General features: G+C 66.2%; 53 protein-coding genes and 1 tRNA gene (2 of these 54 cut by a window edge). 25 read left to right on the plus strand and 29 right to left on the minus strand.

All coding sequences use genetic code 11. The features are described 5' to 3' along the window. A protein-coding gene (locus BST42_RS21840; RefSeq protein ID WP_083121407.1) for a carboxymuconolactone decarboxylase family protein crosses the window boundary here: on the plus strand, positions 1-78 show its end. It extends 765 nt beyond the left edge of the window; the window shows 78 of its 843 coding nt (coding positions 766-843); its start codon lies beyond the left edge, outside the window; it ends in the stop codon at positions 76-78. Here BST42_RS21840 and BST42_RS21845 read toward each other — a convergent pair. After that, complete coding sequence (locus BST42_RS21845) at positions 60-1100, minus strand: threonine aldolase family protein (protein ID WP_110918713.1); 1041 nt, start codon at positions 1098-1100, stop codon at positions 60-62. The two genes, BST42_RS21840 and BST42_RS21845, sit on opposite strands and share 19 nt — an antisense overlap. A 61-nt stretch (positions 1101-1161) precedes the next feature. On the opposite strand from BST42_RS21845, the gene BST42_RS21850 reads away from it, so the two are divergent. From BST42_RS21850 to BST42_RS21865, 4 genes are all read left to right on the plus strand, one after another. Further along, complete coding sequence (locus tag BST42_RS21850) at positions 1162-1659, plus strand: GAF domain-containing protein (RefSeq protein WP_083121408.1); 498 nt, start codon at positions 1162-1164, stop codon at positions 1657-1659. Positions 1660-1714: 55 nt separating this feature from the next. Then, positions 1715-1788 (plus strand) — tRNA-Ile (locus BST42_RS21855). Positions 1789-2084: 296 nt separating this feature from the next. Next, positions 2085-3605, plus strand: a complete 1521-nt coding sequence (locus BST42_RS21860) for a SulP family inorganic anion transporter (protein ID WP_207569553.1) — start codon at positions 2085-2087, stop codon at positions 3603-3605. A gap of 153 nt (positions 3606-3758) precedes the next feature. Further along, complete coding sequence (locus BST42_RS21865) at positions 3759-4148, plus strand: MerR family transcriptional regulator (protein ID WP_083121471.1); 390 nt, start codon at positions 3759-3761, stop codon at positions 4146-4148. Positions 4149-4369: 221 nt separating this feature from the next. Here BST42_RS21865 and BST42_RS29160 read toward each other — a convergent pair whose 3' ends face one another. Beyond that, on the minus strand, positions 4370-4525 hold the full coding sequence (locus BST42_RS29160; protein WP_110802276.1) for a hypothetical protein: 156 nt from the start codon (positions 4523-4525) through the stop codon (positions 4370-4372). A gap of 154 nt (positions 4526-4679) precedes the next feature. Further along, positions 4680-4910: a microaggregate-binding protein 1 gene (gene mbp1, locus BST42_RS21870; protein ID WP_083121410.1), complete on the minus strand. Its 231-nt coding sequence runs from the start codon at positions 4908-4910 to the stop codon at positions 4680-4682. Positions 4911-5089: 179 nt separating this feature from the next. On the opposite strand from mbp1, the gene BST42_RS21875 reads away from it, so the two are divergent. The 3 genes from BST42_RS21875 (at position 5090) to BST42_RS21885 (ending at position 8565) form a co-directional block, all read left to right on the plus strand. Then, a complete protein-coding gene (locus BST42_RS21875) occupies positions 5090-6232 on the plus strand; it encodes a zinc-binding dehydrogenase (RefSeq protein ID WP_083121411.1) in 1143 nt (380 codons plus the stop codon). Positions 6233-6333: 101 nt separating this feature from the next. After that, entirely contained in the window at positions 6334-6993 is a 660-nt protein-coding gene (locus BST42_RS21880; RefSeq protein ID WP_165760896.1) for a cupin domain-containing protein, read from the plus strand. A gap of 171 nt (positions 6994-7164) precedes the next feature. Then, complete coding sequence (locus tag BST42_RS21885) at positions 7165-8565, plus strand: PE-PPE domain-containing protein (RefSeq protein ID WP_083121413.1); 1401 nt, start codon at positions 7165-7167, stop codon at positions 8563-8565. 13 nt (positions 8566-8578) lie between these two features. Here the strand turns inward: BST42_RS21885 and BST42_RS21890 are convergent, their stop codons facing one another. From BST42_RS21890 to BST42_RS21920, 7 genes are all read right to left on the minus strand, one after another. After that, positions 8579-8854 (minus strand): hypothetical protein, encoded by a 276-nt coding sequence (locus BST42_RS21890; RefSeq protein WP_207569554.1) that lies wholly within the window; start codon positions 8852-8854, stop codon positions 8579-8581. Positions 8855-9061: 207 nt separating this feature from the next. Beyond that, on the minus strand, positions 9062-12433 hold the full coding sequence (locus BST42_RS21895) for an ATP-binding protein (RefSeq protein WP_083121414.1): 3372 nt from the start codon (positions 12431-12433) through the stop codon (positions 9062-9064). Then, positions 12426-13124, minus strand: coding sequence for a DUF4194 domain-containing protein (locus BST42_RS21900; RefSeq protein ID WP_083121415.1), 699 nt, complete (start codon positions 13122-13124; stop codon positions 12426-12428). The genes BST42_RS21895 and BST42_RS21900 overlap by 8 nt, the downstream gene beginning before the upstream one ends. Beyond that, positions 13121-14593, minus strand: coding sequence for a DUF3375 domain-containing protein (locus BST42_RS21905; protein WP_083121416.1), 1473 nt, complete (start codon positions 14591-14593; stop codon positions 13121-13123). Before BST42_RS21905 ends, BST42_RS21900 begins: the two co-directional genes overlap by 4 nt. Before the next feature lie 142 nt (positions 14594-14735). Continuing rightward, on the minus strand, positions 14736-17603 hold the full coding sequence (locus BST42_RS21910; RefSeq protein WP_083121417.1) for an MMPL/RND family transporter: 2868 nt from the start codon (positions 17601-17603) through the stop codon (positions 14736-14738). A 30-nt stretch (positions 17604-17633) separates the two neighbouring features. Then, positions 17634-20495, minus strand: a complete 2862-nt coding sequence (locus BST42_RS21915) for an MMPL/RND family transporter (RefSeq protein ID WP_083121418.1) — start codon at positions 20493-20495, stop codon at positions 17634-17636. 165 nt (positions 20496-20660) lie between these two features. Beyond that, entirely contained in the window at positions 20661-21047 is a 387-nt protein-coding gene (locus BST42_RS21920) for a DUF2237 family protein (protein ID WP_083121419.1), read from the minus strand. A gap of 88 nt (positions 21048-21135) precedes the next feature. On the opposite strand from BST42_RS21920, the gene BST42_RS21925 reads away from it, so the two are divergent. Together BST42_RS21925 and BST42_RS21930 are read left to right on the plus strand one after the other, a co-directional pair. Beyond that, on the plus strand, positions 21136-23871 hold the full coding sequence (locus tag BST42_RS21925) for an AAA family ATPase (protein WP_165760897.1): 2736 nt from the start codon (positions 21136-21138) through the stop codon (positions 23869-23871). A 90-nt stretch (positions 23872-23961) separates the two neighbouring features. After that, positions 23962-25113: a hypothetical protein gene (locus tag BST42_RS21930; protein WP_133057498.1), complete on the plus strand. Its 1152-nt coding sequence runs from the start codon at positions 23962-23964 to the stop codon at positions 25111-25113. Here the strand turns inward: BST42_RS21930 and BST42_RS21935 are convergent. The 4 genes from BST42_RS21935 to BST42_RS21950 form a co-directional block, all read right to left on the minus strand. Next, positions 25110-25838 (minus strand): TVP38/TMEM64 family protein, encoded by a 729-nt coding sequence (locus tag BST42_RS21935; RefSeq protein ID WP_083121422.1) that lies wholly within the window; start codon positions 25836-25838, stop codon positions 25110-25112. The two genes, BST42_RS21930 and BST42_RS21935, sit on opposite strands and share 4 nt — an antisense overlap. Next, positions 25839-26645 carry an acyl-CoA thioesterase gene (locus tag BST42_RS21940; RefSeq protein ID WP_207569555.1) on the minus strand — a complete coding sequence of 269 codons (807 nt, stop codon included), beginning with the start codon at positions 26643-26645 and terminating at the stop codon, positions 25839-25841. A gap of 2 nt (positions 26646-26647) precedes the next feature. Then, positions 26648-27139 carry a winged helix-turn-helix transcriptional regulator gene (locus tag BST42_RS21945; RefSeq protein WP_083121424.1) on the minus strand — a complete coding sequence of 164 codons (492 nt, stop codon included), beginning with the start codon at positions 27137-27139 and terminating at the stop codon, positions 26648-26650. 74 nt (positions 27140-27213) lie between these two features. Next, positions 27214-28845: a glycoside hydrolase family 183 protein gene (locus tag BST42_RS21950; protein ID WP_083121425.1), complete on the minus strand. Its 1632-nt coding sequence runs from the start codon at positions 28843-28845 to the stop codon at positions 27214-27216. A 321-nt stretch (positions 28846-29166) separates the two neighbouring features. Between BST42_RS21950 and BST42_RS21955 the strand changes: the two genes are divergently transcribed. Then, entirely contained in the window at positions 29167-29442 is a 276-nt protein-coding gene (locus BST42_RS21955) for a hypothetical protein (protein ID WP_083121426.1), read from the plus strand. On the opposite strand, the gene BST42_RS21960 is transcribed toward BST42_RS21955, so the two are convergent. Further along, positions 29426-29899 (minus strand): SRPBCC family protein, encoded by a 474-nt coding sequence (locus BST42_RS21960; RefSeq protein ID WP_083121427.1) that lies wholly within the window; start codon positions 29897-29899, stop codon positions 29426-29428. The genes BST42_RS21955 and BST42_RS21960 overlap by 17 nt on opposite strands. A gap of 91 nt (positions 29900-29990) precedes the next feature. Here BST42_RS21960 and BST42_RS21965 point away from each other — a divergent pair, with 91 nt between their 5' ends. Then, positions 29991-31115, plus strand: coding sequence for a phosphotransferase family protein (locus tag BST42_RS21965; protein ID WP_083121428.1), 1125 nt, complete (start codon positions 29991-29993; stop codon positions 31113-31115). 2 nt (positions 31116-31117) lie between these two features. Here the strand turns inward: BST42_RS21965 and BST42_RS21970 are convergent, their stop codons facing one another. The 3 genes from BST42_RS21970 to BST42_RS21980 all read right to left on the minus strand — a co-directional run bounded on the left by BST42_RS21970 (position 31118) and on the right by BST42_RS21980 (position 34866). Then, complete coding sequence (locus BST42_RS21970; RefSeq protein ID WP_083121429.1) at positions 31118-31405, minus strand: hypothetical protein; 288 nt, start codon at positions 31403-31405, stop codon at positions 31118-31120. A gap of 144 nt (positions 31406-31549) precedes the next feature. Further along, on the minus strand, positions 31550-34438 hold the full coding sequence (locus tag BST42_RS21975; protein ID WP_083121430.1) for an MMPL/RND family transporter: 2889 nt from the start codon (positions 34436-34438) through the stop codon (positions 31550-31552). Next, a complete protein-coding gene (locus BST42_RS21980; protein ID WP_083121431.1) occupies positions 34435-34866 on the minus strand; it encodes an MmpS family transport accessory protein in 432 nt (143 codons plus the stop codon). Before BST42_RS21980 ends, BST42_RS21975 begins: the two co-directional genes overlap by 4 nt. A 336-nt stretch (positions 34867-35202) precedes the next feature. Here BST42_RS21980 and BST42_RS21985 point away from each other — a divergent pair, with 336 nt between their 5' ends. Both BST42_RS21985 and BST42_RS21990 read left to right on the plus strand, forming a co-directional pair. After that, the gene (locus BST42_RS21985; protein ID WP_083121432.1) at positions 35203-35541 is read left to right on the plus strand and encodes a DUF732 domain-containing protein; all 339 of its coding nucleotides are present in this window, start codon (positions 35203-35205) and stop codon (positions 35539-35541) included. 5 nt (positions 35542-35546) lie between these two features. Continuing rightward, positions 35547-35999, plus strand: a complete 453-nt coding sequence (locus tag BST42_RS21990) for an SRPBCC family protein (RefSeq protein WP_083121433.1) — start codon at positions 35547-35549, stop codon at positions 35997-35999. On the opposite strand, the gene BST42_RS21995 is transcribed toward BST42_RS21990, so the two are convergent. From BST42_RS21995 to BST42_RS22020, 6 genes are read right to left on the minus strand one after another with little or no spacing between them, the layout of a single operon-like run. After that, positions 35996-36736 (minus strand): SDR family NAD(P)-dependent oxidoreductase, encoded by a 741-nt coding sequence (locus BST42_RS21995; RefSeq protein ID WP_083121434.1) that lies wholly within the window; start codon positions 36734-36736, stop codon positions 35996-35998. The two genes, BST42_RS21990 and BST42_RS21995, sit on opposite strands and share 4 nt — an antisense overlap. A 15-nt stretch (positions 36737-36751) precedes the next feature. After that, positions 36752-37201: a RodZ family helix-turn-helix domain-containing protein gene (locus BST42_RS22000; RefSeq protein WP_083121435.1), complete on the minus strand. Its 450-nt coding sequence runs from the start codon at positions 37199-37201 to the stop codon at positions 36752-36754. Positions 37202-37213: 12 nt separating this feature from the next. Further along, positions 37214-38800 (minus strand): dipeptide ABC transporter ATP-binding protein, encoded by a 1587-nt coding sequence (locus BST42_RS22005; protein ID WP_083121436.1) that lies wholly within the window; start codon positions 38798-38800, stop codon positions 37214-37216. Beyond that, positions 38797-39654 (minus strand): ABC transporter permease, encoded by an 858-nt coding sequence (locus BST42_RS22010; RefSeq protein ID WP_083121437.1) that lies wholly within the window; start codon positions 39652-39654, stop codon positions 38797-38799. The genes BST42_RS22005 and BST42_RS22010 overlap by 4 nt, the downstream gene beginning before the upstream one ends. After that, entirely contained in the window at positions 39651-40592 is a 942-nt protein-coding gene (locus BST42_RS22015; protein WP_435406057.1) for an ABC transporter permease, read from the minus strand. The genes BST42_RS22010 and BST42_RS22015 overlap by 4 nt, the downstream gene beginning before the upstream one ends. Continuing rightward, positions 40592-42118, minus strand: coding sequence for an ABC transporter substrate-binding protein (locus tag BST42_RS22020; protein WP_083121438.1), 1527 nt, complete (start codon positions 42116-42118; stop codon positions 40592-40594). Before BST42_RS22020 ends, BST42_RS22015 begins: the two co-directional genes overlap by 1 nt. A 253-nt stretch (positions 42119-42371) precedes the next feature. Between BST42_RS22020 and crtI the strand changes: the two genes are divergently transcribed. The 5 genes from crtI (at position 42372) to BST42_RS22045 (ending at position 48131) form a co-directional block, all read left to right on the plus strand. Further along, on the plus strand, positions 42372-43895 hold the full coding sequence (crtI, locus tag BST42_RS22025) for a phytoene desaturase family protein (protein ID WP_083121439.1): 1524 nt from the start codon (positions 42372-42374) through the stop codon (positions 43893-43895). Positions 43896-43897: 2 nt separating this feature from the next. Then, entirely contained in the window at positions 43898-44818 is a 921-nt protein-coding gene (locus BST42_RS22030) for a phytoene/squalene synthase family protein (RefSeq protein ID WP_083121440.1), read from the plus strand. Positions 44819-44881: 63 nt separating this feature from the next. After that, entirely contained in the window at positions 44882-45607 is a 726-nt protein-coding gene (locus BST42_RS22035) for a class I SAM-dependent methyltransferase (protein ID WP_083121441.1), read from the plus strand. After that, positions 45604-47139 carry an FAD-dependent oxidoreductase gene (locus tag BST42_RS22040; protein ID WP_083121442.1) on the plus strand — a complete coding sequence of 512 codons (1536 nt, stop codon included), beginning with the start codon at positions 45604-45606 and terminating at the stop codon, positions 47137-47139. The genes BST42_RS22035 and BST42_RS22040 overlap by 4 nt, the downstream gene beginning before the upstream one ends. Then, positions 47136-48131 (plus strand): Rieske (2Fe-2S) protein, encoded by a 996-nt coding sequence (locus BST42_RS22045; protein WP_083121443.1) that lies wholly within the window; start codon positions 47136-47138, stop codon positions 48129-48131. The genes BST42_RS22040 and BST42_RS22045 overlap by 4 nt, the downstream gene beginning before the upstream one ends. Here the strand turns inward: BST42_RS22045 and BST42_RS22050 are convergent. Continuing rightward, on the minus strand, positions 48128-49039 hold the full coding sequence (locus BST42_RS22050; protein WP_083121444.1) for an NADP-dependent oxidoreductase: 912 nt from the start codon (positions 49037-49039) through the stop codon (positions 48128-48130). The two genes, BST42_RS22045 and BST42_RS22050, sit on opposite strands and share 4 nt — an antisense overlap. 92 nt (positions 49040-49131) lie before the next feature. Between BST42_RS22050 and BST42_RS22055 the strand changes: the two genes are divergently transcribed. From BST42_RS22055 to BST42_RS22065, 3 genes are all read left to right on the plus strand, one after another. Next, on the plus strand, positions 49132-49626 hold the full coding sequence (locus tag BST42_RS22055; RefSeq protein WP_083121445.1) for a MarR family winged helix-turn-helix transcriptional regulator: 495 nt from the start codon (positions 49132-49134) through the stop codon (positions 49624-49626). 45 nt (positions 49627-49671) lie between these two features. Then, on the plus strand, positions 49672-50742 hold the full coding sequence (locus BST42_RS22060; RefSeq protein WP_083121446.1) for an NAD(P)H-dependent amine dehydrogenase family protein: 1071 nt from the start codon (positions 49672-49674) through the stop codon (positions 50740-50742). Positions 50743-50827: 85 nt separating this feature from the next. Then, a complete protein-coding gene (locus BST42_RS22065) occupies positions 50828-52543 on the plus strand; it encodes an Hsp70 family protein (protein ID WP_083121474.1) in 1716 nt (571 codons plus the stop codon). On the opposite strand, the gene BST42_RS22070 is transcribed toward BST42_RS22065, so the two are convergent. Both BST42_RS22070 and BST42_RS22075 read right to left on the minus strand, forming a co-directional pair. Further along, positions 52535-53641, minus strand: coding sequence for a class I SAM-dependent methyltransferase (locus tag BST42_RS22070; protein ID WP_083121447.1), 1107 nt, complete (start codon positions 53639-53641; stop codon positions 52535-52537). The two genes, BST42_RS22065 and BST42_RS22070, sit on opposite strands and share 9 nt — an antisense overlap. 1 nt (position 53642) lies before the next feature. Then, entirely contained in the window at positions 53643-53882 is a 240-nt protein-coding gene (locus BST42_RS22075; RefSeq protein WP_083121448.1) for a DUF1049 domain-containing protein, read from the minus strand. 100 nt (positions 53883-53982) lie between these two features. On the opposite strand from BST42_RS22075, the gene BST42_RS22080 reads away from it, so the two are divergent. Continuing rightward, on the plus strand, positions 53983-54681 hold the full coding sequence (locus BST42_RS22080; RefSeq protein ID WP_083121449.1) for an SHOCT domain-containing protein: 699 nt from the start codon (positions 53983-53985) through the stop codon (positions 54679-54681). Positions 54682-54692: 11 nt separating this feature from the next. Continuing rightward, positions 54693-55847 carry a zinc-binding dehydrogenase gene (locus BST42_RS22085; protein ID WP_083121450.1) on the plus strand — a complete coding sequence of 385 codons (1155 nt, stop codon included), beginning with the start codon at positions 54693-54695 and terminating at the stop codon, positions 55845-55847. Here the strand turns inward: BST42_RS22085 and BST42_RS22090 are convergent. Beyond that, positions 55844-56467 carry an MBL fold metallo-hydrolase gene (locus BST42_RS22090; RefSeq protein WP_083121451.1) on the minus strand — a complete coding sequence of 208 codons (624 nt, stop codon included), beginning with the start codon at positions 56465-56467 and terminating at the stop codon, positions 55844-55846. The genes BST42_RS22085 and BST42_RS22090 overlap by 4 nt on opposite strands. Then, a complete protein-coding gene (locus tag BST42_RS22095; protein WP_083121452.1) occupies positions 56464-57549 on the minus strand; it encodes an S-(hydroxymethyl)mycothiol dehydrogenase in 1086 nt (361 codons plus the stop codon). The genes BST42_RS22090 and BST42_RS22095 overlap by 4 nt, the downstream gene beginning before the upstream one ends. 69 nt (positions 57550-57618) lie before the next feature. On the opposite strand from BST42_RS22095, the gene BST42_RS22100 reads away from it, so the two are divergent. Then, positions 57619-57671: the 5' portion of a tetratricopeptide repeat protein gene (locus BST42_RS22100; RefSeq protein WP_133057499.1), read on the plus strand. Its footprint extends 901 nt past the window's final position; 53 of the gene's 954 nt are visible here — the first part of the coding sequence; the start codon lies at positions 57619-57621; the stop codon falls past the right edge of the window.

Consider the following 57671-nt stretch of genomic DNA (forward strand, 5'->3'; position numbering starts at 1 on the left):
AAGGCCGATCAGGCCCGCGTCGAAGAGGGCACCGAGCGCTACCTCATCGACGAGGACGGTCAGACCGTCTTCGCCTGAGCGAGTGCAGCCAGGGCGGCATCGACGTCGGCGTCGGTGGTCGCCCACGAACAGACGAACCGGGCGGCGGGCTTGTGGGGGTCGGGGACATGTACGGCGAAGTGTTGTCGCACTGCGGCCAGCGCGTCGGCGGGCAGGTCGACGAACACTTCGTTGGCGTCGGTGGCCGATGCCAGGTGCAGGCCCAGTGCGGTCAAGCCTGAGCTGAGCTTTTGTGCCATGGCGTTCGCGTGTGCGGCCGTCTCGAGCCAGACGCCGTCGGTGAGCATGGCGTCGAATTGTGCTGCGACATAACGGTGTTTGCTGGCCAGGTGGCCGATCTGCTTCTGGACGAACTCGATACCGGTGAAGTGTTCGGGGCGGCGCACCAGGATCGCGTCACCGAACAGCATGCCGTTCTTGGTGCCGCCCACCGTGACGATGTCGGCGTCGCCGACAGCAGCGAGGGGAGAGACCTCAAGGGCCGCAATCGCGTTGGCGACTCGGGAACCGTCGACGTGGACCAACAGGTCGAGCTTGTGGGCGTGGTTGACGAACGCGGTGATGGCCTCGGGCTGCCAGACGCGGCCGTTCTCGGTGGATTGGGTGATGGTGACGATGCGCGGTTGGGAGTGGTGCACCTCGCCGCGGCGGGTGATGCGGCGGTCCAGCAGAGCCGGGTCGATCAGGCCGTCATCGCTGGGCAGGGCGACGAGGCTGGCGCCGGAAACCCGGACAGGACCGCCGGCTTCGTCGAGCAGGCTGTGGGCGACGTCGCTGCAGAGGATTTCGTGCCAGGGCCGCACGGCGGCACTGAGAGCGATGATGTTCGCACCGGTTCCGGTGAAGGCGAACAGGACATCGGCGCCGGGGGAGTCGAAGGTGCTGCGGACGCGCTCGGCCGCGCGTTGAGTGATGAGGTCAGCGCCGTAGGACATGACAGCGCCGTCATTGGCGGCGTGGAGCGCCTCGAGAGCGCGGGGGTGTGCGGGAGCGGCGTTGTCGGAGGCGAAAGCGCTGGAGGGGATCGGCACGGTAACCATCGTGCACCGCGCGGTGAGCGAAAGTGTTGCCGCCTGCTTCGGGCGCCGGGAGACTGGAGCGATGTCTGAAGCCGAACCCCACAAGACGGACACCACCGCGGGCCTCAAACCGCTGGCCGGCCAGCTCGAGAAGATCGCCGAGCTCCTCGGGGTGAAGTCGGTTTTGGTGATGCGCTCCGACGCCGATTCGATGGTGGTCGCGGCGACTGCCGGTGAGGCCACCAAGCACTACGCGGTGGGGGCGGCCGGCAAGAAAGCCCTCGGCGACGGGTCCCGGGTGCCGCTGTACTGCGAGAAGGTGGTCGACGCCGACAGCCCGCTGTTCGTGCGGGATTCACGCGCGGATGCGACGTTCGCCGGCAACGAGGACGAGACGGAGTTCGGCCTGCACAACTATCTGGGCCTGCCGGTGCACGACGCGGCGGGAACCGTGGTGGGCACGGTGTGCGTGCTCGACGACTCGGCACGCGAATACACCGACGAGGAGCGCGAGCAGCTTTCGGCGTTCCGCGGTGACGTCGAAGCGGTGCTGCGGAACGACGGCACCGCCCTGGGCTGAGGCTGACCTTCTGCCTCAAGGTCTGGCGGACATGCGACGATAGGTTCCGCAGCAGGGGGCGGTAGCTCAGTTGGTTAGAGCCGTGGACTCATAATCCATTGGTCGCGGGTTCGAGCCCCGCCCGCCCTACTTCAGCAGGTGTATGAGCTCGGTTGGTGCTTGACGTTGTGGCTTCGGGCAAACCTTCACACCCGCGATGGCACTCGACAAGCGCAGGCGTGGTTTCGACCACTAAATTTCTACTCTCACCTTAGGTAAGAGTATGGTTCGTTTGGGGCAGCTGCCTGAGTGACCCGCCCCAAAAGGCGGTGCAGGGTTCCGCCGGTTCGCATTGTCGCGACTGCCGCTTACAGAGAACATCTTGGTGTGCACGGTGGTGCGTACCCAATCGAACGGATGCCGTGTCATCTCAACAGCTTTCGCCTATGTCTAACGTGCGTGAGGCGGGCGATCCCAGCACGTCGGTCATGGCTGCTCTGCGCTCACCCAAGAGACTCAAGGTAGAAACACTTGCCGGATTGGTAGTGGCCCTCGCTCTCATCCCGGAGGCCATTTCGTTCTCGATCATCGCGGGGGTGGACCCTCGCGTCGGATTGTTCGCCTCCTTCACGATGGCGGTGACCATCGCGATCACCGGGGGTCGTCCCGCAATGATCTCGGCGGCAACTGGTTCAATCGCACTGGTCATCGCGCCGTTGGTCCGTGAGCACGGTCTCGATTACCTCATCGTCACGGTTTTGCTGGGTGGTGTGTTGCAGATCGTGCTTAGCCTGCTCGGCGTCGCTCGGCTGATGCGTTTCGTCCCGCGCAGTGTGATGGTGGGATTCGTCAACGCTCTGGCGATCCTGATCTTCCTATCCCAGATGCCCTACCTGATCGGTGTGCCCGCCTTGGTCTACCCGTTCGTCGGGGTCGGCCTGTTGATCATGGTGTTCCTCCCACGGCTGACCACAGCTATCCCCGCGCCGCTGATCGCCATCGTGATCCTCACCGCGGCCGTACTGGCCCTGAAGGTCCACATCCCCAACGTCGGAGACGAAGGGGAGCTTCCAACGAGTCTGCCGACATTGTTCATCCCCCATGTCCCCCTCAACCTCAACACGCTGTCGATCATCGCCCCTTACGCGCTGGCGATGGCTTTGGTGGGACTGTTGGAGTCGCTACTGACGGCCAAATTGGTCGATGACATTACCGACACCCACAGCGACAAAACCCGCGAGAGTTGGGGACAGGGCGTCGCCAACATCGTGACCGGATTGTTCGGTGGCATGGGTGGTTGCGCGATGATCGGCCAAACCATGATCAACGTCAAGGTCGCCGGTGCCCGCACCCGTATCTCGACGTTCCTGGCCGGTCTGTTCCTGCTGGGACTGGTCGTCGGACTCCGCGACATCGTCGGCCTGATCCCGATGGCCGCACTGGTCGCGGTGATGATCATGGTGTCGGTCGGCACGATGGATTGGCACAGCATCTCGCCCTCCACGCTGCGCCGAATGCCACGCAGCGAAACCCTCGTCATGCTCGCCACCGTGGTCATCACCGTCGCAACCAACAACCTCGCCTACGGCGTCATCGTGGGCGCGCTGACCGCGATGGTCCTCTTCGCCCGCCGCGTTGCGCATCTGGTCACCGTGCAGAAGGTCAGTGCGCCTGACGGTCCCGACGTCGAATCCAAGCCCGACACAGTCACTTACCGAGTGACAGGGGAACTGTTCTTTGCTTCGAGCAATGACCTCGTCTACCAGTTCAACTACACCGATGACCCGCACAATGTCGTGATCGACATGTCGGACTCACACATCTGGGACGCCTCTACCGTCGCCGCGTTGGACGCGGTGACCACGAAATATCACGCCAAGGGCAAGCGCGTCGACATCATCGGTCTCAACACCGATTCTGCCGACCGGCATGATCGGCTCTCCGGGATGCTCGGCGCTGGACACTGATTGAATCCAGGTCTCGGCCAGCCTCTCTAGCTGACTTCTACCCCAAAGGTCCGGTGTCGCGGCAAGCTGAAGGCCGTCGCAGCGTCGTTAGAGTGGGAACGGCCTGGGAGCGAATAGAGATGAGGCAAGGTGCGCGACGGTGACGAGGGGCAGATGCAGATCGGGCAAGTCGCTGCCCGCACCGAGTTGTCCATCACCACAGTTCGTCACTACGACGAGGTCGGCCTGGTGACACCATCGGCTCGCTCGACAGGTGGCTTCCGCCTCTACACCGATGCCGATGTCGAGCGCTTGCTGGTAATTCGGCGCATGAAGCCGCTGGGGTTCACCCTCGCCGAAATGAAGGACCTACTCGACTCGCTCGACATCCTCAACAGCGACGCAACGTCGCAGGAACAGCGTGCGACCGCAGCCGGCATTCTCCGAGGGTGCCGTTCCAAGGCCGAACAGAGCGTCGCAAAGTTGAGAAAACACCTCGCCTACGCAGAGGAGCTGAGCGACCTGCTCTCCGACGGCGCGGCCGAACTTACCGGCCAAGGCTAGGCCCGTTCGAGCTGAAGATCTTGACGCTGCTCACGCAGCCGAGCTCCTCAAACCCGTTGCGCTGCAATAGTGGTCGCGGGTTCGAGCCCCGCCCGCCCTACTGAAGCAGGTCCCACACGCAAACGATGTCCCGAGACACCGCGTACACGGAGTCTCGGGACATCGGAAGTCGATCAATGCCCCCGGGCGACCCGGCGGCACTCACGCGCCGCGACGCGGCGCTAGAACCAGACTTTCCGGCCACCCACCGGGCGCCCCACTGCTCCGAGGATCCACAGCACAACGCCGACCACGACGAGGATGCCACCGATGGTGTAGAGGATTGACAGGCTGGTGAAGTAGCCGATCAAGAGCAGGATGATGCCGAGGACAATCATGTTTCATCCGTTCGTAGAGCGTGTGTAGCGATGTCGTACTGCGCCTAGGGAATTGCCGGATCTGTCATTTTCAAACCGGGCGCCCAAACAGCAGTTGGGGATGCGTCGTGCGGCAAACCTCGGCGGCGCAACGCATCCCCGCGCAACAGCTGAATTATTCGGCGGCCTTCTGGCGAGCCTCGGCGGCCTGCTCCGCGGTGCGAGCAGCTTCGGCTTCGGCCTCTTTCTTCGCTACATCGCGGGCAGCGTCAGCCTTGTCCTGCTGTGCGCGGCCTTCTTCCCGCAGGTCGTCCTTGTCGGCGACGATGCCGATGACTTCCTTGGCCTTGCCCTTGACGTCTTCGACGATGCCTTTGACGGCTTCTTCGGGTCCGCTGTCGCCCATGAGTGTTCCTTCCGTTCAGGTCAGGTGTACAGCGCTATATACCCGCCATCAGCGAAGGTTCAATCGTCGACTTCTGTGACGCCGCGCACCGCCGTAAGTGTGAATCAGCGGAACGTTCCGGCCGGCGTTGGACGTTCCTATGATCTGTACCGTCGATCGTCAGAAACGAGGCACCCCCAATGGTCGAAAATCTGCCCGACAAGGCTCTCGAGTTGCGTTCGCTGGTGACGTCCGACGGCAAACTCGAACTCTCGTTGCACGAGGTCGACGTTCCGACGCCGGGTGACAACCAGGTGCTGGTGCGGGTCGAGGCATCACCGATCAACCCGTCGGACCTTGGCCTGCTGGTCGCGACCGCGGATATGAGCACCGCGACGGTCGCGGGCACGCCGGAACGTCCCGTCGTCACCGCATCCATTCCGGAGCGTTCCCTTGCCGGCCTCGCCGCGCGACTCGACAAGTCCCTCCCGGTGGGCAATGAAGGTGCGGGCACCGTGGTGGCCGCCGGGCCATCCGAAGCGGCCCAAGCCCTCATCGGTAAAACCGTCGGGATCGCAGCCGGCGCGATGTACTCCCAATACCGAGTAGTCGACGCACCGATGTGTCTGGTCCTGCCCGACGGAGCCACGGCTCGCGACGGGGCATCGTCATTCGTCAATCCGCTCACGGCGCTCGGCATGACGGAAACCATGCGCCGCGAAGGACATTCGGCCTTGGTGCACACCGCGGCCGCATCGAATCTCGGGCAGATGCTGGTCAAGATCTGCGCCAAGGACGGCATTCCGCTGGTCAATATCGTCCGCAAGCCCGAGCAGGAACAACTGCTCACCTCGCTCGGCGCCGAGTACGTCCTGAACTCGACATCGCCGTCGTTCGTCGCCGATCTGGTGGAGGCACTCAAGGCGACGTCGGCGACTCTGGCATTCGACGCCACCGGCGGTGGCACCTTGGCGAGTGACATCCTCAACGCCATGGAGGTGGCGGCCAGCGCGAAAGCGGGGGAGTACTCGCGCTATGGATCGGATGTCCACAAGCAGGTCTATATCTACGGCGCGCTCGACACCAGCCCGACCGTGCTGACCCGGAACTTCGGGATGTCCTGGGGGATCGGCGGTTGGCTGCTGACCCCGTTCCTCAAGACCGCCGGCGCCGAGACGATCAGCCGGTTGCGCGCCCGCGTGGCCGCGGAACTCACCACGACATTCGCCAGCAACTACACCCGCGAGGTGTCACTCGCCGGCATGCTGAAGCCCGACGCGTTCAACGAATACGTCAAGCGGGCGACGGGCGAGAAGTTCCTGGTGACGCCGCACAACGGCTGATTCGTAACGAATAAGTCAAATAAACGCAGACCGGCAGCATGGCTCGTTTAGGCTGCCCTTTGGCCCTCCGTCGGGGTGTGGCCGGAGGGGAGTTCGCTGTCATGGATCCTGTACGCACGCGAGCAATCGTCCGGGTGACGGCGGCCGCCGTCGCGCTCGGACTGGTCGTAGCCGGCTGCGGCAAGGATGAGGAGAAGTCGTCGTCCTCGACGACGAGCACCACGACATCCACGACGACGTCGACCACCACCGCTGCGGCCACGACCAGTGCTGAGGACACGACGCCGGCCGGTACGCCGGACTACGCGACGCTGCTGGTGAAGCCGGCCGACATCCCGCAGGTGGGCAACACCCCGTGGGCGGGGGACGCCCCGAAGACGACGCTGACCCCGCCGCCGCCGGACGTCTCGCAGACCTACACCTCCGGTACAGACGCGATCAACATCTCGGTGATCATCAGTGACGACCCCTCCCAGGCCGCGACCGGTCTGACCGGCGCCGCGAACAGCGTGCCCAGCCAGGTGACCGGCTCCCCGGTGCCGCTGCCCGCGGTCACCCCGGATGCCACCGTCACGATCGGCACTTCGGTGGACGGCAAGTCGGCGATGGCCGCACTGCTGTTCACGGTTGAGCGCACCGTCGTGGTGGCGATCTTCAGCAGCGCACCGGGCGACCTCAACCCGGTGCCGCAGGACTTCGTCGAGGCCGTGGGCAAGGCTCAGGTCGCGGCAATCCAGCAGAACCTGCCCAACCTGAAGTAACTCAGCACCTACCGCAGAAGGTCAGGGGCATTGCGCCCCTGACCTTTGTGCGTTGTGTTACGGCGCGTCGCCAAGCATGAGTTGCCGTTGGTCCGCGTCAGTAGTGACCAAAGGCCATAGCCGATCGGGCACGACGCTGGTCAGATCTGAGTGGTACTTAAGGGGGTCGCCATGTGCAAGGCGAGCCGACCTATCGCAACCACCGTAATCGCTCTCGGCGGCGTGCTCCTCATGGCGTTGATGCCGCTGAACTCGGTCGCTATCGCTTGGGCCGCAACAGCACTGATCATGGGTGGCACCGGTCACCCGCTGAGCGTCCCGCAGGACACAACGCAGTACATCGCAAACTACGTGGACAAGGCGGATGCCGTATACGTGGCGCCGTCGGGACTGTGCACTGGGGGAAGCGTTGGATGCGCGGAAGTTGCGGTCTACACCCCCGAGGAATTCCCGATCGCTACCGGCCTGCACGCCATGCCATTCGACTCGTCGGTCGCAATCGGACTCGCCAACCTCGATGCGTGCGTGCGCGGAAAGTCCTGCACCGTAACGGAACCGCCGTTCACCACGACCAGCCCGCGCACCGTGATCGACACTTCCTATGTGGTGTACGGATATTCGCAGAGTGCGACTGTCGCCGCCAAAGAGAAATACGATCTGATCGCGCATCCGCTGGCCGCCGCCACCGTCGGCTTCGTCGTCACCTCCGATCCGAACCGGCCCAACGGCGGAATCCTCGAACGCTTCGTCGGCGCTTATCTACCGGTTTTCGGCGTGACGTTCGACGGTGCGATGACCACCAATTCGCCGCAACCCACGCCACTGACAACCGTCGACGTTGCGCGGCAATACGATCCGGTATCAGATTTTCCGACCAACCCGCTCAACGTGGTGGCCGACCTCAACGTCGCACTCGGCTTTCTGTACTTCCATCCCGAAACCGCCTATTTCGCCGCGACTGCCGTTGAACTCCAGGGCCAGCATCAGGACACGACCTACTATCTGATTCCCGCCCAGACCCTTCCACTATTGATGCCGTTGGAGCAGATTCCGATCATCGGCCCGCCGATAGCGGCCACACTCGATCCACCGCTACGGGTCCTGGTCGAAGCAGGCTACGACCGCACGATCAATCCAGGCCGTCCGACCCCGGCCAACTATCTCTACAGCCCAAATCTGATCAAGACGACCATCGACTTCATGACGGCGATACCGACCGGATGGGACAACGGAATCGCCATGATCACCGGCGACCCGGCGAACAGGCCGTTCCACACCACGCCTCAAGGTGTCTTCGGGGTCGGCGGCCCGCCGGTGTACGCCGGCGCGGTCGATCCCTACGGTCCGCCGACGCCGTACACGCCGGCACCGGTTGAATCCATTCGTAAACAACAGAATCCGAAGCTAGCAGTGTCGCCACGTGATCGTGGCCACCAGCCGGATCGGCTGGGAGACCGTCGATCTCCCAACCGCTCGGGGAGCCACCTGACGCACGGTGCGGCACGGGTGAATGGATCGAATACCGCCCACCACCGACGGGATGCGCGGCTAAGACCAGGCGTCGAGGATTGACAGGTATCTCCGGTCAGGACTGGCAGCCGATGCCGTCCCCGTCGCGGTCGAGATCGTAAATGTCCTTGCCGATCACGTACACCGGACCGGACACATAGGCGGGGCCGTTTCCGCTGCCGCCCGCGCAATCGACGTCACGGGCGATCGGGACGCAGGCGCCGGAATAGTTCGGATCGCAGTCTCCGGTGTTCTGCTTGAACCCCGCCAGCGCAACGGCTTCGGTCGGGGCGGTGTTGCCGTTGGCGGCAATGGTTCCGATCGTCATCAACGCCGCGGCAGCGAACACCATGCTCTTCACGGGTAGGTCTCCTTGTCGACTCCAGGGATGACGACGAGGGCCAAGCCGACGACGAGCGTGGGTCCACCCAACGTGCGGACTTCGTCCAGGCGGCAACGACTTCCATCACGATGGTGGGGTGGTGGCAGGTGGCCCCCGCCAGAATGCGCTCGGCTCGCGCAGGCTCTCTTTGTACCCTGAAACCCGGAGGTGACGCAACTATACGGTCGCAGGCACCCGTTCCCGCGCGGCCGAACTCCGCATCTCGGCACGCAAGCTCGTGAAGTCCGAGATCGTCTTGGACACCACGGTGGCCACCGGTCGGGCGTTGCGACTGGTGGCTTCGGTCTTGGACACCATGATCACGCTGTCGATGTAGGGCTGAATCGTCGTGGCGTTCTGCACGGTGGCCACGATGACGAGCTGGAAACCGAACTTGCGGAACGCCTGCAGCGCCTGTTGGGCGAACTGCGGGTCCGACTTCGAGAACGCCTCATCGAGCATCAGCTGCGCGAAAACCGGCTTGTTGTCCTGACTCTCGGGACTCGCCAGGTTGAAGCTCAGTGCCCCGGCGAGGCAGAACGCCATCAGCTTCTCCTGCTCGCCACCTGAGTTGTCGCCCGCGTTGCTGTGCGTGCGGATCAACTCCTCGGAGCGGACATCCCACTCGGCGCAGTCGAACGTGAATCGGTTACGGACGTCCAGCGCGTCGCGGGTCCACGCCTTGTCCTCCGGCGCCGTGGACGCCAGCCGGTTGCGCAGCCGCAAGATGTCGGCATATTGATCCAGGATCGCCTGCTTGTCACCGAGACCCACTTCGGCGATGCGCCGTGAGATCGCCCGCACGATCTCGGTCAGCTCGGCCACCGCCGTCAGACTGCGCGGCGTGGCCCGCAGCGTCAGCCGGGTACCGCTGTTGAACTCGACCGCGCCAAGGCCGGTATTGACCCGGTCGATCTGCTCGCTGATCCGCCGTGCCTCCTGCTCGGCCACCCGGTGCAGCGTGAGGATCGCGTCGGGTGCCTGCTCGGTGACCAAGCGCATCATCCGGTCATAGGCCTCGGGCAGTTCACGCTCGTCGATATGCCGGCACAGTGCCACGTAGTCGTGCACCCGCTCGTCGAACACATCGCTGTCGTTGGGAATCGCGTCGGGGAACGCGGTGTCGAATGTGTTCAGGATCCGAGCCAGCTCATCGTATGAGCGCCTGCGGCTTTCACGCAGTTGCTCGCGCTCGCGGCGAATGGTGTTGAACACCGCTTCGCGGTGCGGCTCGGGATTGAGTACCTCCAACGCCACCGGCACGAGAGCCGCGTAGCGGTTCAGCAGCTCGGTGAGCGGTTCGGAGACGAACGCGGGCGCCAGCCGGTCCTGCAGTTCCAGCAGCTGGGTGCGCCGGGCGTCCAGGTCGTCGCGACGGGTCTGGATGGCACCGCGCCGCGTCATCAGCGTCTGGATCTCCTCCCAGCACTCGTCGGCGCGCGCGGTCAGCGCCTCGATGTCCGGGTTGTCGGCCAGCAGGAGCTCGAACTGCTCGCGCAGCCGGTCGGCGTGCCCGTCGGCGGTGTCACTGTCGACCTGGTTCCACTGCGGGAACTGTTCACAGATCGCCTTGCACGCCGCGGCCCGATCCCGCCACTGCTGACGCTGCGCGGCGATCTCGTCGGCCTTGCGGCGCGCTTGCTGGTACAGCTCTTCGGCATTGGCGAGATCGACGGTCAGTGCGTCGATCTTCGCCCTGACGTCACCCTGGTAGATGTAGTCGGCCTGTTTGAGGGGACGACGGTCGTCCTTGATGGCGAGCCGCTCGGAGTCCTTGTATAGGCCCGTGTCGGTGACCGCGCGGCGGAACCGGGAGAACACATCCGGGGTATCCACGCAGATGTGGTCGCCCGCAGCGGCGACGACGTCGGCGGCCTCGGCCGCGCACGGATGCATCGGGTCGACGACAAACAGCTTGCCGGCCAACGTGTTCGGCTCGGCGTCGACCGGTTCCGCGCCGACCAGCGAGGCGCGGACGTGGTGCAGCTGCAGCCGTCCGCCCATATTGGTCTCGTTGACGAATCGCAGCACCGCCGAGTACCGGTCATCGGGTACCAGCAGCCGCAGACCCACGCCTCGCAGCACCTTCTCCACGGCCACCCGCCACCGGCTCTGGTCGGGCCGAAGGTCCATCAGCTCGGCGATGTAGGGCAGCTCACCGGGGTCGACACCGACTGCCGCGCAGATGTGTTCGCGCATGGTGATCGCGAACTCGGGCAGCGCCGACCCGACGTGCTCAACGCGCTTGAGTTCCTTGGCGGCGTCATCGCGGGTGATCCGGGCTGCCTTCTGCGCGTACTCCGCGTCGGTCGACGCCTCGCGGCCCCGGTCCAGTTTCGCCAGCAGCTCGGTGACCTCGGTGGCGAGTTCCTCACGCAAGTTCCAGAACTCGTCGGCGGTGTCCGGTACGTCGATGTCCTGGGCGGCGAGCATCGCCTCGTAGGCCGCACGGCGCCGTGACACCTGTTCGGCCTGCGCCTCGGCGCCGGCCACTTGCGACTGCAGCGGCCCCAGGCTGGCACTGGATCCGCTGATCTGTGCGTTGAGCGAATCACCCTCGGCCTTGGCCAGATTCAGCTGGCGGGTGACGTCTTCGTACTCGTTGCCGAGTTGGTCGATGGTGGCGTCCAGCGACTGGATCTGCGGCCCGCACTGCGTGAGCCGGACATGGTCGGTATAGGCGCGGACCATCGGTTGATCCACCAGATCGATGATGCCCAGATCGGAGGACTCGGAGGCGTAGCGCTGCTGGATCTTCTCGATATCGCCGAGAATCTTGCGCTTCTTCTGGGCGACGGCCAGCAGTTCGCGGGCCTCCACCAGCGGATCGATCTGCTTGAGCGCCTCGGGCAGCCGGGTCAGGCTACTCGGCTCGTCGAGCATGAACTCGCGAACGAACTGTTCAAGCCCGCCAACGCTTTTCAGCGACTTCGCCTTGCCGAGCAGCTGCTGTGCGGCATCGGAGGCCCGGATGCCGATGGTGGCGTACAACTGGGCGAGGTACTGCGACTCGACCTTGGTGGAGAACCGCCACTCGTCGTCTTTGAACACCCCGGAGTCGAAACGCCCTGCTGCCCAACGGTTACAGACGTCCTCGATGTCACGATCGCCGTCGGCCAGCACAAACCGGCTCGACGAGTCCGAGCGGGACTCGCCGGTCAGCCATTTGAGCACCAGGCCGGTGACCGTGCGCCCGGTGTTGCTGCGGTAGCTGACCGCGATGGCCGACCATGCCGTGCCGTCCCCGCGCAGGTACATCACCTTGCTGGCGCCGCCGTCACTGCGCTGGCCCCACGCCCCGCGCACATACTTGTCGACCGTGCGGCGGCCTGCGCTGGATCCCGCCGCGGTGTTGTCACCGGAGGCGTTGAAGTTGCGGCGGTTGAACGGCAGGAATCCCAGCGAAATCGCATCCAGCAGGGAGGATTTCCCGCTTCCGGAGGCTCCGGCGATCAGCGCGCCGCCTTCACTGAACGGGATGTCGTGATAGCCGTCGAAAACACCCCAGTTGATGACCTGCAGCCGCGACAAGTGGAACTGTTCAGCCATCGAGCGCGGTCTCCTGTTCATCGCTGTCCGGGGATGCGCCACCGGACAGCAGCATTTCGAACTGCTGCTGCAATTCGGCGATCACCGATGCGGTCATCACGGCGTTGATCACCGGGCTGACGGTGTAGCTGTCTTCGTCGTCGCGGGTCTTGCGCAGGATCTCCAGTCCGGCGAGCCGTGCGATCGCCGCGTCGATGCGGGCGGTGAAGGTCACGGTGTCACGGTCGACGTCGTTGAGGACACCGGAAAACAGCCCGTGCACCTCCTCGCGGCTGATCAACACGGCCTGGCCACCGGCGGCACGCGACATCTGCGCCAGGTGCAGCGCCAGGATCGAGTCGTAGGTACCCAGCGGCTCGCGACGCAAAAGCTTGGCGCCCCTGGCAGATTCGTAACGGGCCTGCTCGACGAACGCGACGTCACTGCCATCCACCACACGCAACATCAGGTCGAGCTCGGAGAGCCGCACCGACAGTTGCGCACGGTATTCCAGCACCCAGCTGTACAGGTCGGCATCGGCCTCGGCGCTGATGTAGCGGCGGGTCAGCAGTTGCTGCAGCGCCCAGCACGCTCGGTCGGGCAGCTCGCTCACATCGCCGTCGAAGCGCGGGCGCCGCTGATGCGGGGTGCGCGCGGTCTGGTCGACTTGAGGTAGTGAGCTGAAGTCGATGTCGGCGTCGGTGGTCGTCATGCGCTGGCTCCCAACAAGCTGGAGATCGGTTCGGTGAAGATCAAGTGCGGAACCTCCATCTCACGGTCCCGTCCGTCCAGCGACTGGAACCGTACGGTCACCGGCTTGGCGGTCTTCGGGGCGTCGGGTTGTTTGAGCGCCCACGACCACAACACGATGACGTGACCCAGATACGCCGCGTCGAGCATCTCCACAGCGGCGGGCAGCGACACCGGGCCGCTATCGAGGGCGGTGTTGATCATCTCCGACATCGCCGGGGCGTCGACCTGCGTCGTCAGCGCGGCGAAACTGGTCAGGTCCAGCTCGCCTTCAGCTGCCTGAGCGGGCTTGGGGTTCGACAGGTCGCCGATCCGGAAGCTCAGTGCGCCAACCGAACTGATGGCGTGCCGAGCCAGGGGAAGTTCGATGTCGAGCCGCGAGTCGATCAGCGAGCTCTTGAGCAGGGCGCGAGCGGCGCCGATCGCGTCGCTCAGCTGACGGGCCACACCGCGGCTCTGCTCCAGGGTCCCGAACGCGGTGAACCGCTTGACCCGCTGTGCACAGCGCTGCTGGATACGTTCCACCTCGTCGATCTGCTGGCCGACGAGCTCGAAGAACCCCGCCATCACCTTGCGCAGCGCCGGGTCGAGGGCGGGCAGCGCATGGGCGACGGCGGCGACGTCGGCCTCGAACTCCGCGCGCTGGTCCGGGTCGTTGATCATCCGCAGGAAGGCACGGTGCGAATCGCGACCCTGCGAGTCCCAGGCGGCCTGGTAGTCGGCGTACATCTGGCGCTGCCGGTCGCGGTAGGCCAGGTTGCTGTCGATCGGCTCGTCGAGAGCCGCGGTGGCCCGCTCGATCATCGTGCCGTACTGGCCGATGTCGGTGATCAGCCGTTCCATCTGCAGCGCGATGGCGTGGGCTTCGTCATACATGTCGGTCATATCGACATCGGTGGAGCGGTCCAGGTCCTCGCCGCGTTCCAGCGCATCGAGCTCGGCGTGCAGGGCGGCGATCTCGGCCTGGATGCCGGCGCGGATGCGGACAGGGTCGTTGCCGACACGCAGGGCGATCTGCTTGAGCCGTGCGGCGATGCCGTTGATCGAGCCGCCGGTGGCGATGGTGTCCTGGCGGCGCAGCCCGCGCAGGAAGTCCAGCGCCCGGCGGGCGTCCTGGGTGAGGTAGCAGAGGTTGCGCTCGATGCCGCTGCGCTGGTCGGCCACCCGGTGCAGCCAACCCTGGCTGGCCCAGCTCTTGATCAGGCCCAGGCCGGATTGTTCGCCACCGGGCCGGCCCAGTTCGTCGAGGTCGCGCTCGAGTCGCACGACCAACTCGGTCTCGCTGATCTCGCCCTCGCTGAGGTGGCGCTCCATCAGGGTGGCGTAACCGCCCAGGTTGAGCGCGGCCAGCAGCCGGATCGTGGGGGAGCCCTGGATCTCGCGGTTGATCTCGAGGAGGTCGGCGGCCGACAAGCCGGTCTCGTCCTCCACGCTGTTTCCCCCTCGATGAAGTTGGTTGGACGGTCCAAGATAGGCGATCGCGGCGACATCGGACGACGCCCTCTCCGGGGTGTCGGACGGCCGCCTGAAAAGCTACGTCACAGGAGTCTCAGCGGCCTCGGCGGCCTCATTCCTAACGCAGCAGTTCCCCGTGCGGTCGCGTGGACAGCGGCCGCGGTCGCACGACGCGCGGCCACCAAAACCACCGCCCGAGCAGTGCGGCGATTGCCGGCGTCATGAAGGCCCGGATGACGAGGGTGTCGAACATCAGGCCGAGTCCGATCGTCGTGCCGACCTGGGCGATGACTTTCATGCTGCTGACGGACATCGCCATCATCGTGAACGCGAACACCAGGCCGGCCGCGGTGACCACCGACCCGCTGCCGCCCATCGCGCGGATGATGCCGGTGTTGATGCCGGCCGGTATCTCTTCTTTCATCCGGGCGACCAGCAGCAGGTTGTAGTCGGCGCCGACCGCCAACAAGATGATGACTGCCATCGCGATCACGATGAACTGCAGCGGCATGCCGAGGATGTGCTGCCAGAGCAGAATCGACAATCCGTAGGACGCTCCGAGCGACAGCACCACCGTGCCGACGATCACGGCCGCCGCGACCAGAGCGCGGGTGATCAGCAGCATGATGATGAAGATCAGCGACAGCGCCGCCAGTCCGGCGATCCGGAGATCGTAGGAGTTGCCTTCCTCCATGTCCTTGAACGCCGATGCGGTACCGCCGAGGTAGACCTTCGAACCTTCCAGCGGTGTGCCTTTGATGGCTTCGAAGACGGCGTTCTTGATGGCGTCGATGCGGTTGATGCCCTCGGCCGACATCGGGTCCTGCTCGTGGGAGATGATGAACCGCGCCGCATGGCCGTTGGGGGAGATGAAGTTCTTCATGCCGCGCTTGATCTCGTCGTTGTCGAAGATCTCCGGCGGTGCGTAGAACGTGTCGTCGTTCAGGGAGTCGTTGAACGCGGCAGCCATGGCCGACGAGCCGTCGTTCATCGCGGCGATCTGATCCTGCATGCCGGACTGGGTGGACTGCAGCGTCAGCATCATGATCCGCATTCGCTTCATCGACTCGATGGACGCTCGCATCAGCGGAATCATCTGCGGCATAATCGAATCGAGATCGCGTAGGTCGGGGACCAATCGCGCGATGTCATCGGTCATGGTGTCGATGCCGTCGAGAGCGTCGAAGGTCGACCGCGTCGCCCAGCACAGCGGGATGTCGTAGCAGTGCGGTTCCCAGTACAGGTAGCTGCGGAGCGGGCGGAAGAAGTCGTCGAAGTCGGAGATGTGGTCGCGCAAGGCCGCGATGTCCACCGCGGTCTGCTCGGTCTTGCCGACCATGTCGTGAGTCGTTGCGCTGAGCTGCTCCATCAAACCGATCATCTGCGTCATCGTGTTGATGGTGTTCTGCATCTCCTCACCCTGTACCAGCATTTCGGCCATGCGGTCTTCCAGGTAGGACCGATTCATCGTCTGCAGTGAGCCGCTGATACTCATCTGAGCCGGAATAGTGCTGTATTTCAAAGGTTTTCCGTCGGGACGCGTGATGGACTGGACCCGGCCGATGCCGGGAACCCTGGTGACGGCCTTGGTGATCCGCTCGAGCACCAGGAAGTCGGCCGGGTTACGCAGGTCCTGACCGGTCTCGATGAGCAAGAGTTCCGGATTGATCCGGGCGACGGGGAAGTGCCGCTCAGCCGCCGCGAAACCCTCGTTGGCCGGCAGGTCGGCGGGCAGGTACTTGCGGTCGTCATAGTTGGGCCGGTAGCCGGGCAGTGCGATCAGCCCGATCAACGCGATGAAGACGGTGAGAAACAGCACCCACCCGGGCCAGCGCACCACCACCGCTCCGAGCCTGCGCCAGAACCGAATTCGCATCGCGCGCTTGGGTTCCAGCAGACCGAAATGGCTGGCCACCGTCACGACCGACGGTCCGAGCGTCAACGCGGAAAACACCGCGACAACCATGCCGACGGCAAGCGGGATGCCCAGCGTGTGGAAGTAGGGGAGTCGGGTGAACGTCAGGCAGCACGTCGCGCCGGCAATCGTCATGCCGGAAGCCAGCACCACATGCGCGGTGCCCCGAAACATCGTGTAATAGGCCGACTCTCGGTCCTGCCCGGCCACGCGGGCTTCTTGATAGCGGCCGATGAGGAAGATGGCGTAGTCCGTCGTCGCCGCGAGCGCCAGGGGTACCAGGATCTGCGTGACGAACGTCGTCAAGCCAATCAGGTTGTGCCAAGCCAGGAATGCGATCGCGCCCTGGGTCACCGACAGTCCCATGACGAGAATCACCAGGACGATGCCGACGGTGGCGATTGACCGGTAGAAGAACAGCAGCATGCAGATGATGACGGCGACGGTGGCGATCTTCACCACCTGGATGCTTCGCCCACCTTCTTTCTGCTGGTCGGTCTGCATCGCCGAACCGCCGGTCACGAACGTCTTGACTCCCGGCGGCGCGGGCAGGTCCTTCACGATCCTCTGGACCGTCGCGACCGACGCGTTGCCCAGTGACTCACCCATGTTCCCGGCGAGCGCCACCTGCACGTAGACGGCCTTCCCGTCCGAGCTCAGTGCGCCGGCCTCGGTCAGCGGATCGCCCCAGAAGTCTTGAATGTGCTGGACGTGCGTGGTGTCCGCGCGCAGCGTGGTGATCAGCTCGTCGTAGTAATTCCGGGCGGCGGCGTCGAGAGGCCGCTGCCCCTCGAGGACGATCATCACGGCATTGTCGGAATCGGACTCCTCGAAGACCTTGCCGCTGCGCATCAGGGCGATCACCGACGGGGATTCCTTCGGCGACAACGACACCGCCCGCATCTCACCGACGACGTCCAGCGGCGGCACGAAGACGGTCAGCGCCCCGATGACAGCAAGCCAGCCGAGGATGATCGGTATCGCCAGGCGGCGGATCCAGCGGGCCACCCCGGGTTTCGGCTCGACGGAGGCCTCACCCCGCCGGTGCGGTACCTCGGTCTGAGTCCCCACGGCGTCCAGTCATAGCAGAACGCGGGACAGCTAGCGCAGCAATTGACCGTGCGGACGCTTCGACAGCGGTTTGGGCCGTACGATCTGCGGCCACCAGAACCATGGGCCCATCAACGCTGCGATCGCCGGAGTCATGAATGCGCGCACCACCAGGGTGTCGAACAGCAGGCCGAGTCCGATCGTCGTGCCCACCTGGGCCACCACCACCATGGCGCTCACCGACATCGAGATCATGGTGAAGGCAAACACCAGGCCGGCCGCGGTCACCACGGACCCGCTGCCGCCCATCGCGCGGATGATGCCGGTGTTGATGCCGGCGGGTATCTCTTCTTTCATCCGGGCGACCAGCAGCAGGTTGTAGTCGGCGCCGACGGCCAGCAAGATGATCACGGCCATCGCCATGACCATGAACTGCAGCTCGATGCCCAGGATGTGCTGCCACAGCAGCACCGACAGCCCGAAGGACGCCCCGAGCGACAGTACGACCGTGCCGACGATCACCGCTGCGGCCACGATGGCCCGGGTGATCAGCAGCATGATGATGAAGATCAGCGACAGGGCGGCCACCCCGGCGATCAACAGGTCGTACTTGTTGCCCTCCTGCATGTCCTTGAAGGCGGATGCGGTGCCACCGAGGTAGACCTTCGAGCCTTCCAGCGGTGTGCCTTTGATGGCTTCGAAGACGGCGTTCTTGATGGCGTCGATGCGGTTGATGCCGTCGGCCGACAACGGGTCGTCCTCGTGGGAGATGATGAACCGGACGGCGTGGCCGTTCGGGGAAATGAAATTCTTTATGCCGCGCTTGAATTCGTCGTTGTCGAAGATCTCCGGCGGCAGGTAGAACGTGTCGTCGTTCAGCGAATCATTGAAGGCGGCGCCCATCGCCGCCTGGTTCTCACTCAAGGCGGCTTGCTGATCCTGCTGGCCGGCCTGGGTGGCCTGCTGGGTCAGCATCATGATGCGCATCCGCTTCATCGACTCGATCGACGAGTTCATCAGCGGAATCATCTGCGGCATAACGGCATCGAGTGCGTGCATGTCCGGCAACAGTTGCTGGATGTCGTCGGTCATCTTGTCCACGCCGTCGAGAGTGTCGAAGACCGACCGCGTCGCCCAGCACAGCGGGATGTCGTAGCAGTGCGGCTCCCAGTACAGGTAGCTGCGGATCGGGCGGAAGAAGTCGTCGAAGTCGGAGATGTGGTCACGCAACTCCGCGATGTCCTGCGCCGTCTTGTCGGTCTTGCCCACCATGTCGTGAGTGACGCCGCTCAATTCCTGCATCAGCGTGATCATCTGCGTCATCGTGTTGATGGTGTCTTGCATCTGTTGGCCCTGCACCAGCATGTCGGCCATCCGGTCCTGCATGTATGACCGGTTCATCGTCTGGTTGGTGCCGCCCATGCTCATCTGGGACGGAATCGTGCTGTATTTCAACGGTTTACCGGCGGGGCGTGTGATCGACTGCACCCGGCCGATTCCCGGTACCTTGGCGATCGCCTTGCTGATCTTCTCGATCACCAGGAAGTCGGCGGAGTTGCGCACGTCCTGGTCGGTCTCCAGCAGCAGCATCTCGGGGTTCATCCGAGCGATGGGGAAGTGCCGCTCGGCGGCGGCGAAACCCTCGTTGGCCGGTAGGTCGGCAGGCAGGTACTTGCGGTCGTTGTAGTTCGGCTGGTAGCCCGGCAGGGTGATGAGCCCGATCAGAGCGATCATCACCGTCGAGAACAGGATGGCCGCGGGCCAGCGCACGACGGCCGCACCGAGTCGGCGCCAGAACCGAATCCGCATCGCCCGCTTGGGTTCGAGCAGACCGAAACGGCTGGCCACCGTGACGATCGCCGCGCCAAGGGTCAATGCCGACACCACCGCAACCACCATGCCGACGGCCAGTGGAACACCGAGCGACTTGAAGTAGGGCAGCCGGGTGAAGGACAGGCAGAACGTCGCGCCGGCGATCGTCATGCCCGAGCCCAGCACCACGTGCGCGGTGCCGTGGTACATCGTGTAGTAGGCGTCCTCGCGGCTCTCGCCGACCGATCTGGCCTCCTGATATCGCCCGATCAGGAAGATCGCGTAGTCCGTTGTCGCCGCTATCGCCAAGGTCACCAATAGCTGTGTCGCAAACGGCGATAGGCCGATGAGGTTGTGATAGCCCAGGAAGGCGACGGCACCGCGGGTCACCGTCAGGCCCAGGATCAGCATCACCAGGACCAGCCCGACGGTGATGAACGACCGATAGAAGAACAACAGCATGATGACGATCACGCCGATGGTGGTCAGCTCGATGATCCGGATGCTCTTGTCACCGGCGTGCTGCTGGTCGGCCTGCAACGCGGGGCCGCCGGTCACGAAGACCTTGACGCCCGGCGGCGGTGACAAGCCCTTGACGATCTTCTGGACCGCCTCGACCGAATCGTTGCCCAGCGTCTCGCCCATGTTTCCGGCGAGCGCCACCTGCACGTAGACGGCTTTCGAGTCCGCGCTCAACGCCCCGGCTTCGGTGAGCGGATCACCCCAGAAGTCCTGGATGTGCTGCACATGCGTGGTGTCGGCCCGCAGCGCGGCGATCATCTCGTTGTAGAAGTTGTGCGCGGCTTCGCCGAGGGGCTGGTCGCCTTCCAGCACGATCATCGCCGAACTGTCGGAGTCGGACTCCTCGAAGACCTTGCCCGAGCGCATCATCGCGATGACCGACGGCGCCTCCTTCGGCGACATCGACACCGCTCGCAGCTTGCCGACCTCTTCCAGCTGCGGAACCGAGACGTTCAGTACCACGATCAGCCCGAGCCAGCCCAGGATGATCGGCACCGCCAAGCGGCGGATCCACTTGGCCAGCGCCGCACGCTGCGGCGGCTCGTCGTGGAGCACGCGTTCTTCGATAGGGGTGCTCACCAGGCCCCCTTCGGCTCAACGCCCCAGCTGGGCACCTCGGTGCTGATCCTCCCGTGCGGCAAAAATACTTAGATAGTCATACCAGACTGAGGGCCGCATGTGTGAGGTCGGTAACGGCGTTCCAGGTGCGTTCGGCGTGACCCCCGGTCGACGGCGACCTCGGAGCTACAGCGCGCCCAGATCGTCGGGCACGTCGACGGCGTACTCCTGCAGGGTCTCCAGCGGCACCACGTCCAGCGTCCGTTCGTGAGTGCAGGCCAGTACGACCGGTGCGGCGTGCCCGTCGGTGTGGGCGCGTAGCCAGTTCAGCGCGGTGACACACCACCGGTCGCCGGGCGTCAGGCCGGGAAACCGGTACTGCGGCATCGGGGTCGACAGGTCGTTGCCTATCGAGCGCTGATGGGCGAGGAAGTCGGCGGTCACCACCGCACAGATGGTGTGCCTGCCGGCGTCCTCCGGGCCGGTCGAACAACAGCCGTCGCGGTAGAAACCCGTCATCGGATCGGTTCCGCAGGGTTCGAGGGGGCCGCCCAGGACGTTGCGATCAGCCATGTCAGCCAGTATTCCGCGGTGCGGGAAGCGATGCGGCTCTTCGGGGGTTGCTAAGAGAAATGACACGTTGCACCGGGTCGGGCCGTCGATGGCGCGACCCGTCCTGAGAGGCCGGAATGCCGAACTGGCCGCCGTGGCGACACTGCTGCGGCGGGCCGGCGACGTGCGGCAAGGCTGTGTGATCTGTCTGCGCGGCGAGCCCGGCATTGGCAAGAGCACGATGCTGCAGGCGGTCGCCCGGCAGGCGGCCGCGGCCGGTTTCGCGGTGGGTTTCGGCAAGGCTGAGGAGTTGGATCAGATCTCGGCAGGCGCCCCGCTGCTGGTCGCGCTGCGGTCGGGCTCGCAGCCCCTGCTGGACGCCGACACGTTCGCGGGCCTCGCGCCACTTCATCACCAGCCGGTGTGGCTCATCGACCGCATCGCTTCGCTGCTCGCCGAGATCTCGCCCCGCAGTCCCGTCCTGATCGTCGTCGACGACGCTCAGTGGGCGGACCCGGTAACCCGATTCGCCCTCGAGACGTTGCCCGGCCGTCTCGCCGAAGCGCCGGTGGTCTGGCTGACCGCCAGCCGCGACGTCGGCGGCGAGCCGCCCGGTGCCCTCGACGACGTCGAGCGGCACGACGTGGTGCTGGGACCACTGACCGGCGCCGAGCTGGACGCGCTGGCACTCGATCATCTGGGCGGTCCGGCCGAGGGTCTGACGCATCGGCGCCTACATGCGTTGGGCGGCAACCCTTTTCTCGCAGTCCAGCTGCTATCAGGGGTGGCGGCGGCGCGCAGTGCCGGGGCGGAGACCGACGACATCCCGCCGGCGTTTGCCGATGCGATCGAGAGCCGGTTGCGTTCGCTCAGTACAGAAACCGCCGAGCTGGTCGAATGCGCGGCTGTTTGGGGCCGGCCGCTCGACCTGTCCGACGCGGCCGAGTTGCTTGCCGGCCGGTCCGTTGCGGCAATCACGGCGCAGCGGCGTGAGGCTCACGCGCGCGGCTTGCTGGCTGAGGATCGCGACCACATCGCCTTCGCCCACGACCTGATCAGGGAAGCTGTTTACGAGACGGTTCCCGCAGCGGTCCGGCGCGCTCTGCACCTGCGGTGTGCCCGATATCTGGTGTCGTCGGGCAGGGGCGTGGTCGCCGCAGCGCCGCACGCGCGCGCCGCTGCCCGACCAGGCGACCACGAGGTGGTGCAGATCCTGTGCGGTGCTGCCGCGCAGACGTCGCTGACCATGCCCGCGGTCGCCGCGCCGCTGATCGTCGAAGCATTCGGATTGCTCGATCACAAGGACCCGCGGCGTATGGAGATCGGCGAACAGTGCGCCGAAATTCTCATCCGCGCCCAGCGCGGCAGCGACGCTGTGACGGTCATCGACGCGCTCCTGATGGAGACATCCGATGCTGAAACCCGGGCTCGTCTGCAATCTCTTGCTGCTCAAGCGCTTTGGCTGATGGGTCAGCTTGGCGAGATAGATCGCCGGATTGTCGACGTGCAGGATCGTCGCGCGGTGTCACCACAGCTGCAGGCCCGCCTCGCCGCGGCCGAGGCTTTGGTGCTCACCCGTGCAGGCACTGCCAAGGCGGCCACCGAAGCCGCCGAAGCAGCCCTGGCACGCGGCCGCGCGCTGGGCGACGAGCGGACTCAACTCCTGGCCTTGGAGGCCCTCGCCGAAGCCGACACCGCCGAAGGCCGGCACGGGTCGGCCCGCAGGCATTACCGCGCTCTGCGCGCGCTGGGCGGCACGACGTACCTGGCCGGCGAGGTCCTCGCGCTGCAGCAACTCGACCGGTTCGACGAGGCCGAGGACCTGCTCGCTCGTGTACATCAGCGCCACGACCACAGCCTGCCGTCGCTCGTGTTCGCCCAACTCCTGCAGGACTTCAAGCTCGGACGCTTCGCCGAGGCCGACGCCGGCGCGATGACGGTGATCCGCCTGTGCGACGAAATGGGCACCTATGTCCACAAATTCGAGGCCTGGCTGATCGGCAGTGTCGTCGCGGTGATCCGTGGTGATTTGGCATTGGCCCGGGAACGGCTTCGGCCTGCCGAGGAGACCAGGCAGGCCGACGATGCCTTCCGCAAGGCTCCGACCTTATTGATCAAAGGTCGATTAGCAGGAGCCGAAGGCCGATTCGAGGACAGCGTGCAAATCCTCAAGCCGCTGATGGACTCACTGGCGCGGTCGAGGTCGTGGTGGCCGAGGAGTCCTGAGCTGCTGCGGGTACAAGCGGGCATCGCGATCGCCGCTGCTGACGACGAATTCGCTTGGCAGACAGTCGAACGTGCCAGAACCGCTGCCGAACGCAATCCCGGCGTGGCCAGCTTCGAGGGCGTGGCGCTGCAAGTCGAGGGATTCGTCACCGGTGACGCAGGAACGCTGCGCAGCGCGGTCAAGATCCTTCGTGAGTCACCGCGCTCGTTCTTGTTGGCGGGGGCGCTGGCCGACTACGGTGCCGTCCTGGTCGACCAGGGCGACCGGCACACCGCGGCGGTGGCGTTGACCGAAGCGTGGGACCGCTATGCCGAGCTCGGAGCGAACTTCTATCTACCCGGTGTGGAACGCAACTTGAGCAGGGCCGGTGCACCCACCGGCAGCGGGGAGAGCCTCACCAAGGCCGAGGAGCGGGTCGCCCAGCTGGTGAGTGAGGGCCACACGAACCAATCCGTAGCATCCACTCTCGGCGTGTCGGTCCATACGGTGAACACGCATCTACGTGCGGTGTTCCGCAAGATGGGGGTTCGTTCGCGGGTGCAGCTCGCCAACGCCATGAACGCCACTGCGATCGGGCGCAACTGGTTCCGTAGCCACAGCCCAGGGCGATCTCGCTGACGATCTCATCAATTTGTGTGATGGTCAGCCGAACTTACCCGGCAGTAGGTTCCCGAATGTCAGTACAACCTCAACATCTCGGGATTCCTCATGCAACGTGCTGTTCGTTCCTCCGTCACGGCGAGTATGGCGCTGCTCGGCGCCGGCGTCATCGCCGCCTCTCCGATCGCGCCACCGGTGTCACACATTCACCTGCCCGCGGTCCATTTCGACGCGAGCCTCGCGGCGGCAGTCAGCCCGATCGACTCCTACAGAGAGGTCTTCGAGGCGGCGCGTACCAACCTTCAGGCCCTTGTCGACGCGGCCGACCCCGGTGAGGTGCTGAAACAGATCGTCGCGAACCAGACCGCGAGCCTCAGCGCGCTCGGGACAGCCTTGGGCGACGCGGGCAACGGACTTTTCACCGCGCTGACGAAGACGTCACCCGACCTGTTGAAGACGGTGCTTACCTCGCTTGCCGCGGGCAATGTGGAGGCGGCAACCAACGCTCTGCTGACCGTCCCGGTGGCAGTGGGCCTGCCGTTGATAAACCTGCTGCCCGCCGTCGAGCAGTTCGTCACCCAGCCCATTCAGAACCTGATCAACGTTGCCGGGGTATTCCGGGATCCGCTGCAGGATGGACTCTACGTCGTCGGCTTACTCGGACCGGTGATCAGCGGCCTGGGGGCTGCCGGCGCCGCCACCCAGAACGTCATCGACGCTGTCCGCACCGGCGACCCGCGTCAGGTCGTCAACGCCATCCTCACCGGTCCCGCCACGATTCTCGACGGTGTACTCAACGGCGGCTTCGGACCCGACCTGGGGCCCCTTGTCAGTCCGGGGCTGTCGGTGCTGGCTGGAGGACTGTTCTCCGCGAGTGGAATTTCGATCGGACCAGACGGCGGAATCATCCTCAATGCCGCAGGCCCCATTTCGACTCTGCAGACACTGGCACACCAGATTGCAGCGGCCCTGAAGCCGGCCGCCACCACGACGGCTGCGGCGGTGAAGACGAAAGAACTGCCCGCCGCGTCGGCCACCGTCGAGACGACGGTGACGACGGACAAGCCGGCGACCGATAAGCCGGAAACGGCCGATCCGTCGGCACCGACCGACACCAAGGCGCCGACGGACACCAAGGCATCGGCAAAGCCGGTGCAGCACAAGCCTTCTGCATCGTCCACCACGAAGGACGGCAAGTCGGCCTCGGCCGGCCCGAAGCACCAGCACAAGCCGCGTGGCCGCGGACACAGCGGGCGCTAACCGGGAGTGGGTCCCTCCTCACCCCCGGGGAGGGGCCCGCCCCCGCGTCGCCCACGCCAGCCGCGATACCCGCGGTGGGCGGCGAACGCGCCGATGATCGCGGTGATGCACCACACGGCGATAGCGGTATAGCCCAGCGGCGAGGACAGGTCCGAAATCGACGCGCCCAGCGCGGTATACACGAAGGCGCGCGGTGCGGATCCGACGAACGCTCCAACCGCCATCTGCCACAACGGCATTCCGAACGCGCCGAATGCGTAGGACGCCAGCGCATCGGAGATGCCCGGCACGAACCGCTGTCCGACCACTGCCCATAGGCCGCGGCGCTGGATCTGCGAATCGATGCGGGCCGACCAGTCGGGGCCGAGCAGAGCCCGGGCACTGTCGCGACCCGCTCGCCTGCCCAGCAGGGCGGCGATGACGGCCGTCAAGACCGTCGAACCGAGAGTGACGAACGTGCCCACCAGCGGCCCGAACAACACGCCGCTGCCGGCGGCCAGCAGCGGGCCCGGAACGAACACGGCGGCCAATCCCGCTGACACCACGACGTAAACCAGGGGAGCGGCGGGGCCGGTCGCCGATACCGCGGCGCGCACACCGGCCGGATCGATGACCTTGGACACCGCAACGAGGTAGAACAGCGTCAGCAGGGCCGCGACGAACAGCACGAGCCGCAGCACGTGCGGCCACCGCCGGGTTGCGGGCGGTTCGGAGTCGTCGGCCATTCAGTCTTTGTAGTAGACGATCTGGTGGCTGGTCGCCAGTAGGGTCCCGTTGCGGCCCCAGATCTGCGCGGTCTGATCGAAGTATCCGCGGGCGAAACGCTGGGCGTGCGCACTGGCCAGGACGTAGTCGGTGCCTTGCTCGGCGAGTTCGGCGCCATCGACGTGGAAGTAGGTGGTCAGCGAGATGGTGCCGGCCGGCAGCATCCGGCCGCGGCGCAGGAACACTCGCGGGTAGAACACGTCGGAGATGGCAGTGAGCGCGGGGAAGTCGAGTACACGGGACGGTCGTTGCCGGACCCACAGCGTCGTCGTGGACGATGCGCTCTCCTCGGATTCGGCCGGTAATCCGCCGCGCACGTAGTGCATGTCATAGTTGCGCATCCACGGCACCATCTCGGGAGCTGTTGTGTGCGAGAGGGTCTCGGGGGCCGGCGCATCGGGCATGGTGAGTTCGGTATCGGACCAGGCGTCACGGCGGACACCGAAGACGGCGGTAGCGGTAGTCGTCGGGCCGTGGTCCTGGGAGACCTCGGCGGTCCAGTGCTGATTGGTCCGGTTGGTGCGCGCGGCCCGCACGGCGATGTCGAAGGTGCCGTCGTTTACCGGCGCGAGATAGTTGACGGTCAGGGCGACGGGCTCGCCAATCCGGTCCGGGTGTCGGGAGATCGCACGAACAACCGCGGCGGCGGTCACCCCGCCGAACGGGCCCACCATGTTCGCGTACTCCGGCGTGGTGTGACCCGCGAAATGCCCATTGTCGTTGTCTGACAGGCTGATTGCGGTGTCGAAAGCGTGGGTGGTGGGCATGGTCATCGCCTCGTCTTTCCGGTCTTGGCTGGGCGTGCGCCGGGGCCTGGCCGCGGCTCGGTGTCGTGGGCGGTCAGCGGGGTGTGGTCGTCGCGACATTGCAGAACCAGTTCGACCGGATGGCCGCACTCTCGGTGCACGACCTCGACCGGTGGGCCGGCCGCGTCGGCCTCCCACTTGTCGCCCCAGTGCATCAGCGCGATCACGGCCGGCAACAGGTCCCGGCCCTTGTCGGTGAGCCGGTACTCGTGACGCTCTCGTTGGCCCGGCTCCTGATAGGGCGCCTTCCGCAGCACGCCAGCCGCGACAAGGGTGTTCAGGCGGTCGGTGAGAACCTGGCGGGGGCAGCCGATGCGGCTCTGAAACCGCTCGAAGCGCCGCGCGCCGTACAGCGCCTCACGCAGCACCAACAACGTCCACTTCTCGCCGACGATGTCCAGTGCTCGCTTGACCGAACAGTTTTCGGCACTGATCTGGTCACGATCGACGGGCACTGTGCCAGGCTAGCAGAGTCTGAATTATGGACTGAGGGAGGCCGCTCACCACTCGGAAGTGGCGTTCGGTGAATCTAGACCAGTGTGGCCTTGAGCGACGACAGGTCGGTCTCCATCAACACGACGTTGTAGTTGCCCCACAGCGACATATTCCAGTACAGCGTGCTGTCGTCCGGATTTCCGTTGCCGTCGACCAGCTTTCCGGTGCCCGACCACGGATGGATCATCGGCGCGTACAGCCCCGGATACGTCGCGGACGTCGCCACCGTGATCGGTGCCGACCATGCGTCCTCGGGGGAGTCGGCGTAGCGCATCTTGACGTTGTTGTTGCCGTCGGCGTACATCATCACGTACTTGCCCAGATAGTCGTTGTACTGGACCGACATCTCGCTGACGTTGCCGCCGGTCTTGGCACCGAACAGGCCGCCCAGCATCCCACCCAGCACCTTCGGGTTGTTCGCCCAGTCGATGACCGGTCCGAAAAGCCCTGCGGAACGGGTGGAATCGCCGATGATCGGCGTGGCGGCGACGGGCTTGCCGGTGATCCAGGTGCTCGTGGTCGCGTTCCAGTACTGGTACTTGGCGAGGTTGTTCACGTCGTCGACGGCGACCCGGGAGAGATAGGCCGAGCCGGCGCGACCCGACGGGGTGCCGAACGCGTAGAGGTACTGGGTGTCGCCCTCGGCAACCTGATCGGCGGGCTGCAGGACATAGGCCGCCTGCTGGAAGTTCTGGTTGCCGGGGACGTAGGGCTTCGTCGAGCCGAACCAGCTCGCCGAGCGGATGGTCGACCGCTGCAGCACCCACTTGTCGGTGGCTGGGTCGTACATCGAGATGGCCGAGTAATTGGTGGTCCAGCGCCCCGGGGTGTCCCACGACTTGACCGACATGTAGTTGACGTACTGCTCGTTGTTCACCGAGATGGCCGACGTCGGGATGACCGTCACCTCCGAACCCAGGAACGGGAACAGCACGCCGGAATTGCGCGGGATGAATTGGTAGGCGTACCCGGTCTGCAGCAGGGTCAGGCCGTTGGTCAGGTTCTTGTCCTGGCTGAGCAACAGGACATTCGAGCGCCAGTCGCCGGTCATGCCCGGCGCGCTGAAGGTGTCACCGAACGCCAGCTGGATGTTGCCGGTCAGCCCGTTCTCCCACATGATGCCGAGGTCGGTGCCGTAGATCCCGAAGCCCTTGGTGTTGTTCGTCTGGGGCCATCCGATGCCGGGGTAGGCATTGTTCGCCTGTCCGGTCACCCAGCCGACCGGATACGACGGGATGGTCGTGGGTGCTGTCGCCACGGCAGCTGCCTGGCGCTGGGAGGTTGCCACGCCCTTGGGTTCGGTTGTCACGCCGACTGCGGACAACAGCTTGGTGACGACCTTCGGTGCGGTGGGCTTCGGCGCGGCACTGGCCGCGCCGGCCTTGGGTATCGCGGTGGCCTCGGGCGCCTTGGTGGCGCTGCGCACGGTCAGCTTGTTCGACGTGCGGGCCGACGACGCGGTGGCCTTGGGCTTCGACGGTCCGGAGGAGCCGGTGCTGGACGAGCTGTGCGACGAGCTGTGCGACGACGAGCCAGAGTCGCTCGAGCCGGACCCCTCCGCCCAGGCCGCGCCGGCGCCGGCGAGGATCGCCACCCCGACACCCAATCCCACTGCCAGGCCACCGATGCGGCCCACATACGCCGAGGCATTATTCGTCGAACCCATGACTGCTTCCCCTTAGAAAACGCTGAGAAGACGGTACCGCACCTGGCAAACCCCGTGGCCGACTCGGAGTCACAAGTCTGCAAACAAATTCACTGGGCATGCAACGACGAGAAGCCGCTCGGCCTTGGTGATCACGGCCGGCGGGTCGTCACCCCGGCGAACCCGCCGGACGGCGTCGCGGAGCTGCGAGGAAACACGGACATCGGCACGAATGTTTGCCAATCCCGGCCGTCCGTGGCAAGATCTCCGCTTGAACAGGCATTCAGGCCTATCTAAGGCCCCCGGCGAGGGCGAGATCGCCGCATTCGGTAAAGGATTTTCATGAATTCGCCCTCTGTTTCCGCCCGTATCGCTGCGGTCATCGGTGGTGCCGCCCTCGTTGCCATGGCGTCGTTCGTCGCGTCCTGCAGCAAGAACGAGAACCCGGCACCGTCGCCGTCGGTCTCGACCACGACGTCACCGAGCCCGTCGGCCACCCCCACCGAGAAGGGGCTCAACCCGTCGAACCCCAACAAGTTCAGCCCGACGGTGATCGCTCCGCCGGCCCCAACCGACTCGGGTGGCAATCACCACCACGGCCTCAACGGGATTGGCTGAGCTCCCGCGCGATAGCGGCGTGATACCGGTCGATATTGGCCGGGTTGACGATTCGGAAGAAGCCGTCGGGCATCGGGGCGTCCTTGGGCGCCTCGATGGTCATCGTGCGAGTGAACAATGTGATGTCCGCTCCTGGCGTGGTGAAGTGGTATTCGACGGTGATCCGCCCCTCCATTCCGCCGTTGCCCTCCCGGTCGTGGCCCAGTCGGCCCACCGACGTGAACACCCACAGCTTCGGTCGCACGGCGATCGCCAGGTGCCACGTGAAGATCCGGTCTCCGTCGGGGCCGCCTTCTTCCCACGTATCGCCTACGGCCAGTGGCAGCGTGTCCAGCTTCCCCACGTAGCTGCTGCCGGGGTAGGTCTTGGTCCAGTTGGCGGGATTGGTGACGAAGTCGTAGATCGTCTCCGGCGATTGACTGAACGCCGTCTCCGAGCTGGTGGTCACGATGCCCAATTGCGTTGCCTTTCGCGTCGGCTGTCCGCGCAGTTTACACTTTCTCTCTAATTTGTAACTCCGCGTGTCCCGGCGGGGGTATGGTCCTCCGGTGCGTTCAGCTGCACGCTTCGGCGTCCATCTCGGCCGCGGTGTGCGGCGTCTTGCCTTCGACTCGGTCCTCGGTGCTAGGCGGTCGTTTCCGCGTCGGATCGCCGACCTGACGCCAACGGCGTTGTCCGAGATCATCGGCCGCCCTGTCGACTCGGTGGCCGTCCTGGACGGCGCGGCCGGCACGTCGAGCCGGGCCCGTCTCGGCCTCACCGGTGTCGACGTGCCGTCATCGGTGTTCGTGAAGATGACCGCTGCCACCGCCGGAATCAGAATGCTGGGGGAGTTGGCCGGCCTCGGGGAGACCGAGGCTCGGTTCTACCGGGAGTTGGCACCAGAACTCGGATCCGGGATTCCGAAGTCATACGGCTCGGCATTCGACTCACTGACGGGCCGGTTCGTGATCGTGCTGGAGGACATGTCCCGCACGCCGTGCGAGTTCCCCGACACCCTGCACCCGTTGTCCACCGATCAGATGGCGCAAGTCGTCGAATCTCTCGCCGGACTGCACGCGACGTTCTGGGGCCGGTTACCGCAAAAGTCAGGTGGCAGTGGTCAATTCGGCTGGCTGATAGCCCCGTCGGATGACCCGGCCAATCTCATCACGCCCACGGTGATGCGGGCATCCGCGCGGCGGCTGGCCGGCTCGACGACAATACCCGTGCACGCCGGGCGCTACATTTGGGAGAACTTTCCCACCGTCGTCGAGCTGATCGACAGCGGTCCGCACACGGTGTTGCACGGTGACTCCCATCCCGGAAACACGTTCTTCCGCAACGGACATGCCGGATTGCTGGACTGGCAGGTGGTCCGCCGCGGTCATCCGTCACGCGATCTGGCCTACGCGATCGTGCTGGGCACGCCCGTCGTCGATCGCGGGACTGTCGAGCACGAACTGCTCGATACGTATCGGAATGCACTCGCAGGCCGGGGCGGCCCGAGACTCGACCGTGACGACCTGTGGATGCGATACCGGCAAGCCGTTGTGCACCCGTATCTTTCGGCGCTGGCCACCGCGGGCCTCGGCGGTATGCAGTCCGAAGGCATTGCCCTGGAGGGTCTACGGCGTGCGGTAACGGCAGTCGAGGAACTGGAGACCGTCACCGCGCTGCAGCACGCGGGCTGAAGCTACTTGGGGCAGTTGATGGTGACGTAGGCGAGGCCCTGGCTGCCGGCCGACCCTGTGGTGTTGATATCGGTCACTGTGCATTGCGACAGCGGGGACAGCGGTGCGCCGTTCTCGTACTGCAGCTGCACGTCGTAACCCGCGGCGTCGAGATCACGGATGGTGGCGGCGGCCGATTCCGATCCCGGTTCCGGGATGCTCGGGGGATCGGCAACGGCCAACGGGGCCAGCACAATCGACGTACCCACACCAATCAGCAGTGTTGCGATGCAGCGCAGTTCGAGCGACATCAAAGTCCTTCCATCGACGGCCGGCCTTCAGGGCTGCCGTCAAGGATGACAGCAAAGTCATGGCCGGACTTGCCACTGTGCAAACAGCGGCTGAACAGGTGTCGAACAGCCGACGACTCGCCAGCTCGGATCAGACCCAAACGATCAGGTCGGGCCGCCCGGGGTGTTCGCGTCCACCGGCCGCCGGTCGGCCGCCTCCTGCGGCGTCGGCCACGACTCCGGCAGCGGACGTTGACGCACCCGCTGCGGCCACCAGAACCACCGGCCCAGCAGCGCGGCGATCGACGGTGTCATGAACGAGCGAATCACCAGGGTGTCGAACAACAGGCCCAGGGCGATCGTCGTCCCCACCTGTCCACCGACCCTAAGGGGACTGACCGCCATCGACGCCATGGTGAAGGCGAAGACCAGCCCGGCCGACGTCACCACCGATCCACTGCCGCCCATCGCCCGGATGATGCCGGTGTTGAGCCCGGCGTGTATCTCTTCCTTGAACCGGGCGACCAGAAGCAGGTTGTAGTCCGATCCCACCGCCAACAGGATGATCACCGCCATCGCGATGACAAGCCAGTGCAACGGCTGACCCAGAATGTGTTGCCACAGAAGGACTGACAACCCGAACGACGCACCGAGCGACAGCACCACCGTGCCGACGATCACCGCCGCCGCCACGACGCTTCGGGTGATCACCAACATGATGATGAAGATCAGGCACAGCGCAGCGATGCCGGCGATCATCAAGTCGTAGTTCGCGCCTTCCTGCATGTCCTTGTACACCGACGCCGTACCGCCGAGATAGACCCTCGAGCCTTCCAGCGGGGTGCCCTTGATCGCCTCGAATGCGGCGTTCTTGATCTTGTCGATATGTGAGATGCCTTCTGGCGTTGCGGGATCTCCTTCGTGGGAGATGATGAACCGCACCGCTTTTCCGTCCGGCGAGACGAACATCTTCAGGCCGCGCTTGAATTCCGGGTTGTCGAACACCTCGGGCGGCAGATAGAAGGAGTCGTCGTTCTTCGACGCGTCGTACGCCTGCCCCAGTGCCGTGGCGTTCTGCTGCATGGCGTCCATCTGGTCCTGCAGCCCGCCCATCGTCGACTGCATGGTCAACATGGTGGTCTTCATGGTCTTCATGGTCGCGATCATCGGCGGCATGACTTCGAGCATCTTGGGCATCAGGACGTCGAGCCTGTCCATATCGACCACCAGCGCCCCGAGATCGTCACTGAGCGTGTCGATTCCGTCGAGCGAGTCGAAGATCGAGCGCATCGACCAGCAGATCGGGATGTCGAAGCAGTGCGGCTCCCAATAGAGGTAGTTGCGAATCGGCCGGAAGAAATCGTCGAAATCGGAGATGTTGTCCCGGATCTCGTTCGTATCGGCCACCATCTGCTTGGTCTTGCCCACCATGCTGTGGGTGATCCCGACCATCTCTTTGGTCAGCGCCAGCATGCGCTCCATCGTGTCGATGGTGACCTGTAATTCGTCGCCCATCTTCAGCATGTCCTTCATGCGGTCCTGCAGATAGGACATGTTCATCGTCTGGTTGGTGCCCTGCATGCTGATGATGAACGGGATCGAGGTGTGTTCGATCGGGGTGCCGAGCGGGCGCGTGATCGTCTGCACCCGACCGATGCCCGGAATGTGGAAGACGGTCTTGGCGATTCGGTCGATGACGAGCATGTCGGCCGGGTTCCGCACATCGTGGTCGGTTTCGATCAGCAGTAGCTCGGGATTCATCCGGGCTTGCGGGAAATGCCGGTCGGCGGCCGCGTAACCCTGGTTGGCGGGGATGCTGCCCGGCAGGTAGTAGCGGTCGTTGTAGTTGGTCTTGTAGGACGGAAGCGCCAGCAGCCCGATCAACGACAGCGCGATCGAGGCGACCAGGATCGGTCCGGGCCAGCGGACCACCGCGGCGCCGACGCGTCGCCAGGTGCGGGTGTTCATCTTCCGCTTGGGCTCGAACAGTCCGAACCGGCCGCCGATCGAGATGACGGCCGCGCCGAGCGTCAGTGCTGCGATGACCACGACGAGCATGCCGATGGCCAGCGGGAAGCCCAGCGATTGGAAGTACGGCAGCCGGGTGAAGTGCAGGCAGAATGTCGCGCCTGCGATGGTCAGGCCCGAGCCAAGGATCACGTGCGAGGTGCCGTGATACATGGAGTAGAAGGCCGTCTCGCGGTCCTCACCGGCCAGCCTCGCCTCGTGATAGCGACCGATCAGGAATATCGCGTAGTCGGTCGCGGCGGCGATGGCCAAGGTCGCGAGCAGGTTCACCGCGAACGTCGACAGGCCGATGAGTTCGTAGTGGCCGAGGAAGGCGATGACCCCTCGGGCCGCGGTGAGCTCGGTGAACACCATGACGAGCACGAGGATCACCGTCGTGATCGATCGGTAGACCAGCAGCAGCATCACGAAGATCACGCCGATCGTGATGGCCTCGATCAGCTTGACCGCCGAGTCACCTGCGTTGTGTTGGTCGTGGCTCAACGCGGTCGGTCCGGTGACGTAGACCTTTATCCCTGCGGGCGGGGGATTGTCGTTGACGATCTTGGTGACCGCGTCGATCGATTCGTTGGCCAGGGCCTCGCCCTGGTTGCCCGCAAGGTAGAGCTGGACGTAGGCGGCTTTGCCGTCCGCGCTCTGGGAGCCGGCGGCGGTCAGCGGGTCGCCCCAGAAGTCCTGGATGTGCTCGACGTGCTTGGTGTCGGCGCGCAGCTTCTGCATCAAGCTGTCGTAGTAGTGGTGTGCCTCAGGGCCCAGCTGCTGATCGCCCTCGAGGAGCACCATCGCGCTGCTGTTGGAGTCGAACTCCTGAAAGTCCTTGCCGACCTTCTTCATCGCCTTCATCGATGGCGCGTCCTCAGGCGCCAGCGAGACCGTGTGCTCCTGGCTCACCTGTTCCAGCGACGGCACCGCGACACTGAGCACGACGACAAGACCCAGCCAGAGCAGGACGATCGGCACCGAGAACGCCCGGACGAATCGGGGGATCAAGGGATTCTTCTTGGGCGGGGTCTGCAGGTCGATCATGCGGACTTCACCAGGCAGAAGGTCTGGGCGTTGACGCCGGTCGAGGTCTTCTCGTCCTTGAGCACGCCGTCGACGAGGATGCGGCACCCAATGGTGTCGGTGTCGCCCTGGGCGACGATGTTCGCGCTGGCGGCGGGGGCGGTCGTGGTGAGCGTCAACGACCAGGGCAGCGTGATGTCACGGGCGATCTGCGGTTGCGCGTCCAGGTCGAGATAGTTGATGGTTGCCACAGCGCCTTCGGGGCCAAAGATCTGATAGGTCACTTGCTTGGGGTTGAACGGCTTCGTGTCGTTGGCCAAGCCGCTGCCGGGACGGGTGAGCTCGGTTTTTCCGAAGACACCGTGCAGGCGGAAGACACCGAACGCGGCGATGGCCACCACCACTACGATGAGCAGCGGTATCCACGCCCGCCTCAGTGCCTTGACCATAGGATTCCCCGACGAAACTACGACGCCGGCACGGACAGCGCGGTGACTCCTTCGGCGCCGTTCGTGAGCGCGGCCGTCCGTCCCATCTCAACCCCGTTTTCTTGTATGTCGCGACAGCTTAGCTGACTTAACGTAAGAGATTAGCTCACTTAATTGATCGGACGATACCCCCCGGTAACGGCTCCAATCGATTCCCCCTCGGCGTTCGTGCCCGAGGTCACACCACCGGCCGAGGCCGGCTGCCGTCACACTCGCCGGGAGCTAATTCCAGCGTCACGCGGTCAATTGTGCGGGATGGCTCTTGCGACGGTGTTTAGCTGTCCTACAATCTTGGCCATGAACGTTACGAGGCTTGCCATGGCCGCCGTTGCGGCCGTCGCGGCGCCGATCGTGCTGGCCGCGCCGTCGCACGCCGACCCCGACACCGATTTCGCCAACCAGCTTCACACCTTCGGGATCTACGGGCCTCGTGACTACAACGCGTGGATCGGCAAGATCACGTGCAAGCGTCTGGCCACCGGACTGGACAAGGATGCCTACGCCTCGGCGAAGTTCCTGGTGACCAACCTCCCGCTGGGTACCAACCAGGGCCAGGCTCTGCAGTTCCTCGGCGCTGCGATCGGCACCTACTGCCCGGACCAGGTCGGCGTTCTGCAGGCAGTCGCCGTCCAGTAGTCGGCGTGGCAGGTCCCGTCGACCGGGTCGTCGCACAGGACGTGCCCGGCGCGCCCGACGCGGTGCGCGCGCACTACGTCGATCTGAACAACATCAAGGACGTCCACCCGCTGGTGGTGTCGGTCGAAACGCTCTCGCACACCGCGACTGAGGACGGCTACGTCCAGATTTATCGGGTCCGTGACCGCATCCCGCTGGGGATCGCGACCCTTCCGATCAGCTATACCGCGCGACTCGAGGTACCCACGTCGGGTCCGGTTCGCACCGAGGCTCGCCAGTTCCCGGCCGTTCGGCTGGACTCGGTGGTGTCCTTCGATCCGATACCCACCGGAACCCGGCTGACCGAGCGGATCCGGTTCACCGCGCCCTGGCCGCTGCTCGGTATCACCGTGCGGCAGGCGGTCGACGCGCACACCGAGATGCTGGCGGGCATCCGCCGCCACTTCGAGAGGAGCTAGCCGGCCGTCTTCCCGTTGTCGACGTTGTAGACCGCGCCGTGGATCGTCGTCGCATCGTCGCTCGCCAGGAATGCGATCACCTTCGCCACGTCGGCGGGCGCCATCATCCCGCGGGGTGCGGCGATACGCATGATCAGATCCCAGTCCGCGTCCTCGGGGGTTTTGAACTCGGTCACCTGCGGGGTGAGCATGCCGCCCGGGCAGATGACGTTCACCCGCAACTGCTCCTTGGTGTATTCGATCGCCAAGGCCTTCGTCATTCCGACCAGCCCGTGCTTGGCCGCGCAATACGCCGCCGAATAGACCTCGCCCTCGATGCCGGCGATCGAGGCGACGTTGACGATGTTGCCGCCGACCTCCAACAGCTTCGGCAGCGCCGCGCGGGTCAGATAAAACGGGCCGTTCAGGTTGACGGCGAGGTCGTAATCCCAGTCCTCGTCGGTGACCGACGGGGTGCGCCGCATCTGGTGAAAGCCCGCCGCGTTCACGAGCACGTCGAGCCGGCCGAAGTGCTCGACACACTGCGCCACCGCATCATGACAGGCCTGCGCGCTGGTGATGTCGACCGACGAATACGCGCCGCCGGGAACGGATTCGAACACCGTCGCCATCCGCTCGGCGTCGCGGGCGATGCCGAATACCGAGGCTCCCCGCTCGGCGAACACCTGCGCCGTCGCAGCCCCGAGGCCCGACGACGCCCCGGTCACCAACGCGACCTTCCCGTCCAGCTGTGTCATAACCCGACCCTTCGCTCAAGCGTGTACGTCGCGAAGTCCCTTCGCGTTGCGCAGTCCCGAGCAGTTGTAGCACCCGACGCAGCCGACGCAGTCGGTGCATCTCACACAGCCGACGCAGGCGGTGCACCCCCGACACGCGACGCACGCCAGGCACGCCACGCATTTGCGCAGCCGCACCGAGAAAACGGAGAGCACGCTGCCCGCGATCAGTGCGCTGCCCGAGGTGGCCACCGAGCCGACAACGAGGGCGCTGCCGGCGGTGGCGATGGATCCGACGACGGCGGCACTGCCCGCGGTCGCGATCGAGGCGTTGACCACGGCGCTGCCGACGGTCGCGATGGACCCGGCGACGACCGCGCTGCTGATGGTGCTGACTGATCCGGCCACGACCGCGCTGTCGGTGGTGGCGACCGAGCCGGCCACGGTGTTCGGCTCGGAGGGCTCGGTGACGGCAAGTGTTTTCACGCCACGAGCATGTCAGCCCGCACGCGGTCGCGCTGGCGGTACGGCCGCCACGAGCGCACGGGTGTACTCCTGCTCGGGTGCCGCGAGTAGGTCGGCGGCAGGCCGGTATTCGACCATGGCACCGTCGCGGAGCACCAGCACGTCGTGGCTCATCCGTTCCACGACCGCCAGGTCGTGCGAGATGAACAGGTAGGTCAGGTGCAGGTCGCGCTGCAGATCGGCGAGCAGATCCAGCACCCGGGACTGGACCGAGACGTCGAGGGACGCCGTCGCCTCGTCGAGGATGACCAGTTCGGGTTCGACCGCCAGTGCCCGGGCGATGCTGACGCGCTGCCGCTGGCCCCCGGACAGCTCGTGTGGATAGCGCGACGCGAACTCGCCCGGGAGGCCCACCAGCTCGAGCAGTTCGGTCACCCGCTCGGCGCGGGCGCGCTTGCCGCGCCGAATACTGTGCACTGCAAGGGGTTCGGCGATCGCCGAACCTATGCGAGCGCGCGGGTCGAGCGCCGAGAACGGGTCCTGCAGCACCAGGCTGATCCGGCGGCGTAGCGCCTTCTCGTCCGAGCCGCGCACCCCGAGAATGTCCACCCCGTCCAGGGTGGCCGTGCCCGAGGTGGGGGTGACCAGTCCGGTCAGAACCCCGGCCACCGTCGACTTGCCGGACCCGGATTCGCCGACCAAACCCAGGGTGGTGCCGCGGCGGATCTGGAACGTCACGTCCTTGACCGCCGTCTCCCCGCCGAATTCCACGTGCAGTGTGTCGACGTCCAGCAACACCCCGGCGTCGGCCGGGGCGGGCGGCGGGCCGCCGGTGCCGATCAGCGGTCGCGCGTCGAGCAATTCACGGGTGTAGGAATGGCGCGGGGAGTCGAAGATGTCCAGCACAGGCGCCTGTTCCACCGACACCCCGTCCCGCAGCACCGCGACGGTGTCCGCCACCTGCCCGACGAGACCCAGATCGTGACTGATCCACACCACCGCGGCGCCGAAATCGCGCTGCAGATCCTTGATCAGGGCCACGATCTGCGCCTGCGTGGTCACGTCCAGGGCGGTGGTCGGTTCGTCGGCGACCAGGAGTTCGGGGTCGCAGGCCAGCGCGATCGCCACCATGACCCGTTGTCGCTGGCCGCCCGAGAGTTGATGCGGGTAGCTGTCCAGCCGGCGCTGCGCCTCGGGCAGCCCGACGGCTTCCAGCAGTTCGAGCGCGCGCACCCGGGCGCTGCGTCGGGTCAGGTTCTTGTGTGCCTGAAGTGATTCGGTGATTTGACGCTCCAGCGTCAGCAGCGGATTGAGTGACGTTCCGGGGTCCTGAAAGACGAACCCGATCCGACCGCCGTGCACGCTGCGGAGCACCCGGGGTTTGGCGCCCACCAACTCGATCGAATCATCCTTGGCGACAAGTGAACTCGAGCCGCTCACCACGGCACCCGGGGTGTCGAGCAAACCGGTGGCCGCCAGGGCGGTCATCGTCTTACCCGACCCGGATTCGCCGACGATCCCCAGCGTCTGCTCGGGCTCGACGTCGAACGAGATGCCCCGCACGATCTCCCGGCGGCCGAGTCGCACCCGCAGGTCGCGCACACTGAGCACGGGCGTCATGAGGCCCACCCCGCCTCGGTGGACGTGCGCTGCTTGGGATCCAGGACATCTCGGAGTCCATCGCCCAACAGGTTGAACGCCAGCACGATCACGAAGATCGCGGCGCCGGGGAACACCGCCACCCACCACGCCAGCGTGACGAATCCCTGTGAGTCGAAGATCATCCGGCCCAACGACGGCTGCGGTGGTTGCAGGCCCAGCCCCAGGAACGACAGAGCCGCCTCCGAGAGGATCGCGAACGCCAACGACAGCGACGTCTGCACGATCAGTGGCCCGGCGATGTTGGGTAGCACGTGGCGAGCCAGGATGTAACGGTGCGGGCTGCCCATCGAACGTGACACCGCCACATAGGGTTCGACCCGCACGCCCAGGGTGCTGGCCCGGGCAACCCGGGCGAAGATCGGCGTATAGACGACGCCGATGGCAAGCATGGTGGTGGTCAGGCCCGGACCGAGGACGGCGACAATCGCCAACGCCAGCAACAGAACCGGGAATGCGAACATGACGTCGACGCATCTCATCAACACCGTGTCCGCCCAGCCACCCCGGTACCCGGCGAGCAAGCCGACGCTCACCCCGACGACAAGCGCGAATGCGACACTGACGACGGCGACCTCCAGTGAGGCTCGAGTCGCGACCAGCACCCGCGAGGCGATGTCGCGGCCGAGCTCGTCGGTGCCGAACCAGTGCGCGCCGCCGGGAGCCTGCAGGGCATTCGGCACATCGACGTCGTTGACGCCGGACGGGGCCAGCCACGGCGCGCCGACTGCGGCGACGACGATGGCCAGCAGAAGTATCGCGCTGATCAGTGCGACCGGATTGCCAAGGAGCAACCGCCAATTCGACTTTCTCATGACAGCCGGATCCGTGGATCGACCACGGCGTACAGCACGTCGACGATCAAGTTGATCAGCAGGAACAGCGCGGCGATCAGCAGCACTGCCCCCTGGATGAGCGGATAGTCACGGGCAGCGACCGCGTTGAAGGTCAGCCGTCCCAACCCCGGCCACGCGAACACGACCTCGACGACGATCACCCCGCCGAGGATGGTCGCCAGCTGGATGCCGGTGATGGTCAGGACCGGAACCAGCGCGTTGCGCACGATATGTCGTGAGGTGACCACCAGGGGTGCAAGTCCTTTGGACCGGGCGGTTCGCACGTAGCCGGCCTCGGCGACCTCCAGCACCGCCGACCGGACGTACCGGGTCATGATCGCCCCGGCCACCATTCCGACCGTGAGGCCGGGCAAGACGATGTGGCGAAGCCAGCCGCCCGGATCCTGCAGCAGCGGCCGGTACCCCGAGGTGGGTAACCAGCCCAGGGTCGAGGCGAACAGGCCGATCAGCAGGATCGCCATCCAGAAGTCGGGGATCGAGACGCCGAATTGGCTTGCCACCCGGACGATTCCGTCTCCTGCTCGGCCACGATGCAGGGCCGAATAGATGCCCGCGGGCAGCGCGATGAGCAAGGCGATCAGGATGCCGACCAGGGCAAGGGACACGGTCGCGGGCAGCCGCTCGAGCAGCGTCGCCGTCACCGGCTCGCCGTTGCGGAAGCTGACCCCGAGGTCACCGGTCAGCGCCGAGCCGGCATAGGAGAAGAACTGCGCGATCAGTGGGCGGTCGAGCCCACTGGCCGCGCGCAACGCCTGGTAGGCCTCCGGTGTGTAGCGCGTTCCCAGTGCGATGCGCACCGGGTCGCCGGGCACCAGGTGGACCAGCGCGAACACCACTACCAGTACACCGAACATCACGACCGCCGAATACAGCAGCCGTCGCAGGAGGAATGCGATCACCCCGCACCACCTCTCGTCAGGTGGGCTGAGCGAAACCTCACGGCGCCGTCGCGGCGGGCCTCATATCCGGCCAGGTTCGTCGACCACGCCTGAATGACCGACGGGTTGTACAGGTAGATGTAGCTGGCCTTGTCGGCGATGATCGTCGCGGCTCGGGCGTACTCGTCCTGACGCCGGGCACGGTCGGTCTCTTCGCGCGCCGCATCCAGCAGTCGGTCGACAACCGGGTCGGAGAATTTCTGCGCATTGCTCGAGCCGCCGGTGTGGTGCTGGGCGTAGTAGAAGTCGTCGGGATCGATGTTGCCGAGCCACCCCATCATCAGCATGTCGAAGTGGCCGCTGTTCTGTTCGTCGAGCCAGGTCGCGAAATCCACCGTGCGGATGCTGACGTCGACACCCACCGCGGCAAGGTTGTCGGCGATGATCTGCGCCGCGGTCACCGTCTCCGGGTACTCGCTGGTGACCAGCATGTCCAACTTCTGATTGCCGATCCCGGCCTGTCGCAGCAGATCTCGGGCGCGGCCCTCGTCGTGACGGTAGCGGTCGTAGGGCGTGTACCACGGATTGCCCTGAGGAATAGCAAGCTGATTCGCGGTCGCGGTCCCGTAGCTGGTGGCTTGCACGATCGACGCCCGATCGATGCCGTAGGCGATGGCCTGTCGCACCCGCTCGTCATTCCACGGTGCGCGTGCTTCGTTGAGTGCGAGATACCAGTAGTCGTTGGACGGCGTGACGGCCAGGTGAATGGAATCGTCGCCCTTCAGCTGCTCGACGCGTTGCGGCGGAATGGCGTCGGTCCAGTCGATCTCACCGGCCTGCAGGGCCGACAACGCCGTCGACGGTTCGGAGATGAATCGGAACGTCACGCCAGGAACTTTCGGGGCGCCTCCCCAGTAGCTCCTGTTCGCGGTCAGGGTTATCGAGTCACCGCTCTTGCGTCCGGCGAAGGCGAACGGACCGGTGCCCACCGGATGCGTTGCGATCTGGCCGCTTTCGACATTGCGACGCTGCACGATCGCCAACCCTTTGAAGCCGCCGAGGTTGGTCAGCAGGTTCGGGGTGGGGTGCGCCACGTCGATGACCACTGTCTGCGGATCCGGCGCGCGTAGCTCACGAACGGCGCTGAGCTTGTCGGCGTTGGCGAGTTTCTCGTCGATGATCCGCCGGTAGGAGTACACCACATCGGAGGCGCGCAGCGGCGAACCGTCGTGCCAGTTCACTCCAGGGCGCAGATGAAAGGTCCAGGTGCGTTGGTCGGGGGAGACCTGCCAGGATTCGGCGAGCGCCGGCCGCATCTCGAGGTTCGCGTCGGGCTCGACAAGGGTGTCGAAGACGTTCTCCAGTACCTCGAAGGAGAAATAGGCGGTGCTGCGCTGCGGATCCAGCTGGTCCGGCTCGCCGGCGATCGCAGCCGTGATGTTGCCCGCCGAAGGTCCGCCCAGATCAACCCGCGAGCCTGTCGAACATGCCCCCAGCAGCCCGATCATTACGAGGGCAGCGGCCAATACCGCTGGTCGTCTCATGATGGGATGCGGGTTTCCCGAACCGTTGATGGGTAAACGCCCAGCTGCGATAATCGGTGCGTATCTGCAGCTAGACGGACTGCAAAATAATTACGCGTGCGTGACCATGTGTCCGCGCTTGAGGCGCGGGACCGGCCACTCGCATTGAATGGAGGCCAGACCGCAGCCAGGTGATTGCAAGTGCATCCGGCGGGGTATCGCCTAGGGGCTCGGCCGGGGCGAACCAAGCCCTCGGCGTGGAGAGGAGCGAGTGATGCGTACCGTCCCGGGCGCCACCGATCATGTCGTGGTGGTAGGCGCGGGCCTGTCGGGGCTGTCGGCCGCATTGCAATTGGCCGGTCGCGGGCGATCGGTCACAGTCGTCGAGCGTTATCCGTTCCCTGGCGGGCGGATGGGCCAGGCCGACATCGCCGGCTACCGCATCGACACCGGCCCGACCGTGCTGACCATGCCGGACATCATCGAGGACGCTTTCGCGGCAGTCGGCGCGTCGATGGCCGACCATCTGGACCTGGTCCCGGTCGCCCCCGCGTACCGGGCCAGCTTCGCCGACGGGCGCTCGCTGGACGTGCACCCCGACGCCGATGCGATGACCGCGGCCATCGAAGAGTTCGCGGGCCCGGACCAGGCGGCCGGTTACCAACGCCTCCGGGCCTGGCTCACCGAGCTCTACCGGCTGGAGTTCGACGGCTTCATCGCCTCCAACTTCTCCTCCCCGCTGTCGCTGCTGACCCCGCAACTGGCCCGACTCGCCGCCATCGGCGGATTCCGCGGCTGGGAACGGATGGTCGGTCGGTTCATCACCGACGAACGGGTGCAACGACTCTTCACCTTCCAGGCGCTCTACGCAGGTGTCCCGCCTCAGCAGGCGCTGGCCGCCTACGCGGTGATCGCGTACATGGATACCGTTGCGGGCGTGTACTTCCCGCGCGGTGGCATGCGCGCGGTTCCGGAGGCGATGGCCGCCGCGGCCGAAGCGGCGGGTGTGCGGTTCCGCTACGGCTCCACCGTGGACCGGTTGGAACGCTCCGGCTCGCGGGTGACTGCGGTGCAGACCGGCGACGGTGAACGAATTGCCTGTGACGCTGTGGTATTGACCACCGAGCTGCCGCTGACCTATCAGCTGCTCGGCCGCACACCGCGGCGTCCGATCAAGGTGCGGCCCGCACCGTCCGCGGTCGTCGTGCACGTCGGGGTCCCCGAGGTCGGTGATCGCCTGCTTCATCACAACATCAGCTTCGGGCACCAGTGGGCTCGCACGTTCGACGAGATCATCCGCGACGGTGTGCTGATGAGCGACCCTTCGCTGCTGGTGACCAGGCCTACCGCAGGGGACCCGAGCCTCGCACCGGCCGGCCGCGACCTGCTCTACGTCCTGGCGCCGGCGCCGAATCTCGAAGTGGGCAAAGTTGATTGGAGTTCGACCGGAGACAGCTACGCGCGGCAGGTGGTGGCCACCGCCGCCGAACGACTGATGCCCGGACTCGCCGACGACGCCGAGATCCTGGACGTGGTCACCCCCGCCGACTGGGCCGCACAGGGGATGGCCGCCGGCTCGCCGTTCGCGCTGGCGCACACCTTCGCCCAGACCGGTCCGTTCCGGCCGGCCAACATGGTCCGCGGCATCGACAACGCCGTCCTCGCCGGCGGGTCGACCGTGCCCGGCGTCGGCATCCCGACAGCGATGATCTCCGGGCGGCTGGCCGCCGACCGGGTCACCGGTGCCGTCGATGACTCGTCCGCCAAACGCACCATCGTCGGGTCGGGAAGCAGGTAGCGATGATCCACACCGAGTTGCATGCCGCAGGCATCGACGATTCGCGACTGGTCGAGTCCTACCGCTACTGCCGGCGTCTCAACGCCCAGCACGGCCGGACCTACTTCCTGGCCACCCGGCTGCTCGCCCCCTCGCAGCGCCCGCCGGTGCACGCCCTGTACGGGTTCGCCCGATACGCCGACGACATCCTCGACGACATGGAGATCGACGCGAGTGTCGCCGACCGGGAGCGTCGCCTCGACGAACTCTCGGACAAGTTCTTCAACGGGGACGAGACGGAGCCGGTGCTGGCCGCCGTTCTGCACACCGCCCGCACCTACCAGATCCCGCGTGACCTGTTCGACGACTTCCTGACCTCGATGCGAATGGATCTCACCGTCACCGACTATCCGGATCGCCCGGCGCTGAACCACTACATGCGTGGCTCGGCGGCGGTCATCGGACTGCAGATGCTGCCCATCCTCGGCACCGTCGGGCCTGCCGAAGAGGCTGCTCCGTACGCCGAGGCGCTGGGCAATGCCTTCCAGCTGACCAACTTCCTGCGCGACGTCGACGAGGACCTCGCGCGCGACCGCATCTATCTGCCCGCCGACGAGCTCGCCACCTTCGGTGTCGACCGCGACGTGCTGACCTGGTGCCACCAGAACCGCCGCACCGATCCGAAGGTGCGCCGCGCGCTGGCCGCTCAGCACGACATCGCCCGCGGCGTCTACCGGCAGGCGCGCAAGGGGATCGCCCTGCTCGCGCCGCAGTCGAGGCCCTGTGTGACGACCGCGTTCACGCTGTACTCGGAGATCCTCGATCGCATCGAGGCCATCGACTTCGCTGTGTTCAGCCGACGCGCCTCGGTCTCCATCGGGCGACGGCTGCAGGTCTTCGCCGCCGGATTGGTCCGGGCTCGTCACGCCCGCGGCGCCGCCTGATACCGAAGGCATGTTGTTATGGGTAGAGCAGCGGCCCCGTTGCGATGAGCCAGGAGTTCGATCATGACCGTAACCAACCGCGGCCTGGATCGCGCCGAGGTTCCCGGCGCCTTCGATGTCGGCGCGCACGCCTACGACAAGCTGGTCGGCGCTAATCCGGGCTATCACGATCATCTGCGGATCTCCGCACGACGGATGCGGATTCCGGGCGGCGGACGGGGGCTGCGGCTGCTTGACGCAGGCTGTGGCACCGGTGCCTCGACGGCCGCACTGTTGGACGCCGCCCCGCATGCCGAGATCGTCGCCGTCGACGCATCGGCGGGCATGCTGGCCGAGGCCAGTGCGAAGTCCTGGCCCGACTCGGTCCGGTTCGTGCACAGCCCGATCGAGAAGATCACCGACGCCGGCGTCGAGGGCCCCTTCGACGGCATCCTCGCGGCGTATCTGTTGCGCAACCTCGCCGACCCCGACGCGCAGTTGCGGACCTTCCGCGAGCTGCTCCGGCCCGGCGGAACGCTGGCAGTGCACGAGTACTCGGTGCGTGATTCCCGCGCCGCCTCGGCCATCTGGAACGCGGTGTGCTGGGGCATCATCATCCCGTCCGGCTGGCGGCAAACCCGCAACGCCACCCTGTATCGGCACCTGTGGCGGAGCGTGAACGCGTTCGACGGCGCGGCCGCCTTCCAGCGGCGCTTGACGGCAGCGGGTTTCGCCGGCGTGCACAGCGAGACGATGCCCGGCTGGCAGCGTGACATCGTGCACACCTTCTTGGCGGACGCGCCGCGATGATCGATCCTCGCCGCGTCGCTCACCCGGCAATCGCCGGCGTGCCGCATGCCCACGCGTTACCCGCCACACCGCATGTCGTCGTGGTCGGCGGCGGGATCGCCGGCCTGTCGGCTGCCACCGGCCTGGCCGAACGCGGTGTCACCGTCGACCTTCTGGAGTCGCAGCACTATCTGGGCGGGCGGGTCGGCGGCTGGACCGAGCAACTTCCCGACGGTACGCAGGTGGCGAACAACCGCGGCTTCCACGCGTTCTTCCGGCAGTACTACAACCTGCGATGGTTGTTGCGCCGCACCGATCCCGAGCTCGAGCGGCTGCGGGCGGTCGAAGACTACCCGTTGGTCGACGGCGAAGGCCGGCGGGACACCTTCCGCGGGCTTCCGAAGAGGCCGCCGTGGAACGCGCTTGCCTTCGCGCTGCGCAGCCCCACCTTCCGGATGCGGGACCTGATGCGGCTCAACGCCGTTGCCGCCGCCCCGCTCGCCGCGGTGTCGGTACCGGACATCTACGAACAGCTCGACGGACTCGATGCGGGCACCTTCCTGACCAAGATCAACTTTCCCGTCGCCGCCCGCCATCTGGCGTTCGAAGTGTTCGCCCGCAGCTTCTTCGCCAGGCCGGAGCGGCTTTCGGCGGCCGAACTGGCGACGATGTTCCACATCTACTTCCTCGGTTCCAGCGAAGGATTGGTCTTCGACGTCGCCGCGTCGAATTTCGACACCGCGCTGTGGGAACCGTTGGGCCAGTATCTGATCGAGCACGGTGTTCGGGTGCGCAGAGGGGTAGCTGCGGAATCGGTGACCCGCGGCGGCGGCAAGGTGCTGCAGGTGCGCGATTCCACCGGAGCCACGATCGACGCCGACGGTGTGGTGTTGGCGACCGATATCGCTGCGCTGCAACGCATCGTGGCCGCCTCGCCGGGTCTCGGCGACGAAGGCTGGCGGCACAACGTGGCACAGATGCAGACCGCGCCACCGTTCATGGTGCAGCGACTGTGGCTGGACCGCCCGGTGAATTCCGACCGCCCGGCCTTCCTGGGTACCGGTGGCCTGGACCCTGTCGACAACATCAGCGTGGTCAGCAGCTACGAAAACCAGGCTGCTGAATGGGCTCGCGCACACCGGGGTTCGGTCGTCGAGGTGCATTCGTACTCGGTGGGCGACGCGCCCCAGGTCGACGACCTTCGTGACCGCATGCTGGCCCGGCTGCATCAGTTGTACCCGGAGACCGCGGCGGCCGGCATCGTCAAGGAGACGCTACTGGTCCGTGACGACTGCCCGTTGTTCTCCCCGGGTGCGTTCGCCAACCGGCCGACCGTGGACACCCCGGTTCCCGGCCTGATGCTGGCCGGCGACGGTATCCGCATCGATTTGCCGGTCGCACTGATGGAGCGCGCCGCCACCACCGGGTGGATGGCCGCTAATCAACTGCTGGCCGGGTGGGGGATTTCCGGGCACACCCTGCACACCGTTCCGGTGCAGGGGCGCTCTCCGCTGTTGCGCCGGCTGGCCAGCCGGGAAAGGCGCGCGTCATGAGTTTCCGGTCGCGAATGAAATCGATTCCGTTGCAAGTCATCCCGAAAGGGAACTGGGCCGGGCAGCGGCCCACCTATCAGGACGCCCAGCCTGCGCTCATCGCCGCCGCGCTGCGCCGTGCCGAAGGCCGGCCCAGCGGCAACTGGTATGTCTTCGGGGCCAGCACCGACGTTCGGGCCAATCGGCCGTTCGGCACCCGAGTCGGTGGACTCGACATCGTCGCGTGGCGAGATCAGCAGCGCCGCTTGCACGTCGGGCCTGCCGCCTGCCCCCATCTGGGCGCTGACCTTGCAACCGGAAAAGTGGAATGCGGTGGTCTGATCTGCCCGTGGCACGGGCTGCGGCTGGAGGGTGGTCGCGAGTTCGGCTGGAAGCCGTTGCCGGCCTTTGACGACGGCGTACTCGTGTGGGTCCGGCTGGACCGGGTGGGCGGCGAACCGCCGCTCGACGCTCCGGTGGTGCCGGCCCGTCCATCGGGGCCGCGGCTGGCGGCGGTGACGCGACTGGACGGCGTGTGCGAACCCTCCGACATCATCGCCAACCGGCTCGATCCCTGGCACGGCGCCTGGTTCCACCCGTATTCGTTCACCCAGTTGGAGGTGCTGAGTGCGCCGGCAGTCGACGCCGACGAGGACGCCGATAAATTCCTGGTGGCGGTGACGTTCCGGATGGGCCGCCTCGGCGTCCCGGTGATCGCGGAGTTCACCGCGCCCGAGCCGCGAACCATTGTGATGCGGATCGTGGACGGGGAGGGCGCCGGTAGCGTCGTCGAGACCCACGCCACCCCGATGGGGCCTGGGCGCGACGGACGTCCACGCACAGCGGTGATCGAAGCCGTTGTCGCACAATCCGATCGCACCGGCTTCCATCACTCGCTGCGCGTGGCGCCACTCATCACGCCGTTCATGCGCCTGGCGGCCACCCGGCTGTGGCGTGACGACCTCGCCTACGCCGAGCGGCTCTACGCCTTGCGGGAGGCGACCTCCGGCTAGGCGGGCGTCAGGATCGTCTTGCCGGGCAGGCGGCCGGCATCGGCGTCGGCGTGCACCGCCGCGATCTCGGCCAGCGGCCGGCGATCGGCGACATCGATCGTCAGTAGACCGGCATCCACGCGGCTGACCAGATCGGCGAGTTGGGCGGCGTCGCTGCGGACGAACACCCGCTGGCCCGGCCCCGATGTCATGGTGCCGACGTAGTGCCCGCCGTCGGCCACCAGGCCGGCCAATGCGTCGGTCTCCTCGGCGGTCGTGCCGATCAGATTGAGCACCACATCGAACGGCGCTCCCTCGGCGACCGGGGTAGCCGTGTAATCCAAGTAGTCGATCAGGTGGTCGGCACCATGACCGCGGAGGCGTTCGGCCGCACCCGCTTTCGCGGTCGCGGTGACCTCGGCACCGGCCTGCTTGGCGAGCTGGATCGCGTAACCGCCGACCGCTCCGCCCGCACCGTTGATCAGAACGGTCTGCCCGGCCGTCACCCCGGCCACCTCGAACAGAGCCTGCCAGGCGGTGAGAGCGACGGTCGGCAGGGCAGCGGAATCGGCCAGCGGCACCGACGTCGGCGCCGCTGCCAGTGACTCGGCCGGGGCGACCACATACTCAGCGGCCGCACCGCGGCCGACCATGGGCAGCAGACCCACGACCGCGTCGCCGACCTGCCACCCGCTGACGTCGTCACCGAGTTCTTCGATCGTGCCCGCCACGTCGATACCCGGCACGTGCGGGAAGACGATCGGGAAAACGTCCGACAGGTAACCGCCACGGATCCCGGCGTCGACCGGGTTGAACGACGTCCCGGCGACCTTCACCAGCACCTCGCCCGGGCCGGGTGCCGGCCGATCGATGTCGCCGTACTCCAGCACGTCGCTGTCGCCGTATCGGTGGAAAAACGCTGCCCTCATGATGGTCTCCTCGGTTAGTTGCTTCGAGTTCGAAGCAGTTACACGAGCTCCAACTTGCTTCGAGTTCGAAACATTCCCGGTACGATCGGCAGATGGCCGAGACGCTCGAACCGTCGCAGATGCGCACCTACTTCGCGCTCACCGAGGCGGCGAGTCTGCTGCAGTACGCCGTACAGCAGCAGCTGCAGGCCGAAGGCGGGTTGAGCTACGTCCAGTTCGAAATACTGGCCAAACTCGTCGACGCCGGCCGGCCGCTGACGATGACCGAGCTGGCCGATGGCGTGGTCTACAGCCGCAGCGGGCTGACTCATCAGGCCGGAGTTCTCGAGGCCGACGGGCTGATCACTCGTGCCGCGAGCACCGTCGATCAGCGCGCGACCGTCGTGACCATCACCAAGGCGGGCCGCCGCCGACTCGACAAGGTCCTTCCCGGCCACATCGACGTCGTGCGCGGGCTGCTGTTCGACACCTTGTCGGCGCAAGACGTCCGCACCCTGGGCAACCTCATGACGCGCGTGCGTGACCACATGCGAGAGCAGCCACCCCGGTCCGCCGCGCCGCGCAAGGCCCGCGGGTCCGCGCACTGAGACAACGGCTCTGACGCCGGCGACAACCGGGCTAGCCTGCTGTTCATGGCCAAGCGCGTGGTGATCTGGGGTACGGGTTTCGTCGGCCGGATGGTCATTCCAGAAGTGCTGGATCATCCCGACTTCGAACTGGTCGGTGTGGGCGTCAGCAATCCGGCCAAGGTGGGCGTCGATGTGGGGGAGATCTGCGGTATCCCCGAGGTCGGTATCGCGGCCACCGACGACGTCGACGCGCTGATCGCGCTCAAGCCGGATGCACTGGTGCACTACGGCCCGACCGCGGCACAGGCCGATGCCAACATCGATCTGATCGGACGCTTCCTGCAGGCAGGTATCGACGTCTGCTCGACCGCGATGACGCCCTGGGTGTGGCCGAAGATGCACCTCAACCCGCCCAACTGGATCGACCCGATCACGCAGGCCTGTGAGGCCGGCCAGTCGTCATGCTTCACGACCGGCATCGATCCCGGCTTCGCCAACGATCTGTTCCCGATGACTCTGATGGGCCTGACCTCGCAGGTCCGTCTGGTCCGCGCCTCCGAGCTTCTCGACTACACCAATTACGAGGGCGACTACGAGTTCGAGATGGGCATCGGCCGCGAACCCGAGTTCAAGCCGCTGCTGCAGAACTCCGACATCCTGGTGTTTGCCTGGGGCGCGACGGTGCCGATGATCGCCTACGCGGCAGGCATCGAGCTCGACGAGATCACCACCACGTGGGACAAGTGGGTGACCCCCACCGAGCGCAAGACCGTGAAGGGCGTCATCCCGGCCGGCCACGTCGCGGCGGTCCGCTTCACGATCAACGGTGTCTACAAAGGCGAGACCCGCATCCAGCTCGAGCACGTCAACCGCATCGGTCAGGACGCCGCCCCGGATTGGCCGTCGGGCACCCAGGACGACGTCTACCGCGTCGACATCCAGGGCACTCCCAGCATCTTCCAGGAGACTGCGTTCAGGTTCACCGACGGTTCCGGGCGCGACGCCGCGACCGCGGGCTGCCTGTCCACCGGGCTGCGCGCGCTCAACGCCGTGCCCGCGGTCAACGACCTGCCTCCGGGCTGGGTCACGGCGCTGGACCTGCCCCTGATTCCGGGCCGCGGCACCATTCGCTGAGTAACGTCCAACGGCTTCGGATCGACATCTTTGGTGAATCCGAAGCACGGGGCTGCCCGCCTGCCGGGTGCCCGGATTGGACGACATGACAGACCCAACAAGGCCGGCGGTCGGACTGTCGGTCGGCGCTACCACACTGGCCGCTGTCACCCCGGATAACGCCGTCACCGGTCCTGCCGCCACGACGCTGCCCAGCGGGGCGGTGATCACCGACTTCGTCGACCGCGTCGGCGACCCGGTCGGGATCGTGGCGCCGGACGGCTCGATGCACCACGCAGAGACGTTGCTGGCCGATGCGCTGAGGTCGCTGGCCTACGCCGCCACGAGTGGCCGGCCGCTGCCGCCGACCGCCGCGATCGCCTACCCGGCGCACTGGCGGCCGCCCGCCGTGGACGGGCTACGGCGCGCGATCCGGCAGGTTCCCGAGTGGTCGGCCGAGGAGCCGCTGTTGCTCCCCGACACCGCTGCCGCGCTGACCGCACTGGCTGCCAACCCCGGGCTGCCGACTCGCGGCGTGATCGCGCTGTGCGATTTCGGCGGCACCGGTACGTCGATCACCCTCGTCGACGGCGCCACCTCGGCGCCGATCGGACCGACCGTGCGGCACCTCGACTTCTCCGGCGACCTGATCGACCAGGGCCTGCTGGCGCACGTGATCGCGGAATTGTCGGCGGGCGGGACCCTGGACGTGACCGGTACATCGGCGATCGGATCGCTGACCAGGCTGCGGGCCCAGTGCCGGGCGGCCAAGGAGCGCTTGTCGACCGTGACGGTCACCGCGCTGCCCGCCGAGCTGCCCAATTTCCGCGGCGACGTCCGACTCACCCGGACCGAGCTCGACGGCGCGATGGGCCACGCGCTCAACGAGTTCGTCGCGGTTCTGCAGGACACCCTGGCCAGGAGCGGGGTGCGGCCGAGTCACCTGGCCGCGGTGGCCTCGGTCGGCGGCGGAGCGGCGATCCCGGTGATCACCACGACGCTGTCCGAGCATCTGCGCGTTCCGGTGATCACCACGGCACGCCCGGCCCTCACCGGTGCCATCGGCGGCGCGCTTCGGGCAGCGCGGGGACCCGCCGACGACAGCGCCACCGCGCTGGCACCGGCAGCCCCGGTCGTCCCGGTCGCCCCGTTCGAGCCGGCGGCGGGGCCGGCCACCGGCGCCGCGTTGGCCTGGTCGCAGGCGCCCGACGTACCGGACCTCGAGCCCGCCGTCGAACCGGTGCCGCACGCCGCCCGTCCGCTGCTGGATTTCGAGCCGGACCCCGAACCGGCGGACGCCGCCGCCGCACCCGCGTGGTACCGGCGTCCGATGCCGGTGGTCGCTGCCGCACTGCTGGTGATCCTGATGGCGGGTGCGGGAACAGCGATCGCGCTGCGCGCCGACAGCAGTCCCGACCTCGTGACCCCCACCCCGAGCGTGACCACCACCCCGCAGGCCGCACCCGCTCCGGCGGCACCCGCATCGGCTGAGCCAACGAGCGATCCGTCGTCCGCACCCGTGCAGAACCAGGCGGTGCAACAAGCACCCGCGCCGGTCACCCAGACCCAGGTTGTGCAGGCCCCAGCGCCACCGCCGGTCACCGCCGAGGCGCCGCCGCCACCGCCGCCGGTCACTGAGACTCAGACGACGACCGTCGTGACCACCGAGGTCTCCACACCGCCGCCGGTCACGCAGACCGAGACGCAGACGCCTCCGCCGCCGACGCAGCAGCCTCCGCCGCCGCGGTTCATCCCGACGATTCCGCCGATCCCGACGATTCCCGGGCTGCCGCAGATATTCGTGCAGCCGCCGTCAGGCTGAGCGACGCCGCTTCTCCAGCACAACGAGCCCCAGCGGGATCGACATCCGTGCCGGCGCTGCCGTCAGCTGCGCGGCCAGGGCGGCGTGTAGCTGATCGACGAATTCGCGCCGCCGCGTACTGCGCCGGTCCCGAGTCGGCCCGGCGTCGACATCCACTGCGGCGGCAAGCGTCGGAAACATCGAACCGCGAAGGAAGTCAGCCCAATTCGCGCCGAAGGCGTCGGCGTCCTTGTCGCTCTGGAACTGCGCCCAGAACCGGTCCTCGCCGTCGAAGAGCTCCACGTCCTCGATCTCCAGACCCTCGAATCGGCCCGACGGGTGGAACGGCGCCCGAAAGTCCTTCTCGTCGCGGCCCGTCGACGGGATCGACATCCGGCGCATTTCCTCGGCGGTGATCAGGCCGTCCCGGACGAACTGGTGCAGGGCCGTCATGATGGCGTCGAAAGCGGCCTCGAATCCCGAAGTGCCATCCGGCTTGAGGCCGACGGTCAGCACCAGTAGTCGGCCCCCGGGCGCCAGCTCGCGACCGCGGAAGGCGACGAAGTCGCGCCAGTCCTCGGCGGCTTGGCGGGCGTAGGCGCGACTGGCGTCCTCGTCGGCGCTGTAGGAGATCTCGATGTGATCGGGAATGGGCACCGGCGTCCGGCGCAGCCAGTGGACGGCCCACGAACTCCAGCCCAGCGCAATGCTGTCCGACGGCAGGATCTGGCTGTAGAACGAGCGGCCCACCACCGAGGCGTAGGTGGCCGAGTCCTTCTTCAGGTAGCTGTCCTGGTCGTTGGCGAGTGTGTCGAACAACGTGGTGAAATCGTTCCCGGGCACGTCGGTATGGGCGACGAGGATGGCGTGGTCGGTGCGGGTGCGCTTGCGTATGACGCTGATCGCCGCGCCGATCGGGAGCAGTGAGTTGTACCCCGTCGCCGCGCCATAGTCGACGATCGCGATGGGCTGCGGGGCTCGGGGGATCGCGACGATGCGTGCAGCCTGTTCGAAACGTGCTGTCGCGGTGCGCAATCCGGCCGCCTGCAGGCGTGACGACTCGGTATAGGTGTGGCTGCCCATCGGCTGCGGGCGCACCACGATGCTCGATTCACGCACGTCAGTTCCTGCGGCGGCGGTGCAACAGCAGCCCGACCACAAGCCCGACGACCGCCATCGCGGTCAGCAACAGCCACATCGGCGATTCGACGGTGATCCACAGGACGTGCACGCGCTGGCGGTCGCGATTCTGGGCGATGAAGACTGCCGCCAGGACCACCAGGATGATGGCCAGCCAGTAGCGCAGAGCGAAACGCCGCACCGCACCGCCGGCGGGCTTACCGTCGTCCTCCCTGGACATCGCTACCTCCCCGTTGTGCCGATGAGTCGACGTTAGTCGCTGGCAGCGGATTCGGCGGAGAAGTCGGGCCGGTGCGCTTCTGCGTGACACACTTTCCGCCATGGCCGGCACCAAGACTGTGTCCCGCATCCTGATGACCTCGGGGATCCTGATGATGGTGGTCGGCGCTGTCGGCTTCTTCGTCGTGATGATGCTCAATGCCTTCGTGCTCGACGAATTCGATGCCTATGGCGAGGTGCCCGTCCCGGGGTCGGGTCAGGTTCAACTGCCGGCCGGGCAGGCGCAGATCAGCTTTCACACCTCGGTGACCGGTTCGCCGTCGAGCGGATTCCCGCTGCCCACGTTGCGACTGAACATCGTGCCGCCGGACGGTGTCGCCGACCCGGTGCTGACCGAAGATCACGGCACCTTGACGACGGTAAACAGCGACACCCACATTCGGATCTGGACCGCCGAGATTCCCGCCGCAGGCACCTACCAGATCCGCACCGACGGACAGGTGAACGGCTACATCAACCCGCGGCTGGCCTTCGGCAAGGAAAGCGGCTCCGGCTACCTGCCGTGGGTCTTCGCCGGTGTGTTCGGGCTGGGTCTGCTGGACCTGGTCGTGTCGCTGTTTCTGCGTAGACGGCGGTTCGCCGACCCGTCCCCCGAGCCTTTTGTCGCCACTGGTCACTACATTCCGTCAGACCAGGGTGTGCGCCTCGAGCAGCTGAAAACGCTCGCGGCACTGCGGGATTCCGGTGCGTTGACCCAAGCCGAGTTCGATGCGGAGAAGCGCCGGATCCTCGGCGAGTAGGCTGATGCGCCGTGAAGGCTGTCAGCTGTGTGCATGGAAATTTGTCGGTGGTCGACCTGCCCGCACCCGAACCGTCCGACGGCCAACTGGTACTCAACGTCGCCAGTTGTGGCATCTGCGGATCGGACCTGCACGCCAAGGACCACGCCGACGAGTTGAGTCGCACCACGGAGGAGATCGGCTACCGCCACTTCATGCGCAGCGACACCCCGGTGGTGATGGGCCATGAGTTCGCCGGGGAGGTCGCCGAGCGCGGACGCAAGACACCGAAGGCGTTCAAGGTCGGAACGCGGGTGGTGTCCTTCCCGCTGGTCCGCGCCCACGGCGGCGTCCATTTGACCGGGCTGTCCCCGCTCGCCCCCGGCGGGTATGCCGAGCAGGTGCTGGTGCAGGCAGCGATGACGTTCGCGGTGCCCAACGGGCTGTCGCTGGACATCGCGTCGCTCACCGAGCCGATGGCGGTCGCACTGCACGCGGTTCGCCGAAGCGAGATCAAGAAGCGCGATACCGCCATCGTGATCGGTTGTGGTCCAGTCGGTTTGGGTATCATCTGCCAGCTCAAGGCGCTGGGGGTCGGCACCATCGTCGCCAGTGACTTCTCGGCGGGGCGCCGGGAGTTGGCCGCCCGCTGCGGTGCTCACGTCGTGGTCGATCCGAGGGTGGACTCACCATACGAGAGTGCGGGATCTGCGGGCCTGACCGATGCCACGGCCCTCTACGAGATGGGCATGAGCGCCATGGAGAAGCTGCGGAAGCTGCCGGGCTGGCAGCACGTCTACCGCGTTGCGGACGCAGTGGGCACGGCCGGGCCCAAGCGGCCGGTGATCTTTGAATGTGTTGGTGTGCCCGGCGTGCTCGACGGGATCATCGGCGCCGCACCGCTGAATTCGCGGGTGGTGGTGGCGGGGGTGTGCATGGGCACCGACCAGTTGCGGCCGTCGATGGCCAATGCCAAAGAGATCGACCTGCGATTCGTATTCGCCTACACGCCACTGGAATTCCGCGACACCCTGCATATGTTGGCCGACGGCAAGCTCGACGCGTCCGCTCTGATCACCGGCAAGGTCGGGCTCGACGGCGTCGCGGCGGCCTTCGACGCCCTGGGCGACCCGGAGGTGCACGCCAAGATCCTCGTCGATCCCCGAAGCAGCGTAACGGCTCCTTAGGAGCCGTTCTTGACCCACTCGTCGTAGTTCACCAGCTCGTCGCCGATCCGCGTGGTGTCGCCGTGGCCGGTGTAGACGACGGTGTCGGCGGGCAGCTTGCCGAGCTTGTCCTTGATCGACCCGAGGATGGTGGGGAAGTCGGAGAACGAGCGACCGGTCGCCCCGGGACCGCCTTGGAAGAGGGTGTCGCCGGAGAACACCGCGCCCAGGGCCGGTGCGTAGAGGCAGGTGGAGCCGGGGGAGTGTCCCGGGGTCGCGATGGCGTGCAGCTCGATGCCGTCGGCCTTGAGTACCTGGCCGTCCTCGAGGGTGCCGAACTGCTTGTCGCCGTGCGTCATCCGCCACAGCATGTCATCGGCCGGATTCAGCAGAATCGGCGCGTCGAGGTCGGTGGACAGTTGCGGCGCGACGGTGATGTGGTCGTTGTGGCCGTGGGTGCACACCACCGCGACCACGTGGCGATTGCCGACCGCGTCTTCGATGGCCTTGGCATCGTGGGCGGCGTCGATGACGATGACCTCGGAGGAGTCACCGACTATCCAGATGTTGTTGTCGACTTCCCAACTGCCGCCGTCGAGTTCGAACGTGCCGTGGGTGACCACCCGCTCGATGCCGCTCACAGGATCACCACCGAACGCAGTACCTCGCCGGCGTGCATCTTGTGGAAGGCGTCTTCGATGGCGTCGAGGCCGATGCGTTCGGAGACGAATTTGTCCAGCGGCAGCCGGCCTTGACGGTAGAGGCTGATCAGGGTGGGGAAGTCCCGTTCGGGCAGGCAGTCGCCGTACCAGGACGACTTGAGTGATCCACCTCGGGAGAAGAAGTCGACCAGTGGCATCTCGAGCTTCATGTCAGGGGTCGGAACACCCACCAGCACAACGGTTCCCGCGAGATCGCGGGCGTAGAAGGCCTGCTTCCACGTTTCCGGACGCCCGACGGCGTCGATCACCACGTCGGCGCCGAAGCCGTCGGTCAGATCCTGGATGGTCTCGACCGGGTCGAGTTCCTTGGCGTTGATGGTGTGGGTGGCGCCGAATGCGCGTGCCCACTCGAGCTTCTTGTTGTCGGTGTCGACGGCGATGATCTTCTTCGCGCCGACCAGGGCGGCGCCTGCGATCGCGGCATCACCGACGCCACCACACCCGATTACCGCCACGGTGTCGTCGCGGCCGACGTTGCCGGTGTTGACCGCGGCGCCGAGGCCGGCCATCACGCCGCAGCCGAGCAGGCCGGCCACGGCGGGGTCGGCCTCGGGATCGACTTTGGTGCATTGCCCTTCGTGGACCAGCGTCTTGTCGGCGAAGGCGCCGATACCGAGCGCGGGCGTCAGTTCGGTGCCGTCGGTCAGCGTCATCTTCTGGGCGGCGTTGTGGGTGTTGAAGCAGTACCAGGGGCGGCCGCGCTTGCATGCGCGGCACTGCCCGCACACCGCGCGCCAGTTCAGGATCACGAAGTCGCCGGGCTCGACGTTGGTCACTCGGGCGCCGACGGACTCCACGGTGCCCGCGGCCTCATGGCCGAGCAGGAACGGATACTCGTCGTTGATGCCGCCTTCGCGGTAGGTCAGATCGGTGTGGCAAACGCCGCAGGCGATGACGTCGACGACCACCTCGCCCGGGCCTGGGTCGGGGATCACGATGTCCACCAACTCGACGGGCTGCTTCTTCGACCGGGAGATCACCCCACGCACTGTCTGACTCATGGGCCAAACACTAGCGCGACGGATGCCGAATGCGCCGTGCGTGTCCCGTTGGGGAGCTACGGTGAAGACTTGCTCACCACGATCCGTCAAACCCGCTCCGACCTGCTGGTCACCGCCCGCGC

Origin of the sequence: Mycolicibacterium rhodesiae (genome assembly GCF_002086695.1) — a bacterium.
Lineage (GTDB): Bacteria > Actinomycetota > Actinomycetes > Mycobacteriales > Mycobacteriaceae > Mycobacterium > Mycobacterium rhodesiae.

Excerpts from the sequence above, each read along its gene's own strand:
- BST42_RS21845 (WP_110918713.1), bottom strand. The coding sequence starts at position 1,100 with ATGGTTACCGTGCCGATCCCCTCCAGCGCTTTCGCCTCCGACAACGCC.
- BST42_RS21850 (WP_083121408.1), top strand. The coding sequence starts at position 1,162 with ATGTCTGAAGCCGAACCCCACAAGACGGACACCACCGCGGGCCTCAAA.
- BST42_RS21860 (WP_207569553.1), top strand. The coding sequence starts at position 2,085 with ATGTCTAACGTGCGTGAGGCGGGCGATCCCAGCACGTCGGTCATGGCT.
- BST42_RS21865 (WP_083121471.1), top strand. The coding sequence starts at position 3,759 with ATGCAGATCGGGCAAGTCGCTGCCCGCACCGAGTTGTCCATCACCACA.
- BST42_RS29160 (WP_110802276.1), bottom strand. The coding sequence starts at position 4,525 with ATGATTGTCCTCGGCATCATCCTGCTCTTGATCGGCTACTTCACCAGC.
- mbp1 (WP_083121410.1), bottom strand. The coding sequence starts at position 4,910 with ATGGGCGACAGCGGACCCGAAGAAGCCGTCAAAGGCATCGTCGAAGAC.
- BST42_RS21875 (WP_083121411.1), top strand. The coding sequence starts at position 5,090 with ATGGTCGAAAATCTGCCCGACAAGGCTCTCGAGTTGCGTTCGCTGGTG.
- BST42_RS21880 (WP_165760896.1), top strand. The coding sequence starts at position 6,334 with ATGGATCCTGTACGCACGCGAGCAATCGTCCGGGTGACGGCGGCCGCC.
- BST42_RS21885 (WP_083121413.1), top strand. The coding sequence starts at position 7,165 with ATGTGCAAGGCGAGCCGACCTATCGCAACCACCGTAATCGCTCTCGGC.
- BST42_RS21890 (WP_207569554.1), bottom strand. The coding sequence starts at position 8,854 with ATGGTGTTCGCTGCCGCGGCGTTGATGACGATCGGAACCATTGCCGCC.
- BST42_RS21895 (WP_083121414.1), bottom strand. The coding sequence starts at position 12,433 with ATGGCTGAACAGTTCCACTTGTCGCGGCTGCAGGTCATCAACTGGGGT.
- BST42_RS21900 (WP_083121415.1), bottom strand. The coding sequence starts at position 13,124 with ATGACGACCACCGACGCCGACATCGACTTCAGCTCACTACCTCAAGTC.
- BST42_RS21920 (WP_083121419.1), bottom strand. The coding sequence starts at position 21,047 with ATGGCTGATCGCAACGTCCTGGGCGGCCCCCTCGAACCCTGCGGAACC.
- BST42_RS21925 (WP_165760897.1), top strand. The coding sequence starts at position 21,136 with ATGGCGCGACCCGTCCTGAGAGGCCGGAATGCCGAACTGGCCGCCGTG.
- BST42_RS21930 (WP_133057498.1), top strand. The coding sequence starts at position 23,962 with ATGCAACGTGCTGTTCGTTCCTCCGTCACGGCGAGTATGGCGCTGCTC.
- BST42_RS21935 (WP_083121422.1), bottom strand. The coding sequence starts at position 25,838 with ATGGCCGACGACTCCGAACCGCCCGCAACCCGGCGGTGGCCGCACGTG.
- BST42_RS21940 (WP_207569555.1), bottom strand. The coding sequence starts at position 26,645 with ATGCCCACCACCCACGCTTTCGACACCGCAATCAGCCTGTCAGACAAC.
- BST42_RS21950 (WP_083121425.1), bottom strand. The coding sequence starts at position 28,845 with ATGGGTTCGACGAATAATGCCTCGGCGTATGTGGGCCGCATCGGTGGC.
- BST42_RS21955 (WP_083121426.1), top strand. The coding sequence starts at position 29,167 with ATGAATTCGCCCTCTGTTTCCGCCCGTATCGCTGCGGTCATCGGTGGT.
- BST42_RS21970 (WP_083121429.1), bottom strand. The coding sequence starts at position 31,405 with ATGTCGCTCGAACTGCGCTGCATCGCAACACTGCTGATTGGTGTGGGT.
- BST42_RS21975 (WP_083121430.1), bottom strand. The coding sequence starts at position 34,438 with ATGATCGACCTGCAGACCCCGCCCAAGAAGAATCCCTTGATCCCCCGA.
- BST42_RS21980 (WP_083121431.1), bottom strand. The coding sequence starts at position 34,866 with ATGGTCAAGGCACTGAGGCGGGCGTGGATACCGCTGCTCATCGTAGTG.
- BST42_RS21985 (WP_083121432.1), top strand. The coding sequence starts at position 35,203 with ATGAACGTTACGAGGCTTGCCATGGCCGCCGTTGCGGCCGTCGCGGCG.
- BST42_RS21995 (WP_083121434.1), bottom strand. The coding sequence starts at position 36,736 with ATGACACAGCTGGACGGGAAGGTCGCGTTGGTGACCGGGGCGTCGTCG.
- BST42_RS22005 (WP_083121436.1), bottom strand. The coding sequence starts at position 38,800 with ATGACGCCCGTGCTCAGTGTGCGCGACCTGCGGGTGCGACTCGGCCGC.
- BST42_RS22010 (WP_083121437.1), bottom strand. The coding sequence starts at position 39,654 with ATGAGAAAGTCGAATTGGCGGTTGCTCCTTGGCAATCCGGTCGCACTG.
- BST42_RS22020 (WP_083121438.1), bottom strand. The coding sequence starts at position 42,118 with ATGAGACGACCAGCGGTATTGGCCGCTGCCCTCGTAATGATCGGGCTG.
- crtI (WP_083121439.1), top strand. The coding sequence starts at position 42,372 with ATGCGTACCGTCCCGGGCGCCACCGATCATGTCGTGGTGGTAGGCGCG.
- BST42_RS22030 (WP_083121440.1), top strand. The coding sequence starts at position 43,898 with ATGATCCACACCGAGTTGCATGCCGCAGGCATCGACGATTCGCGACTG.
- BST42_RS22035 (WP_083121441.1), top strand. The coding sequence starts at position 44,882 with ATGACCGTAACCAACCGCGGCCTGGATCGCGCCGAGGTTCCCGGCGCC.
- BST42_RS22040 (WP_083121442.1), top strand. The coding sequence starts at position 45,604 with ATGATCGATCCTCGCCGCGTCGCTCACCCGGCAATCGCCGGCGTGCCG.
- BST42_RS22045 (WP_083121443.1), top strand. The coding sequence starts at position 47,136 with ATGAGTTTCCGGTCGCGAATGAAATCGATTCCGTTGCAAGTCATCCCG.
- BST42_RS22050 (WP_083121444.1), bottom strand. The coding sequence starts at position 49,039 with ATGAGGGCAGCGTTTTTCCACCGATACGGCGACAGCGACGTGCTGGAG.
- BST42_RS22055 (WP_083121445.1), top strand. The coding sequence starts at position 49,132 with ATGGCCGAGACGCTCGAACCGTCGCAGATGCGCACCTACTTCGCGCTC.
- BST42_RS22060 (WP_083121446.1), top strand. The coding sequence starts at position 49,672 with ATGGCCAAGCGCGTGGTGATCTGGGGTACGGGTTTCGTCGGCCGGATG.
- BST42_RS22065 (WP_083121474.1), top strand. The coding sequence starts at position 50,828 with ATGACAGACCCAACAAGGCCGGCGGTCGGACTGTCGGTCGGCGCTACC.
- BST42_RS22075 (WP_083121448.1), bottom strand. The coding sequence starts at position 53,882 with ATGTCCAGGGAGGACGACGGTAAGCCCGCCGGCGGTGCGGTGCGGCGT.
- BST42_RS22080 (WP_083121449.1), top strand. The coding sequence starts at position 53,983 with ATGGCCGGCACCAAGACTGTGTCCCGCATCCTGATGACCTCGGGGATC.
- BST42_RS22095 (WP_083121452.1), bottom strand. The coding sequence starts at position 57,549 with ATGAGTCAGACAGTGCGTGGGGTGATCTCCCGGTCGAAGAAGCAGCCC.